Here is a 57,671-nt window from a genome sequence, read left to right as displayed (position 1 = left end):
TTGTACGGCTATCTAGTATTCAAAACTAGATAGCCGTACATTCAGTTTGCAAGATGGCTATAATTGTTGAGGAACAATTAGAAAGGACCCTCTATGAGCTGGGCACTTATCTCCGATTCAAGCTGCAACCTCCGCGATTGGCAACCGACCGCGCCCCATACCACCTTTGCATTTGCGCCCCTCAAAATTCGAGTGGGGGAGCATGAATTCGTCGATGACCTTTCGCTCGATGTTCATGAGCTCAACTGCGCTGTTCAGGCGGAGACGAACGCTTCTTCGAGCGCTTGTCCCAGCGTAGGGGAGTGGGCCGAGCTCTTCAAATTGGCAGACAAGACCATCTGCATGCCGATCTCTGAGGGCGTGTCGGGCAGCTACAACGCGGCAGCCACGGCTCGCGATATGGTTCTTGCCGAGGAGCCCGACCGACAGATTCATCTAGTCAATTCACGCGCAGCTGGCGGCAAAATGGACCTCATTTTCTTGCTGTTCGACCGCTATCTTGCAAGCAATCCGAATGTCTCATTCGAGGATGCTTGCGCATGCTTCGATAGCCTTGAACAGAACAGCAAAATCCTCTTCAGTTTGTGCAATTACGAAAACCTCGCCAAAGCCGGACGTATCCCTAAGGCAGCCGGCGTCATTGCCAACAAGCTCAATATCCGCATTTTGGGCACGGCGAGTGAGGCCGGTAAAATCGAACTCGTCGGGCACACGCGTGGCGAAAAAAAGATGCTCAACAAGATCATCGACACTATGGAAGCCGAGGGCTTTACGGGCGGTGAGGTCGTCATAGATCACGTTGAGAACGAAGCTGGAGCCCAGGCGCTCACTGACCGCATAGTCGAGCATTGGCCCGGCTCCAAGACCATCATCATGCCCTGCAACGGCCTGGATTCCTATTACGCCGAGATGCACGGCCTCATCATCGGCTACGGCATGGGCGTAGCTTCGGGCAAATAAAGTCCAACCAAGCAAAAATACGGGCGGGACAAAGCGACAGATGGCTCTTTGTCCCGCCCGTTTTATACGTCGGCTAGCTATTAAACCCGTTGAACTTGAGATAGCTCATCAAGTACGCCTTCGAAACGAAGGACGATACCGCGCTACGCACAAGCAGCGACTCACGCGTTACCTGATGCGCCGTATCGGGCACGGGAGTCTGCTCGACGGAAAACGCCGCACGAATCGATGCCTCGAGCTGATCGACCACATAATCAAAGGCCGTCGGGGCATCGTAGCTCAAACGCTGAATGTTAAAGAGTGCCTGCACCGCAGCAATAGGTAGCACCTGCTTAAAGATGCAGATAGCGATCAGGCGGGCAATCTGCTCGCGGCCATATTGCTTTTTGACCGGAGCAGGCACTAGGCCGACCTTTACGTAGTTATTGATCATCGATGGCGTAATGATAGGCTGCTCAACGCAAATGGACAGCGGCTCCATCCACAGCGTAACATACTCAATAACCTGGTCGCGGTAGAGCGTCACATTGGGCAACTGGTTATAGCGCGGCAGACTCAACGTATTAAGTTTGCGCACGATATCGGACTGAATAAATGCATCGGGCAGCACAGTGGGCTGAATATCCTCGGGCTTAATGCTGACCGACGAATCAGACATCGGAATAACGTGTTTAACGTGGTTCATAAAGGTCCTCCGTTCATTTTCTATATTGTATTCTAGATTATCTAGTTTTGCATACCACATAGCCGGCAAGTAAAAGTGGTTGGACAGCACATTGATGCACCGTCCAACCACTTTGTTTAAAGATAGCAACTTTACATAAGATATATTATCGTACTTATCCGCGGAGAAATGCATATGCGCTTGTTGCCGCTATGGCTCCATCAGAAACAGCGGTCACAACCTGGCGTAAACGTTTGGAACGGATATCGCCAGCGGCAAATAGACCTGGCGTGCGGGTCGCCATGGATTCATCAGTCAGAATGCCGCCATCAGGCGCCAGATCAACTAGATGCTCAACAAGCTCGGTATGGGGCTGCGTTCCGGTAAAGACAAAGATGCCAAACGAGCCGGGCTCAAATGACTCGGTATGAGTCTCGCCGGATGCATTGTCCTTAAAGGTAATCGTCGTTGGCATGGCTTCGCCCGATAGCTCCACAATACTAGTTTGGTACCTAACTGTAATATTGTCCTTTGCGAGTACTTTCTGAACAACACCATCGGGTGCACGGAACTGGTCGCGGCGCAGCACGATGGTCACACTGCTGGCGATTTCTGACAAGAACAGGGCTTCCTCGCAGGCGGCATTGCCGCCACCGATGACAAAGACCTGTTTGCCGCGGAAGAACATGCCGTCACATGTTGCGCAATATGAAACGCCACGACCGCGATACGTATCCTCGCCAGCGAAACCTGCCGGACGCGGCGTAGCACCCATGCAAGCGATAACGCTCGAAGCCAGCGTATCGCCCATATCGTGATGCACCGTAAACAGCGCTGCATCGGCATCGTAGTCGACGCCCGTCACCATACTCCATTCAACCTGAGCCCCCAAGCCTTCAGCATGTTGTTGGAACCGCTCACCAAGTTCAGTACCGCTCAGCAGCGGAATGCCCGGATAGTTCTCGACCTCATTGGTTGTGGCGATCTGCCCTCCCGACATGCCCTGTTCAATCACAGTCGTCGTTAGGTTGGCACGCGCCGCATAAATGGCTGCGGCATAGCCCGCAGGGCCGCCGCCGATAATAACAACATCGATCGGCTGTTGGGTAGTCATGAAGAGACCTCCTGTCGAAAGATTGGCGTTCTTTGCGCTCATACCCAAATTTAGACGAACGTGACACTCATGCATTACAATGATTCCTAGCGAAACTAAGATGAAGGGGAGTTATCGATGGATCAAACGCAGACGAGCAATAGCGCTCCCCTGCCCATGCAAGCTACTCCCCAACCGGAGCAAATGACCGTTTCACCTGCACAAAAACCCGTAGTAACCATTGTGCACGCATCGGTTGGATCGGGCCACAAAGCCGCCGCCAACGCGATTGCACAAGCATTTGATCTTATCCGCGGCACCAAGGGAATTCCTGAGGATGTTGTGATCGAAGTCCTGGATATCCTCGATTTTGGACGCATTAGGTTCGATGGTAATAAAACAGCAGCTTCGTTTACCGGCGCCACGCGCCCCATATATGACCTAACCTGGCGATATACGTTTACGGGACATCTGCTCTGGGGTGGCGGCACGGCATGGTCACGTATTATGTTCCCCGCCTTCAACGATTATGTCCGCACCCGCAGGCCCATGGCCGTGGTTGCAACACACATTACGGCAGCCAATGTTGCTGTGGGCGCCCGCGTCATCACGGGTATCGATTACCCGGTCATCTGCGTACCAACAGACTATGAAGTCGAAGGCTTTTGGCCCCACAAGGACACCGACCTGTTCTGCGTGGCCAACGAGTTTATGGCCGAAACGCTGCGCCCGCGCAAGGTTCCCGAGACCAAAATCCGCATTACAGGCATCCCCATCCGCGCCGGGTTTGATACGGACTACAATCGCGAGGAAGAACTCGAGAAGTTCAATCTCCCCATCGACAAGACCGTCGTGCTGGTGATGGCCGGCGCCAGTTTGCCTCAACCGTACGTTCGCTTTCGCGCGGAGATGGACCGCACACTCCCCTTCCTGCGCAGCTTCGAGGACATGCACTTTGTCTTTTTGCCGGGCAAGGATGAGGAATACGCCACCCGCCTCAAGACGCTCTTCGACGCCATGAAGCTCGAAAACGTCACGGTTCTGGACTACGTGGACGACATGGCAGCCCTCATGCACGGCTGCGACCTGGCAATCCTCAAATCGGGCGGGCTCACCGTCACCGAGTGCCTGTGCGCTCATCTGCCGATGATCCTGCTGGGCAAATCATACGGCCAGGAAAAGGCCAACACCACGATGCTCACCGGCATGGGCGCCAGCATGCATGTCACCACCGCACGAGAACTCATCGTAACCCTACGTCACTTGCACGACCATCCCGAATCACTCAAAGCCCTACTCATCAACGGCGAAGTACTACGCCGCCCCCACGCAGCCGAAGACATAGCCATCGCCACCATGGAGCTCGTAGGCAAACCCCAAAAGCGCAAACGAGTCTTCTGCCGCTTCTACTGGGGAGGAAAGCCCGCGCATATCCGCTAGTCGAATGTCCGCTGCTCGGCGGGAACCGCCCTTATATCATTCCATGCTCAAACATTCTCGCGGGGCGCTCGTATCCCTCCCGCCCGCTTCTCACACATATCATTCCATGCTCAAACATTCTCGCTTCGCTTCGCTCGCTGCGAAACTGCGCGTGGAACGATATGTGAGAGAAGCGGGCGGGCGGCTACTCGCTTGAAAACAACAATCAATCTTTCTGATAATCAGATGCGGCAAAGGAACAGTCCCTTTGCCGCATCTGATTACTGCAATTAATTACTTTGGTTCGCCTTTGCAGCTTCAAATATGGAGATCCGGCGCAGCTGGTAGTGCGTAAACGCAGCTGACCGGCCCGACCCGCCTATATTTCGTCCCACGCGCAGTTTCGCAGCGAAGCGAGAATGTTTGAGTATGGGATGATATATAGGCGGGTCGGGCCGGTCAGCGGACAGTGCGTAAACGACTAAGCTACGCCGCTAGAACCGAAACCGCCGGCTCCTCGGTCGGTTTTGTCTAGTTCTTCTACTTCTACGAGGTTGACCGTGGGGACTTCTTGGATGACGAGTTGGGCAATGCGGTCGCCTTTGTTGATTTGGATGTTGTTGGAGGGGTCCAGGTTGATGAGGATAACCTTGAGTTCTCCTCGGTAGTGGGCGTCGATGAGGCCCGGCGTGTTGACTATAGACAGGCCCTGCTTGATGGCCAAGCCGCTGCGGGGCTGGACGAAGCCGGCGTAGCCATCGGGCAGGGCGATGGCCAGCCCAGTAGAGACCAGACGGCGTTCGAAGGGCTTCAGGACGCAGTCCTCGTTGGAGCGCAGATCCAAGCCGGCATCGGTGGGATGGGCGTATTTGGGAAGCTCGACGGTGGGGTCGAGACGCTTTATGTTGACGGTAATGTTGGACATGGAATCACCTTAGCTTGTCGAGCTCTAGCAGAAACTCATCGACGTCTTTGAAATCGCGGTAGACCGAGGCAAAACGGATGTAGGCCACCTTGTCGATCTTGGCCAAGCGCTTGAGCACCATGTCACCCAACTCATGGGACGTGACGGCCGTCAGCGTGCGAGAGCGCAGCTCGACCTCGATGTCGTCGATAATCTCATTGAGCTTCTTAGTGTCGATATCGCGCTTGATGGTGGCGCGCATCAAGCCGACGAGCAGCTTATTGCGATCGAACCGCTGCTTGGTTCCGTCTGACTTAATGACCTCGATTGGGTCTTCGCATCGCTCAAACGTTGTAAAGCGATAGTTACACGAGCAACATTCGCGACGGCGCTTAATGGTGTTATTTGACTCCTGCATACGAGAATCAACGACGCGGGTATGTGCCTTGCCGCATTTGGGACAGCGCATGGTACCTCCTCTTAAACGATAACAAGGGTACCATGCGCAGCGCGATAATGATTACGAACGAGCAGGAACCTTAAGATGCGCACCGGCGGCGAGCGAACCATGCTCCAGATGATTGACGTTACGGATCATGTCGGAAGTCTCTTGCGTGGAAAGGCCTTCGATTGGATATTCCTCGGCAAGCGACCAAAGAGAGTCGCCAGGCTGAACGCGAATGGTCTCGTAGGTAACGTTGGAAACGGACTCGGCATACGCGGCGTGACGAGCGCTAAAGACCGACGTAGCGAGGACAAAGAAGAGCGTAAGCGCAACGGCAAAGGCGACAATCGTCGGAACCTTCAGGGCAACGCGGGCCGGCGCGACTACAGTCTGCTGATTGCGAGCAGGCTTTACAGTCAAAGGCTGAAAGCCGGAGCGGCCACCCTGAACAACCGTAAAAGTGGGTTCTGCAGGCGTCTCGAGCTTAAGGGCGAGGTTTCCCTGGACCATATTCGTTGCGTTCATCATGTTCTCCTCTCGCGTGTTTTGCTGAGAACAGTTTTATCAAGCCGCGCGGACAAAAATGTCTAGCGCGAGAACGAATGTTCGGTTATTATTATCTTCGAACAGTTGTTCCTGTCAAGCAAAATTCGAACATTTGTTTGACATGGGTAGAGAGGATGCCCTGATGGCTCGCAAAATTACCAAGCGTCAGCAGCAAATTTACGACTTCATCAAGGAATATCAGCAGGAGAAGGGTTATCCGCCCAGTGTGCGCGAGATGGCATCTGCCGTGGGCCTTTCCTCCCCCAGCACCGTGCACGCCCACTTATCTGCCTTGGAGGCGCGCGGGCTGCTCAAGCGCGATGCCACCAAACCGCGCGCCCTGGAACTCTTTAACGAGGACGGCTCCTCTGTCTCAATTTCCAAATCTGACGAGCCCACCGCACCTCGCGGAACGGTCTCGCTACCGCTCGTTGGTCGCGTCGCGGCTGGGATTCCCATTCTGGCAGAGCAGAATATCGAAGACACGTTTACTATCCCGACCGAAATCGCCACTGATCAGGGTTCCTTTATCCTTGAGGTGCATGGGAGCTCAATGATCAATGTCGGCATCTTCAATGGCGATTACATCATCGTCCGTGAACAAAAAAGTGCCATGAACGGCGAAATTGTCGTGGCCATGATTGATGGTTCGGCGACCGTCAAGACGTTCTACAAGGAGCAGGGGCGTGTGCGCTTGCAGCCCGAGAACGACACCATGGAACCTATCTATGCAACGAATCCCGTTATCCTGGGCAAAGTCGTCGGCTTGATGCGCCGGTTCTCGTAATGCAAAAACGCATAACCATCTTTGATACCGTCCGCGGGTTTACGATGATTTCTATGGCAGGTTTTCACGCTTGCTATGATCTCGCCTACCTGTACGGCTGGGATATGCCTTGGTTTACCCAGACTGTCTTTCAAGACGTCTGGCGCGCCAGCATCAGCTGGGTATTTTTGTTTATCGCGGGTTGGATGTGCACGCTCTCACGCAACAATGCCAAACGAGCGGCTAAGTACGCTGCCGCAGCTTTGGTCGTCTGGATCGCAACAACGCTCGTATCGGTCGACGATTCAGTGAACTTTGGCATCATTTATTGCATGGCGGTGTGCACCGCGGTGGTTGCGTTCACCCGTCCGTTACTCCAAAAATTACCGGGCTCATGGGGCATCGCAGCGTGCCTTGTTCTTTTTGCCCTAACCTGGGGCATTCCAAAGGCGGTCTACCCACTCCCCTACCTGGCATGGCTTGGATTCCCAGGCCCGGGTTTTGTTTCGGGAGATTACTATCCGCTCATACCGTTTGTCTTTATGTACCTTACCGGCTTTTTTGCTGCCCAGGCAGCACAAGCATCAAGTCTCGAAGCGCCAGCATGGGCATACGCCAATCCTATCCCGGCGCTCGCAGTCCTGGGTCGGCATGCCTTACCGTTCTACCTGCTCCATCAGCCAGTCATTCTAGGCGTGCTAGAAATCGTTTATTCCGTACGATAGCGCTCGAGCCGCGGTGCAATACGAGCCGGCAGTTTCGCCACAATGCGAACGCCGTCCTCGAGATATTCCTCATGCAGAAGGGTTCCCTGCTCATGCACCAGCGTGATGAGAGCGCCCTCACGATACGGGATATCAGCGGAGAGCAACACATCGGTGGCAGCTGCCTCGCGAGCAATCCGGTCGACGAGATCGTCGAGCCCCTCGCCCGTTTGGGCCGAGAACAGAACGGCCTCCGGATAGCGACGACGGAAACTCAATCGATCGACGCTATCGAGAAGATCGATTTTATTGAATACGGTCAGCGTTAAACGCTCTCCGGCGCCGATCTCATCAAGCACGCGGTCGACAGCCTCCAGCTGCCGCTCATAGTCCTCGTCAGACGCATCTACGACTTTGAGAATTAGATCGGCACCCAAAACCTCGGACAGCGTCGATTTAAAGGCATCGACCAGACCATGGGGCAGCTTTTGAATAAAGCCGACGGTATCGGTAATCGTCATGCCGCGACCGCCGGGCAGACGATACGAACGCGTCGTCGGGTCGAGTGTGGCAAACAATTTGTCCTGTGAAAGCACCGTAGACCCGGTCAGGCGATTGAGCAACGTCGACTTACCGGCATTGGTATAACCGGCTAAAGCAACGCGAAACGCCGGCGACTCGATACGACTCTTTGACTGAACATCGCGACGCTGTTCAACCTGCTTGAGCTCACGACGAAGCGCAGCGATCTTATTACGAATGAGGCGACGGTCGACCTCGAGCTGACTTTCGCCCTGACCAAAACGTGAGCCGATGCCGCCGCGCGTCTGCTCCTTGGCGAGATGGCTCCACATGCCACGCAGGCGAGGCAACAAATATTGAAGCTGTGCCAGCTGTACCTGCAGGCGTCCCTCACGCGTCTGAGCATGCAGGCCAAAGATATCCAGGATCAGTGCTGTACGATCGATAATCTTTACCGGCTCACCCACGGCTTTCTCCAAATAGGATTGCTGCGAGGGGGTCAGGTCGTCGTCAAAAATAACAACATCGGCATCCATGCGATGCACCAGGCCGCACAGCTCTTCAACCTTACCGGAACCGATAAACGATTTAGGATACGGCTTTACCAAACGCTGCGACAAGCGTGCCACGCACTGGGCACCAGCTGTGTGGGCAAGACGCTCCAGCTCATCAAGCGAGCGATCGAGCGGCCATGCATTGTCGCGCCACTCAACACCAACTAAAATGGCACGCTCGGGCTCGGGTGCCGTGGGAACAAGGGGGAAACGGGCCATTAGGCAGCCTCAATACGATGCAGGATATCCTCAACGACCTCATCGATCGTACATTCATCCATATCAAACCACACGATACGGTCATCGCGCTTAAACCACGAAAGCTGACGCTTGGCATAGCGACGCGAACGCATCTTAATGAGTTCGCGAGCCTCATCCATGCTCATCACGCCATTGAAAGCATCGATGATCTCTTTATAGCCAATTGCCTGCATCGACGTCAGGGCATCTCCCAGCCCCTGGTCCATAAGACCGCGGACCTCATCGACAAGACCCTGCTCAAACATCAGATCGACGCGCAGGTTAATGCGCTCGTAGAGCACCTCGCGATTACGGGTCAGGCCAAACCACAGCGCATGATAATACTCGCGCGGAACACTAAACTGACTTTTTTGCTGTGCATAGGAGATACCATCATCATGCATCTCAAGCGCGCGAATCACACGCCGCACGTTATGGGGATGAATAACAGCAGCTGATTCTGGATCGCGCTCGGCAAGCAGGGCATGCAGTTCTTCCTCACCAATACGCTCGGCAAGTTCCTGATACCCCGCGCGACGATCGTCCTCAAGTTCACCCGAGGGAAAGTCCATCTCATCGAGGGCGGCCTTGAGATACAGCCCCGTACCTCCGCAAAAAACCGGCAGGCAATCCGAACCAAGGAGACGTTCAACATGCGCGCGAGCGTCAGCCTGATAAAGCGCAGCAGAATATGCCACACCCGGCTCTACAATGTCGACGAGACGCAGCGGCGCCGTACACTCATCGGGCGCCATCTTTGCGGTACCGATGTCCATGCCGCGATAGATTTGCATCGCATCGCACGACAGCACTTCGGACGAAAGACGAGCTGCCAAACGGTCGGCAACATCACTCTTACCAACCGCCGTCGGACCGACGATCGCAACGGCGGAAAGTCCTGCCCTGGGAGAAACCATTAGCGCGGCTCGCCCACAACGGAGCCGGACAAATACCAGGTCTTGGCAACGTCAACGTCAACATCAACGATCTTGCCAACAAGCTGATCGATGCTGTAACCCTCGGGGATAGGCGCATGCACGGTCTGATTCTTGGGACTCTTGCCCAGCAGGACCGCGTCGTTCTTTTTACTCGTTCCCTCAATGAGCGCCGGCACCACAGTATGAAGCTCACCCTGGTTATACTCGTGTGCCGTAGTCTCGATAACCTTAACCAGGCGGTTGAAACGCTCGAGAATAACCTCATGCGGCGTAGGATCGTCAATCTCTGCGGCCGGGGTACCGGCGCGCTTGGAATAGATGAAGGTATAGGCCTGGGCATAGCGGACCGTCTCGGCAAGTGAGAGCGTCTGCTCAAAGTCTTCTTCAGTCTCGCCCGGGAAGCCAACGATGATGTCGGTCGAGAGCGCGATATCGGGCATCCGGTTGCGAATGCGATCGACCAGGCCCAGATAGTCCTCGCGTGTATAACGGCGATTCATCTCTTTGAGGATACGCGTGGAGCCCGACTGAACGGCCAAGTGAAGCTGCGGCATGACGGCAGGCGTCTCGGCCATGGCGTCAATGGTCTCGGGCAGCAGATCCTTGGGATGCGAAGACGTAAAGAAGATGCGCTCCACGCCCGTATCGCCCACGGCACGTAGCAGATCGGCAAAACGCGGCTTGCCAAACAGATCGCGACCATATGAGTTAACGTTTTGGCCCAGCAGCGTAATCTCACGCACGCCCTGGCGCACCAAACCGGTCACCTCGTCGACAATCTCCTCGAAGGGGCGGCTCTTTTCGCGACCGCGCACGTACGGAACGATGCAATAGGTACAGAAATTATTGCAGCCCGTCATGATGGGCACCCAAGCGTGATACTGGGTCTCGCGATGCCACGGCATGCTCATGGCATCCGTATCCTCATGCTCATTAGTGCGGATATGACGCTTGCCATCAAGGAACGCCTCGGCAATGAGCTCGGCCACATGTGCGATGGAATGCGTACCAAAGATGACATTGACGTTATCGACGTTGGTGAGCAGGCCCTCACCATCGCGCTGCGCGATGCAACCACCAACGGCAACCACACGCTTGCCCGAAGGCGAAGGCGGCAGGCTTTTACAGGAATTGCACTGGCCGTACAGGCGAGTATCGGCGGCCTCGCGCACGCAGCATGTCATGAAGACAACAATATCGGCATGCTCGGGATCGAGCGCCATGAGGCAACCATACGAATCGAGCAGACCGCTCACGCGCTCGGAGTCGTGCTGATTCATCTGGCAGCCAAAGGTGCGGATAAAGTAGGTTTTACCGGCAAGAATATCGCGTACGGAACGCTGGTCCATGTGCATAAGTCCTAACGATGGAGAGGGGGGGGCGAATCGAGGCAAGCAGAAGCTATGCCACAGGCTTAACATCATCCATGACGACGTTATCCATAGCAGCTCGATTGATCTGGTGAACGTAAATAGAAAGACGGATGGCCGTGCGCGACTCCCCGTTAATGAGGATGTCGGAGAACACGGGCGCGCAGGAAATATCAAACCCGGTTGGAATCAAAAAACCGCGCGCAATAGCAACGGCCTTTATGGCCTGGTTGACCGCACCGGCGCCGACACACTGAATGTTGACGGGCACACCATCCTTGACCATGCCGGCGATGGCGCCGGCAACGGATGCGGGCGATGATTTGCTTGATACCTTCAGGCAATCCATGAAGAAACTCCTGCGTTTAAAAGTACGTTTTAACTGCAATAACTGTATCGTACCGAGTGGACTCGGTAAAGGCACTATTCCTCTTTGGCAAGATCGAAGGTCACGGTGATTCGATCACGCGAAACGCGAATCTTTGGGTCGCCGCAAAGGTTGAGATAGTACCGGGCGGCAAGGTCATTAAAGTCACGCTCCACAGCACGCGAAAACTGTGCCATGTCATCCTTGGCAATACGTAGCCCGCGACGATCCTTCGCGAGATCGACAGGAGCCGGCGCATGCGAGGACGAATCACGCTCGCGCAGCAGACGCGCGGTCACACCGCGAACGGGCTTAATCTGCCCTGCCAAAATGCGATGTGCCGTGCGCTCGGACATCTCAAGACCCAAACCCGAGCAGATACGGATAAAGTCCTCGGCATCAGAGGCAAGGCCTAAACGATCGACAACCGGAAGCTCACTCTCGTCATCAATGAACAGGAGACGCGACGTATCGAGCCGACTTGACGCCTGAGCATAAAGGGTCGCGGCAATCTCAGACGGAGAACCAAGATAGACATCGCAACCACGCAACTCCTCGAGCGCAAACTCACAAGCAGCGCGAATAATATTATGCGGGCCGCGAGCACAGACATAACGTCCGTCCTCATCCTTGACGGCCTGAGGCCAGCTGGACTGATCGGCACGCTCACTGAGGCGGTCGGCCGCAACGCTCACCTTAAAGGCCGAGCCAAGGTCGACACCAGACGTGACCACACGGGCCTCGTCGGTGTTCTGCTTGATCGAAAACAATGCCATGCCACGACCGTGAACGCCCCAACGGTCCATCTTCATGCTCTCGAGCTTGGAGGTAACGCGGGCATCGAAGATTCGCTCTTGCATATCCTGCGGAACGCCCGAACCGTTATCCAGAAAGACAAGCGTGCGGACGCCATCTTCCTTGGTCGTAGCGAGATAGACTTTATCGGCGCCAGCATCGCGAGCATTACGGAGCATTTCGATGACGATATCCTCGACATGCTGAATGTCGTGCTTTGCCTGGCGCCGCTCGGCCTCCGAAACGCGGAGGCGGACATACCCCTCGCCAAGGTTCTCCTCGACGCGAAGGTTGCCCTCCCCCGACATCGACGCGATAAATGAGATGAGCCCGTTCGCGTCGCTCATGTTATTTAGCGATATCGACAGCGCGGCTCTCGCGAATCACGACGACGCGCACCTGACCGGGATACTCCATCTCTTCCTCGATCTGATGGGCGATATCGTGAGCCAGGACCGTGGACTGGGCATCAGAGATCTTGTCCGGCTGAACCATGACGTGGACCTCGCGACCAGCCTGCATGGCATAGGTACGCTCGACGCCATCATGGGAGTTGGCGATCTCCTCGAGCTTCTCAAGACGCTTGATGTAGTTCTCGGCAGACTCGCGACGGGCACCGGGGCGAGAGGCAGAGACAGCATCGGCGGCCTGTACCAGGACATCGAGCACCGTGTTGGGGTCGACGTCGGCATGGTGAGCCTCGATAGCGTGGACGATAACGGGCTTCTCGCCATAACGGCGGGCAAGCTCGGCGCCGATGACGGCATGCGGGCCCTCGACGTCATGGTCGATTGCCTTGCCCAGGTCGTGCAGCAGGCCGGCGCGCTTGGCGGTCACAACGTCCAGGCCAAGCTCGGAAGCCATCACGCCGCACAGGTCAGAGACTTCGAGGGAGTGCTGAAGCACGTTCTGACCAAACGAGGTACGGTAGCGCAGGGCACCAAGGGTCTTGACGATCTCGGGGTGCAGGTCGTGGATGCCGGTATCGAAGGCAGCCTGCTCGCCAGCCTCGCGCACGCGCTGCTGAACCAGGTCGGCAGCCTTGTGATACATCTCCTCGATGCGGGCGGGGTGAATGCGGCCGTCGGCGATGAGGTTCTCGAGGGCAACACGGGCGGTCTCACGACGGACCGGGTCGAAGCTCGAAAGAACGACGGTCTCAGGCGTGTCGTCGATCACGAGGTTGACGCCGGAAACCTGCTCGAAGGTCCGGATGTTGCGACCCTCGCGACCGATGATACGGCCCTTGAGGTCATCAGAGGGAATGTGCACGGAGGTAACGGTGACCTCGGCTGTGTGGTCGGCAGCGCAGCGCTGAATCGCCAGGGACAGAATCTCCTGGGCGGTCTTGTGGCACTCGGCGCGAACCTGCTGCTCGGACTCGCGAATGATCGTGGCAGCCTCGTGGGTGACCTCGCCGCGAACCTTATCGAGGAGCTCCTTGTGGGCGTCCTCGCGGGTCAGGTCGGCGATACGCTCGAGCTCGGAGGTCTGCTTGGCGCAGAGCTCCTCGAGCTCGCGGGAGCGCTTCTCGACCTGACCGGCCTGGCTGGACAGCTGGTGCTCACGCTTGTCGAGAGCGTCGTTTCGGCGATCAAGGGACTCCTCGCGCTGCATCACACGGTTCTCGAGCGTACGAATCTCGCTCTTACGCTGCTTGTCCTCGGCCTCGGCGGCCTGCTTGTTCTTGATGATCTCCTCTTTAGCCTCGAGCAGAGCCTCTTTTTTGAGGGTCTCGGCCTGACGCTTAGCATCACCGATCAGGGACTCAGCCTGTGCGTGTGCCGACTGGATCTTTTCGTCGGCCTCGTGAAGACTACCCTGCTTGGCGGTGCGCATGTAGGCAATGGCGGCGATGGCACCCAAAACGATGCCAACGAGCGCTGCGATGATAGGCATGCTCACTCCTTTTTATGGATTCGTTACACAACAAAGCGAACCGTCCTTACGAACGGCTCGCGACATTTGAGTAATATGGGCGCAGCTTATGCGGGTCGGATACAGATAAACATATAAACAAACTCATCACAGATGAGCACATATCACAAAGCAAATGACAGTGTTTATCGTACGTTGAACCACAACAACTGTCAAATAAATGGCCCCGGCACGGCGGCTAAAACGCGGTGAACGGCAGGGCCACAAAACGCATACGCCTAAACCGCACATTCCTCGCGTTCGGCATCGAGACGTGCCTTAACGGCATCGGCAGCGATGTGATACGAGAAGCCCTTGCCCATCAAAAACCGAACCAGTTTTTCGAATCCGCGCGTCTCTGGAACACGCCGCTTGGCGAGCAGGGCTGACGCACGCGCCAAATCGTCTTCGACGGCAAAATAATCCTCGGGATAACCGGGAATGTCATCGAGTACGACATGACGGCGCTTAAGCTCGGTCTCAATCTTGCGCTGTCCCCAGCCGCGTCGTTTGCGTTCCTCGATAAAGTACGAGCAAAAGCGGTTCTCATCTAAAAAGCGATACTCTGTGGCACGCTGGACGGCGAAATCAATTGCGGGCTGGCGAAAGCCGTAGCGTGCCAACTTGTCACAGACCTCACCCGTCGCATGGTCGCGTCGCGATAGCATCTCAGTCACCATGGTAAGTGCACATTTACGCTCGATGAGCTGCACCGCTTCACGAAAGTTATCCCAATCACAGGGAAGATCGGGGCGATTTTTGACATACAGGCGCGCGACCCGCACGGGAATCCAAATGGACCGCTCAAAACCGCCCTCAAGCTCACAATCGATATGTGCGCAAGGCTTTTTGGACGCATACCCGCTCGAGAACGAGGAGGCCGCCTTCTTATCGGGAAAGACGACCGTGGCCTCGGTCACCGTATACGACATGAGCGTAACCGCTACTCGTCGTCATCATCGAGCATGGCGGAACCATCGATGGCGTAAAGCTCGTCAAACTCCTCAGGCGCAGGCTGATCGGTCAGCTCGACCTCGGACGGAGCATCGTCATCAAACTCAAGCCCGCAGGCAAGGCGGACCTTATGCTCAATCTCGTCGGCACAATCGGGGTGTTCGCGCAGGAACGCCTTGGCGGCCTCGCGACCGTTGCCGAGCTTGTCCTCGCCATAGGCAAACCAGGAGCCCATCTTCTTGCAAATGCCGCACTCGACAGCCATGTCCAGAATCGAGCCCTCCTTAGAGATGCCCGTACCGTACATGATGTCGAACTCAGCAGAACGGAACGGAGCTGCCACCTTGTTCTTGACGACCTTGGCACGCACGCGGTTACCGATAACCTCATCCTTAAGCTTAATGCTGTCGATGCGGCGAATGTCGATACGCACCGAAGAGAAGAACTTAAGGGCGCGGCCGCCCGTCGTGGTCTCGGGGTTGCCGAACATGACGCCGATCTTCTCTCGCAGCTGGTTAATGAAGATGCATGTCGTGTTGGACTTGGACAGCGAGCCGGCGAGCTTGCGGAGCGCCTGACTCATCAGACGAGCTTGCAAACCGACCGTGGTATCGCCGATCTCTCCCTCGATCTCGGCACGCGGGGTCAGCGCGGCGACGGAGTCGACGACGATGGCATCGATGGCGCCGGAACGCACGAGCATGTCAACAATCTCGAGCGCCTGCTCACCCGTATCAGGCTGGGAAATCAGTACCTCGTCGATATCCACGCCAATGCGCGCGGCATACGTGGGATCGAGCGCGTGCTCGGCATCGATAAATGCCACCACACCACCCATTGCCTGGGCTTCGGCCAGGATCTCGAGCGAAAGCGTCGTCTTACCGGAGGACTCAGGACCGTAAATCTCGACGATACGGCCGCGCGGCACACCGCCGATACCCAGAGCGGCATCGAGTGCCAGAGCGCCCGTGGGGATGGCCTCAACCTCAAGCTCGGGGCCGCCGTCACCATACCTCATGATGGAGCCTTGACCGAACTTCTTCTCGATCTCGGCCTTGGTGGTGGCGATCATCTCATCGCGCTCTTTACCCGTCGTGCGAGCATGAACGGTACGTACGGGACCTGAATTCTTGGCCATGAATAGCCCTCCTCTTAACAACCTGCATCGATAATAAACGAACGGCTGTTCGTGGTCAACCGTTCAGGCCAATCATATGCAGGCAGTCTTTCCAAAACCCAACCAAACGCCGACCAAACACTGACCAAATGCTTGACCACAAAGGGGCAAATAAGAACAAGAAAGGCAAAAATACACCTATGACCAGCGCAAACGCAAAATTCGTCAGGGGTCCCTATCTCCACAATTAAGGGGCCCGAAGGCCCCTTAAAACACGTCTATTCCATAGAGTTAAGCACAAGGGCAATGCGTCCCAATGCCTCCGCGACCGCATGGGCACGAACACACGAACGGTCGCCCTCATAGTGGCAGCGCACAGAGTCCACGACCGGCACTTCCCCATCAGCCGAGCGATACGCCCAGCCAATATAGAAAGTGCCAGCCGGATCGTCCTCGGTCCCTCCACCGGGGCCGGCATAGCCAGTCGCGCTCACGGCAATATCGCTCTGATACAGCTCCAGCGAACCGGCAGCCATCTCGCGCGCCGTCTGATACGACACCGCAGTGTAGCGGTCGAGCGTCTCTTGCTCAACGCCGAGCACGCGATGCTTAATCTCGTCGCAGTACGTCACCGCACCACCGCGCAGCACCGCCGAGGCACCAGGGATATCGGCGATCGTCGAGGCGATCATGCCGGCTGTCAGAGATTCAGCCGTCGAAACCGTCACGACCCGAGCGCTCGCACGCTCGACAATATCGCGCGCCAGCTCCTCGTTATGTGCGGAGATCTGCTCAAAAGAGACCGTCATACCCAACAGGACCTAGACCGAAAAGACGATCTTGCGGCAGTTCCAGAAGTACTGGGCGCCCGAGATAACGGTCAAGACAACGGCAACGGCATACAGGAAGCGCGACACCGAGTAGATGCCGAGCGTCAGCGCCACCGGGCCAAGGTGCAAGCCGGCCATAGCAAAAACGCACAGGTAACCGCAGATGGAAACCATCGTGGTTGCCGTCTTGTACTTGCCGAGCTTATCGGCTGCAACGACCACACCGGCCGCACTCGCGACCATGCGCAGGGCGCTCACCAGCAGCTCGCGGAACAGGATAATGAACACGGACCACACGGTCACCGCGCCAAAATCCAAGAACAGCAGCAAGGCCGAGAACACCAGCAGCTTATCGGCGATGGGATCCAGAAACTTACCGAAGTCGGTGATCTCGTTGCGCGAGCGCGCCAGATAACCGTCGACCTTATCGGTGCACGACAGGATCACATACAGAATGAAGGCAGCGGCGGCGAGCGGGCCGTCAAAGATGCTCCAATCCGTACCGGCAACACTCGTGTGAGACAGAGCCGAGACGATCATGAACACCGGGATAAAGACGATGCGAACGCACGTCACGATGTTGGCGGGCGTCCAGACACTCGTCAGTTCCTTATTGCTCTCGTTTGCCACGACGCTCTCCTACTCCACAACATGACCGATAAGCTCATAGCAGAAGCTATCGGTAAACTCGACAGTCAGAATATCGCCCACGGACGCCTCGCTGGCGTCCAGATGCACCGCTCCATCGGAATCGGGCGCCTGGAACCAGGCATGGCCGATCAGCTCGGCGCCGTCCTCGGTCTCTTCGATACCGTCGACGATCACCTGGGCGCGCTCGCCCACATGGGCGGCGGTGGCGGCAAAACCGAGCGACTCGGCCAGGTCCATGGCCTCCTGGGCGCGCTCGAGCTTGACCTCTTCGTCGACCTGACCCTCCATCTTAGCGGCCAGGCTGCCCTCCTCCTGCGAGTAGGCAAAGACGCTCGTGTAGTCAAAGCCGACGGTGTCCATAAAGTCGATAAGGTCGCGGAACTCGTCGTCGGTCTCGGTCGGGAAGCCGACCATGGCCGTGGAACGGATCACGATGCCGGGGATACGCTCACGAAGGTCGCGGAACAGATCCTCGAGCTCCTGGCGCGAACCGGAGCGACGCATGGCCTTGAGGATGCGCGCGTCGCAGTGCTGCACGGGGATATCGATATAGGGCAGCACCTCGGGCGTATCACGAATGGTCTCAATGAGCTCGTCAGTCATGCCCTCGGGCTGCAAGTAGAGCACACGGACCCAGACGTTGTGCGGGCGCACGGCCTCGGCGACGGCACGCAGCAGCTGCGCCAGATTGCGCGGCGAGCCCTCGGCGACGTCCTCGTCGGCAAAGTCGATGCCCCAAATACCCGTGTCCTGGCCGATCAGCACGATCTCGCGCACACCGCCGGCAACCAGGTCGCGCACCTCGGAGATAATGCTCTCGGCATTGCGCGAATGATAGCGACCGCGAATATAGGGGATCATGCAGAAGCTGCAGAAGCGGTTGCAGCCATCGGAAATCTTGACGTAAGCAACGGCGCCCTCGACGGTACGCTTGACCTGAGGGATATAGGCCGCGATCTCACGCTCGACACCCAGCACGCCATCGATGACCGCCACGATGCCGTCCTCCTCGTCGGCCTTCACAAAGGCAGCGACCTCGGGCAGCTCGTCAGGCAGGTCGTCGCCATAGCGCGACGGCACACAGCCGCACATAACGATGGGGCAAGAACGAACGCCGTCCTGAACCTCGTTGGCGAGCTCGAGCGTGGTCTCGATGCTCTCGGACGTTGCGGAGGCAAGGAACGAGCATGTATTGACGATGGCGATATCGGCATCCTGCGGGTCGAATGCCTCCTCGTAGCCCGCAGCAGTCAAAAGAGAACGCATGCGGTCGGTGTCGACCTCGTTCTTAGCGCACCCGAGGGTGATGTAGAGCACGGAGCCCAACGGTGTATCCATGTTGGAGAGCGGTCCTTTCGAATGATATTAGCGGTAGTTGGTGAACTGTAGCGGCTGGCCGTAGTCCTGGTCGCGCAGGAACTGGATTACGGTCTGCAACGCATCCTTCGAAGCAGAGGAAACACGCAGCTTGTCGGCCTCGATGGTCACCTTGACCTTGAGCTTTTGGTCCTTGATGTCCTTGTTGATCTTCTTGGCGGTCGCCTGGTCGATACCCTCGACAATATGGCCGAGCACGCGCACGGTGCCGCCCGATGCCGCCTGAGGAGCATCCCACGAGACAGCCTTGAGGTCAATGCCGCGCTTGATGAGCTTGGAACTCAGCACGTCGACAATCTGTTTGGAGACAAAGTCGGCCGGGGCGTTGATCGTAAAGAGCTTGTCGCCCTTCGAAAGCTCGATCGTGGCGCCGGAATCCTTAAGGTCATAGCGCTGGGAAATCTCGCGCGTGGTCTGCTGGAAGGCGTTGTCGACCTCTTGCATGTTGACCTCGGACACGACGTCGAAGCTGGAATCTTTAGCCATGATGTTTCCTTTCGCGTACGAGCGGCTTAGTAGCTATCGTACGAATAGTCGGTAGAATCGGTGGGTGTCTGACCGTCAGTTGCGGTATCGGCGCCATCCGTGGACTGGGCATCGGTAACGTCGGTGGTATCGGCACCATCGGTGGTATCGGTACCATCAGAACTTTCACCATTCTCGGAATCAGTCGTCTCCTTCTTGGGAACGGTGATCGTCACACGCGCCACGCCCGAGGTCTTGGTATCGTAACGAACCTTTTCACCGTTCTTGGTAACGGTGACATCGGAAGGCTTGGACGTGGTGATCTCGATCGAGGACTCGGGCGAGTACTCCTGCTCAAAGGGGCCAGTCGCTTGGGCGCCATAGACCGACTTGCCGTCGACCTTGACCTCAATCCACGCGGTCTTTCCCTTGGCAACGGAGACTTTGACCTTCGTGACCTCGTTCTCTTCCTTCTTGGCCGTCGTCTTGGTAGCGTCCGAGTCAGTCGACTCATCCGTCGCCTCATCGGTGTCTTCGTCCTCGTCGACCGTTTCGGTCTTCTTAGAAGACTTCTTGGTCGTCGTCTTGGTAGCAGTGGGCGTCTCGGGCGTGGTCTCGGGCGCCGAAGATGCGCAGCCGCGCAGAAGCACCACGATGAGCACAATCAACAACAGCGCAACGGCACCGATGCCGGCGTAGACGATACGCGGATCGAGCCCGTTGTTTTGAGGAGTACGTGATCCGCCGCGTCCACGATTGGAACTGCTGCGGCCGCCTCCCTGAGGCATACGACCACGATTGCTATCGGAACGGCCGCGATAGCCGCCCTGGCCCTGAAGGCTGCGCTGACCCGAGCGGGGCGCAAGTTCACCGCGGCCTTGATAGCCACGTTGGCCCGAACGCGGAGCCGAAGAGCGCTGGCCATACGGCTGTGATTGAAAGCGAAGACGCGGCGTCACCTGCGTGGTATCGGCATCCGCATAGCCACCGCGAGAGCGTCCGGTGGAGACACCACGGTGACCGCGATCGGAATAGCCGCCGTCGCCGTAGCCGGCACGAGGGTCACGCGCCACGCCGCGGGCAGTGGGAAGTGCACGGTCCTCAGGCATCGGCGTACTGCGGAACCGGTCACGCTGTGAGCGAATCTCCTCGCCCGAACCCGTCTCAGTAATATAACCGGCCTGCTGAGGACGCTGTCCATAGCGGGTCGAACGACCGCCCTGAGCCATCAGGAAGCGCCCGTTATCGACCGAGGAACGCGAATTGACGTAGCCGGCGGCGTCCTGAAAACGACCGCCCTGCTGCGACGTCTCGCGCTCATATGCCATCAGGTCGTCAAAGTAGGCATTGACGACCTCGCGCGGATTGAGGCCCAAAAAGCGAGCATAGCTCGAAATCATGCCCTGTGCATAGCCGCGCGGCGGCATCGAAGCAAAGTTACCGGTCTCGAAAAACTCGATGATCTGCGGCCTGATTTTGATGGTGTTGACGACCTGCTGAATGGAAAGGCCCATTCGGCGACGCTGCTCGAGCAGCATGTCACCAAAGCGTGCAGCCATCAGAATCCTCCAAACTCACGATCTTCACGTGCCATCTCGGCGTCGACAGATTCCAGCGCGGCAAGCCCCTCCTCGTCCAACAGGACCTCGCGCGGCTTGGAACCGTCGGGCGGGCCGACGACACCCTTTTCTTCCAGCATGTCCATAATACGCCCGGCACGCGCATAGCCAACCTTCAGACGACGTTGCAGGCCAGATGTGGAGCCAAGCTGCGATTCCACCACAATATGGGCGGCTTCCCAAATGAGCGGATCATCGTCTTGCGGCTCGGCTACTCCGGTGCGGACAATACCGCCGCCACCCGCCATGGACATGGAAGCGGGCGCCACGGCAGACAGAATCTCCTCGTGGTAGTCGGGCTCGCTCTGCGACTTGACGAACTCGACAATCTCGTTGATCTCATCATCCGAAACAAAGCAGCCTTGAATACGGCGGGGCTTGCCCCAGTCGACCTTGGAGAACAGCATGTCGCCCAAACCGGTGAGCTTTTCGGCACCCATCTGGTCGATGATGACGCGCGAGTCGATGCCCGTAGCGACGTTAAAGGCGATGCGGTTGGTGATGTTGGCCTTGATGAGGCCCGTCACCACGTTGGAGCTGGGGCGCTGCGTGGCCACGATAAGATGAATACCGGCGGCACGGCCCAGCTGTGCAATACGTACGATCGAGGCCTCGACATCCTTACCGGCGACCATCATCAGGTCCGAGAGCTCGTCAATGATGATGACCAGGTAGGGCATCTTTTGCGGCGGATTGTCGTAATGCTCAAACTCGCCGGCGGCCTGCTTTTCGTTGTAGGTCGAGATCTTACGCACGTTAAGACGCTCGAAGACCTTCAGGCGACGCTCCATCTCGGACACGGCCCATTGCAGAGCGCTCGCGGCCTGCTTGGGCTCGGTCACTACAGGCACGTAAAGATGCGGCAGACCGTTATAGCCCGCAAGCTCGACGCGCTTGGGGTCGACCATGATCAGGCGAACGTCCTCGGGAAGAGCGCGCATGAGCAGAGTCGTGATGATGGAGTTGATCATGACCGACTTACCGGAACCCGTGGTACCGGCGATCAGCAGGTGGGGCATCTTGGCAAGGTCGGCGACGACCGGCGTACCCTCGGCATCTCGACCGATGGCGAGCTCGAGCGGACCGCCCTTCACATAGGGAAGCACGTCGCCCAGGTTGACGTTCTGGCGCTTGCGATTGGGGATCTCGATACCCACAAGCGAGGTGCCGGGGATCGGGGCAAAGATACGCACCGACTGGGCAGCAAGCGATAGCGCGATATCGTCCTCGAGGCTCGAAATCTTGCTCACGCGCTCGCCCTCGCCAGGTTGCAGCTTAAAGGTCGTCACCGTGGGGCCGGCGATCCAGCCGACCACGCGGGCACTACGACCAAACTCAAGCAGCGTGGACTGAAGTGACTCGGCAGTCTGCTCAAGCTCCTTGTCCGAAGACGCGGCGGAAGCCGACTGCGGGTTGGCATGCAGAATCTCAAGTGGCGGAAGTTTGAGGCCGTCCTCTTCTTCGCCCTCGTTATCTGCGGCGCCGCCGTCCGCTCCCCCATCGCTAGCCGCAGCCGATTCGACAGCACTCAAGGCAGGCGCATCGGCAACCTTGGGATGCTTCAAGAAGTCGGGGATCTGAGGTGCTGCCGAGACAGGATTCACGGCAAACGGCGGCTCGGACTCGTCGATCTTATCGGGGTCGTCTTCCATCGAAAGCTGACCGGTTACCTGGTCGCGCTTTGCATGGCGACGCGGTAGCAAAGTTGTCTTTGCGGTCTCAATCGGAGCCTCGTCGTCCTCGTCATCGCCCTCGGTGAGCTCAATCTCGCTCTCGGACCAAGACGGGTCGGGCTCACTCGTATTGAGTTTGGGCGCAGCCTTGCCCTTCTTGGCATGGCGGCGCGGCAACAGCGTCGTCTTAGCGCGCTCAGCTTCCACGGCATCGGACACGTCGACAAACGGATCCTCGTCCTCGTCGTCATCGTCCAAAACCGGGTCCACATCGTTGCCCATGACTGTGGTCACGGCAGCATCGGAGCCCTTTTGACGAAGAATGCTCAGGTGCGGACGGGCAACGCCGGGCACCGACAGGGCCTCATCGTCACCCCACGGGCTCGCGTTGACGTCGGCACGACGGCGCTCGGCAAAATCGGCCGCACGGTCGCGAGCAGAGCGCAGCACGCCACCCACCGAAAAGCCGATGATGACAAAACCAACGACGGCCAGACCCAACAGGACCACCATCGCGATAGGCTTACCCAGGGCATTCTGCAGCGCACTCGCAATAAACGCACCGATGTAGCCACCCGAGGCGGACAGATTTTGCGGCGTGAACATAAGGTCACACGAGTCGCTCGTACCCGGCACCATCAGAGAAAGAATGGAGACAACGGCGATAAAGACCACGGCTCCGCCCGCGACCGAGCGCGCGTTGAGCGGCGAGTCCTCACCTAAAAAGAGCGTGGCGGCAAACAGCAAGATGACGATCGGCAGCACGTAGGCGCCCAGACCAAAGCCCAGATGGTAGAAACCGGCAACCACAGCCGTAACGGGTGCGGTCGCCGGCGAAATCACGGCAATGAAGGACGCAATCGCCAAAACGGCGATGACCACGCCGGCGATATCGCGGTTGGCCGAAGGCTCGACCAGGGGCTCGAACTCATCGAAGTCCGCCTCGTGGCCCTTGTTGGCACGCAGATGGGAACCGGCACCCTTAGCAGATGCCGGTTGGTTATTGGCCTTATTGCCTTTGGCGTTTTGTGCAGATCCACGCGCCAAACTAAACCTCCATGACGACCGGGATGATCATCGGACGGGTGCGCGTACGGCTCCAGATAAAGTTAGAGAGCGAATCGCGCACGGCCTTACGAATAGCATCGGAACCGCTGCTCGTAAAGCTGAACTTGCCCTTCTCGATCGTCTTCATGATGGACGCGGAGGCATCCTCGGAGAACTGGTCGTCGATGGCAAACGAGACGCCGCGGCCCGAGAACTCGATGGCCTCAATCTTCTTGTGCTTGAGCGAGACGATGGCAACAGCGGTAACCATACCGTCGTTGGCGAGCTTCTGACGATCGCGCAGGACGATGGGGTCGGTATCGCCAATACGCAGGCCGTCGACGTAAACGACACCGGACTCGACGGGCGTACCGCGTTTGACGATACCGCCGCGCATCTCGAGCGTGTCGCCGTTATCGAGGATAAAGATGTGATCGTCCTTGATGCCCATCTTGCGAGCCAGCTGGGCATGGGCGCGCAGATGCACGGCTTCACCGTGAACCGGCATAAAGTACGTGGGCTTGGCCATGGCCATCAGGAGCTTGAGCTCCTCCTGGCTACCGTGGCCCGAGACGTGGACAAGAGCGCGGTTCTTATCCCACACGTCGCAACCGAGCTTGGCCAGGCTGTTGACGACCTGCTGGACGGCTTTCTCATTGCCGGGAACAGGAGTTGCCGAGAGGATAACGGTATCGCCCTCGTGGATGGAGAGCGTCTTGTGCTCTCCGTTGGCCATGCGGGACAGGGCCGACAGCGGCTCGCCCTGCGAACCGGTGCACATGACGACGATCTTGTCGTCGGGCAGGTTATCGATATCGAAGGCATCGATGATATCGGCATCGTCGATGTTGAGGTAGCCCAGCTCACGCGCCACGCGGGTGTTCGTGAGCATGGAGCGACCGGTCACAACGACCTTACGGCCGCACTTGCGGGCGGCATCGCAGATCTGCTGCAAACGATGGATGTGGCTCGAGAACGACGCGACGAACACGCGACCCGGGGCGTTCTTGATGGCGTGCAGCAGGTTGGGTCCAACCTCGGCCTCGGACTTGGTAAAGCCGGGAACCGTGGCATTGGTGGAGTCGGACAGCAGCAGGTCGATGCCCTGCTTGGCAAAGCGGCTGATAGCGGCATAGTCGGGCGTGACGCCGTCGATGGGCGTCTGGTCGAGCTTAAAGTCGCCGGTGTGCATAACGGTGCCCTGATTGGTGCGGATGAACACGCCCAGAGCGCCGGGGATGGAGTGCGTCATCGAGAAGAAGTCGAGCGAGATGCCGCCGAGGTTGACATGACTGCCGCCCTTGACCTCGCGGAACTTGGGTGCGCGGATGCGGAACTCAGAAAGCTTGCCCTCGATAAAGCCAAGCGTCAGCTTGCTCGAGAAGATGGGCACCTTATTGTTGAGGTCCTGCAGCAGATACGGAAGCGAACCGGTGTGGTCCTCGTGGCCGTGGGTGACGACGATACCGCGGAGCTTCTCCTCGTTCTCCAGAACATAGGTGTAGTCGGGAAGCACCAGGTCGATACCGGGCTGGGAGTCGTCAGGGAACATGAGACCGGCGTCGACGAGCACCATGTCGTCGCCGCACTCGAAGACCGTCATGTTCTTACCGATGCCGTCAAGGCCGCCGAGCGGGATGATCTTCAAGGGAGATGATTTTTTAGCTGCCATAGGTTAGTGTGGTTTCCTTTCTTCGAAACGGGTCTGGAACAACCGACGGGGCGCTTCTGGCAAACCGACCGTCGGGAACGTACAAACATGCATCACAGAGTCGACGAAGTAACCACAGTATGATACCCATTTGCACAACAACAGACCACCCATGCATCAAAGCCCCATCTGAACTGGTCCATCCCGCCGGTTTCCCGTGGGGCGGGCACTGATGAAGTTTCCTGCTCTACAGTCCTGCTCACGACGGAGGCCACATTAAGTGGCCTCCTGTTCGTGCGGAACTCGCGATAAACTTCATCAGTGCCCGCCCCACGGGAAACCTGCCAAATAGAGACAGGTTTATTTTGGTCGGTTTTATCTGGGAAGATGCTGCTGCGGCTATCTACAGATCTGTAATCTGACTACTGAATAGACTGTCTAACTAAATAGCAAGCGGCATTAACCAGCCCTTTTGCTTGCGCCCGGGAGGGACGCATATGAAGTTTATCGCGAGTTCCGCACGCAAAGGAAAGCACTTAATGTGCTTTCCGTCTTGCGCAGGACTGTAGAGCAGGAAACTTCATATGCGTCCCTCCCGGGCGCAAGCAAAAGGGCGACCCCATTGCGGAGTCGCCCTTGTTGAGCTGCTTATGTGTAGCTGTTACTCGGCGTCGTGGTGACGGCGGGGCTTGCGGCCTCCGTTGTCACCGGGACGGCGCGGACGATCGCTGCGCTCGGAGCGCTCGCGACGCGGACGTTCACGGCGCTGGAAGTGCTCGCCGTCGCCTTCGGAGGCACCCTCGGCGCGAGCCGGGGCCTCGGGCTTGTCAAGACGATCGAGCGAGATCTTGCCGCGATCGTCAACCTCGATGACGACGACCTTGACCTCGTCGCCCACGTTGAGGACGTCCTCGACCTTCTCCACGCGGCCCTTGGCGACACGGGAGATGTGCAGCAGGCCGTCCTTACCGGGCAGCAGGTTGACGAAGGCGCCGAAGGGCTGGATGGAGACAACGCGACCGGTGTACTCCTCGCCCGGCTCGGGAACCTTGATGATGAGCTTAATGCGCTCGACGGCCTGGTCCACGGACTCGCCGGTGCCACCGACAAAGACGGTGCCGTCCTCCTGGATGTCGACAGAAGCGCCGGTCTCGTCCTGGATACCGCGGATGACCTTACCGCCGGAACCGATGACGTCGCGGATCTTGTCAGTCGGAACCTGGATGGAAACGATGCGCGGGGCGGTGCTGCGCGTGGTGTGGCGCGGCTCGGGGATCACATCGAGCATCTTCTGCAGGATGAAGGCGCGACCCTCCTTGGCCTGCTGCAGGGCACGAGCCAGGATGTCGAAGGTAAGGCCAGTGGCCTTGTTGTCCATCTGCAGGGCGGTGATGCCCTCGGTGGTGCCGGTGACCTTAAAGTCCATGTCGCCCAGGAAGTCCTCGAGACCCTGGATGTCGGACAGGACCACGGTCTTGCCCTCCTCCTGGATCAGGCCCATGGCGATACCGGAGACCGGGCGCTTAATAGGCACGCCGCCGTCCATAAGGGCGAGCGTGGAGCCGCAGGTCGAAGCCATCGAAGAGGAGCCGTTGGACTCCATGACCTCGGAGACCACGCGGATGGCGTAGGGGAACTCGTTCTCGTCGGGGAGCACCGGAAGCAGGGCGCGCTCGGCAAGGTTGCCGTGACCGATCTCGCGGCGCTTGGGGCTGCCCATGCGACCGGTCTCGCCGGTGCAGAACGGCGGGAAGTTGTAGTGGTGCATGTAGCGCTTGCCCTCGGTGGGCTCGATGGTATCCAGACGCTGGCCCTCGTTGAGCATGCCGAGCGACAGGACGGAGAGCACCTGGGTCTGGCCGCGCTGGAACAGGCCGGAGCCGTGAACGAGCGGCAGGTAGTTGTCCTTCACCATGATGGGACGGATCTCATCGGCGGCACGACCGTCGACGCGCTCGCCGGTCTCAACGACCATGGTGCGCATGGCCTTCTTCTCGAGCTTCTTGAGCGCCACGGGGATCTCGCGCTCCCAAGCGGCCTGCTCCTCCTCGGTGAACTCGGCGCGGATGGACTCCTTCAGAGCCTCGACCTTACCGATACGGGAGAGCTTGTCGGCGTCGCGAAGGGCGGCTGCCATCTCGTCGTAGTGGGCGAAGATGCGCTCCTGGACCTCCTCGACGGGCTGGTCGAGCGGGTACTCCTTCTTGACGATGGGGCCGTTAACCTGCTCCCACTCGGCGACGAACTCATCCTGAGCCTGGCAGAAGGCAGCAAGGGCCTCCTGGCCAAACTTCATGGCGGCGAGCATGTCGTCCTCAGAGATCTCCTCGGCGCCGGCCTCGACCATCGAGATGAAGTCGGCGGAGCCGCCCAGCTCCAAGTCCAGATCGGAGTTCTCGCGCTCCTCGTAGGTGGGGTTGACGATAAACTCGCCGGTCTCCACGTTACGGCCGATGCGCACGCAGGCAAGCGGGCCCTCGAAGGGCACGCCGCCGAGCGTCATGGCCAGGGAAGCACCCATGACGTTGATGACGTCAAAGGGGTTGACCTGGTCGGCGACAAGCGAGGTAGCGACGATGTGCACCTCGTTGCGGAAGCCGTCCGGGAAGCTCGGGCGAATCGGACGGTCGATCATGCGCGCGGTGAGCGTGGCCTTCTCGCTGGGACGGCCCTCACGCTTGAGGTAGCCACCCGGGATGCGGCCGGCAGCGTACATCTTCTCGTTGAAGTCGACGGTCAGCGGGAAGAAGTCATAGTTCTTGCGCTCCTTGGAGACGACCACGGTATCGAGCATCGTGGTGTCGCCCTGCTTGACCAGGCAGGCGCCGGTGGCCTGCTTGGCAAGCTCGCCCGACTCAAAGGTGTAGGTCTTGCCGTACAGCTCAAAGGTCTTGGATACGAGTGTCATTGTTCTCCTTTACCCCACAGGCCCCTTGCCTGCGGGCTTCTCATGTGACGCGGACCCCCTGCCCCCGCCACGCTTCAGAGCGTGATTGTTCGCGCCCTTACACAAAAAGAGCGCCCCGCTGCGCAGGACGCTCTTAGCATGTACAAATCCTACTGGATGTTGTCGCGGATGCCCAGAGCCTTGATGAGCTCACGGTACTCGACGATGTCGTTCTTCTTGATGTAGGAGAGAAGACGACGACGACGACCGACGAGCATGAGCAGACCACGACGGGTGTGGAAGTCCTTCTGGTGGGACTTCATGTGCTCGGTCAGCTCCTTGATGCGCTCGGACAGGATGGCGACCTGAACCTTGGGGTTGCCGGTGTCGACCGGGGTGTTACCGAACTGGGCAGTCAGCTCCGCCTTGCGCTCTTTGGAAACAGTCATTGTTTCACCTTTCTTTTTGCGTCGCCATCGGGCGACTCGATTCGCCTCGGACTGGGAAGCCGCCGGTGGAGCGAGCAACCAAGGTCGAGGTACCAACAGGTCGGTATGTTACCACAAGCAGCCCGCGCCTGCGCATCATCACCGACCCAACATGAATTCCATCGCACGGAGGCGCTGATCGGTGTGCGTCGCAGCCCAAACATGCGAAAGCCCCAGCAAAAAGGCTGCGGTATGCGGGTCGATTCGCTCGGCCAAAAGCGCATCGAAGGTCATGGACATGAGGGCGCGCAGCCATGCGGCCTCACCGGTCGACACCAGTTCGGCACCTGGAACGCTCGACGCGCACGACCCGCACATGAGGCCGCCCGCCTGGGGCGAAAAATACGACAGCATGGGGTCTCCGCACAGCACGCAGGCCGAAAAATCGGGTCGATAGCCAACGTGCGACAGCAGCTTAAAGACATATGCCGCCACAAGTAGATCCATATGCGCCGTGTCGAGCCCGCTGCCCACCAGGGCAAGCGCTCGCTGCGTTATAGCAAAGGTAAACGGGTCCTCGGCGTCCTCGAACGAGCACACGCGCGCGACCTCGGCGATCGCGCTTGCGGCGCAGGTCGTCTCGTAATCGGGCGCAACGCCGAGCGGCGCCTCCATAAGCTCGGCCTGGGAAACCACGTCGAGTGACCGTCCATGTGCGAGCAGCATATCTACCGTACAGAACAGCTCGCAGCGCGCAGCCAGGCGTCCGCCGGGTTTGCGGGCGCCCTTTGCCACGGCACGAACCTGCCGCCCCCGCTCGTCAAGCATCGTCAAGATCAGGTCGGTCTCTTTGAGCTTAGTCTTATCGAGCACGAGCACTTTCGTGCGATATGTCCGGGAGCCTGCCATGCGCGCCGCGCGTCCTTAGTCCTCGGCGTTGTAGCCAAAGCGGCGAATCTGGGCCTCGTCGTCACGCCAGCCGGCCTTGACCTTCACGTCCAGCTCCAAAAAGACCTGCGTGCCAAAAATGCGCTCAAGATCGCGACGGGCGTCGATACCGATATGCTTGATCATCTCGCCGCCCTTGCCGATGATGATGCCCTTTTGGCCCTCGCGCTCGACGTAAATGGTGGCGTGCACGCGCAGCACCTTCTTGGTCTGCTCGAGCGCATCGCAGATCACGCCAACGGAGTGCGGGATCTCATCACGGGTGCGGCGCAAGACCTTCTCGCGCACAAACTCGGCAACGAGCGTCTCATCGGAAGCGTCGGTGCCCATGTCCTCGGGGAACCAACGCGGGCCTTCGGGCAAAAAGTGCGCAACGGTCTCGATAAAGGCATCGACGTTGAAGTTCTTGACCGACGACGTCACGATCTCGTCGTCATATTCCATGAGTTCGTGGGCTGCCTTAAGCTGCTCCATGACCTGTGCGGGGTCGGCCTCATCGGCTTTGGTGAGCACCAGGACCTTCTTGGAACGAGCGTTCTTGACGCGCTCGGCAACCCAGGCGTCTCCCCTGCCGATCGGTTTGGTGGCATCAATCAAAAACGCGACGACATCGACATCGTTCAGCTCGAACAACGCGCTCTTGTTGAGCTCGGATCCCAGGCCGTCCTTAGGCTTATGAATACCCGGGGTATCGACAAAGACCAGCTGGTAGCCGGGACGGTTGACGACGGCGCGCATGCGGCGGCGAGTCGTCTGGGCCACCGGCGAGGTGATGGCGACCTTCTTGCCGTAACAGGCGTTGAGCAGCGTGGACTTGCCGGCGTTGGGACGACCGACCAGGGCCACAAAGCCGCTGCGGAAACCGGGTTCCACGTCGCCAAAGCCCGCGAGGCTGTCGTCCTCGTCGCACAGGGCGTCGAGCCCCTCATCGCTCATGCCCTCAAACGGGTCAAACTCCTCGACTTCCTCATAGGCCTCGGTCGCCTTAGCATCCGGGGACTCGTCGTCCAAAATTTCATCGATAGGCTGCATATTGTCGGACATGGGAATCCCTTTCTAAATAAAGCCGAGCGCGTGGGCAAATACCAGCAAGCCCACAATCGCGGCGGTGATGGAAAGTACGTATACCGAGGCGGCGGCGATGTCCTTGGCGCGTTTTGCCAGCGGATGGAGCTCCTGGGTCGCCAGATCGACAATGGCCTCCATGGCGGTATTGCACAGCTCGCCGTGAATCACCAGGCCGCAGCAGATGATAATCGTGGCCCACTCGGCAATGTCGAGCCCCACGATGCAGCCGGCAATGACGGTGCACACGCCCGCCACGAGCATGACCTTGATGTTGCGCTCGGTCTTGACGGCGGTAACGAAGCCCTCCATGGCGTAGGAAAACGACTTTAAGAAGGACGGATGGTCCTTGTTCGATCCGGGAATCATAGACGGCTCCTAGTCGTGGGCGTGGTTGGTGATGGGGCCGACGTGGACTAGCTTGGGGTCCTCGCCGCGCTCGAACGCCAGATCGCGCAGGATGGCGTCCTCGCGGGCCTCCATGACCTCGGCCTCGTCGTCCTCGATATGGTCATAGCCCAGCAAGTGCAGCATGCCGTGTACGAGCATCAGACGACACTCGTCAGCGGAGCTATTGCCAAAACCGGGGGCCTGACGGGCAATAACCTGCGGGGCCAAGATGATATCGCCGAGCTCGAGCGTCTCGTCGGCGGGAATATCCTCGTCAAAGGCCGAGTCGCATTCAAACGAGAGCACATCGGTGGTGCGGTCGATACCGCGCCACTCGTGGTTGAGCTCGTGCATCTCGTCCTCGTCGACATACGAAAGGGAAATCTCGACTTCACGCTCAACGCCCTCGGCGGCAAGCACAACCTCGCAGATGTGCTCCACCTCCTGGGCATCGAGCAGCGTATCGAGCTCGGCATCGTTGCTGATCAATACACTCAACGGGACTCCTTTCGGTCACGTACGCGCTTCTCGCGCACATCATCATAAGTATCGTATGCCTCGACGATACGTCCCACCAAGGCATGGCGCACCACGTCGGCGCGCTCCAGGTGTGCAAACGCCACATCGTCGACACGGCCCAAAATCTGCTCAACGTCAGCAAGACCGCCGCGACGACCCACCAGGTCGCGCTGGCTCAGGTCGCCGGTAATCACGAACTTGGAGTTGAAGCCCAGGCGCGTCAGGAACATCTTCATCTGCTCGGGCGTGGTATTTTGTGCCTCGTCGAGCACCACGAAGGCATCACTCAGCGTGCGGCCGCGCATGTAGGCAAGCGGGGCGATCTCGATCACGCCGCGCTCCATAAGCTCATCGGTGCGCTCGCGATCCATCATGTCAAAAAGGGCGTCGTAAAGCGGACGCATGTAGGGATCGATCTTTTCCTCGAGGGTGCCGGGCAAAAAGCCCAGATTCTCCCCCGCCTCGACAACCGGACGCGTCAAGATCAGACGGCCCACCTCGTGACGCTTGAGCGCGGCAACGGCGAGCGCCATGGCCAGATAGGTCTTACCGGTGCCGGCAGGACCCAGGCCAAACGTGATGGTATGCGTGCGGATGGCATCCACATAGCGCTTTTGGCCGAGCGTCTTGGGGCGAATGACACGGCCGCGATACGAAAGCAGCACGTCATCGCGAAGCGACGTAGCCTCGTGCTCACCGTCGCGCAAGACGGCCAGGCAGCGAGAGACATCGTCGGCAGACAGCGTGCGCCCGGCGGCCGCCTCGCGAAAAGCGTGCTCGAAAAAGCGCGCCACGAGTTCGACCTCGTCCGGGTCGCCGCTCACGGAGATGCTATCGCCACGGGCGACCACATGAGCGCGAACCAAACTCTCGAGCGCACGAAGGACGCCGTCGCCGGCGCCCAAAACGCGCGAGGGATCAATCCCCTCGGGAACGGTAAGTCTAATCTTCGAGGCTTCCATGAACCTCCCTGCGTGCATGGACCAAGCCGGAATCATCGACTCCGATGATAGCAACATCGAGCAGGCACGGGGCTGTAAGTCCACAGGTATCGTCAAGACGGGCATGATGGAACGAGCCGAGCGTCAGGTTGTCGCCATACTCGAGCACGGCACGCTCGACCGTGCCCACGCGACGGCGAGCGTCGGCAATAGCGAGCTCCTGTGCAGCGGCCCGCATACGGCGGCTGCGCTCGGCCATAACCTCGGGCGGAACCTGGTCGGGCATGTCGGCAGCAAGGGTACCGGGACGCTTGCTGTAGCGGAACACGTGCATACGCGAGAAACCCACACGGCGGCACAGCGCCAGCGACTCCTCGAACTCCTCGTCCGTCTCGCCAGGGAAGCCGACAATAACGTCGCAAGAAAGTGACGCCTGCGGCAGATTGGCGCGAATCATACGCACCGTGTCCTCAAAGGCCTCCGCACTATAGGGACGGCCCATGCGATGCAGGGTCGCCGTGCAGCCGGACTGCACGGGCAGGTGCAAAAACGGGGCGATACGCTGCGGAAAGCGCGCCATAACCTTAAGCAGGCGCTCAGAGATATCCATGGGCTCAACCGAGGAAATGCGCACATGCGGGATAGACGTGCGCTCCATGATGGCCTCGAGCAGCTCATCGATTTCGACATGCTCGTCGGTCGCGCTCTTGCCATCGTAGGCGCCCAGGTTCACACCGGTCAGCACCACCTCGGGCACGCCGGCCTCCTGGGCCTCGCGAACTTGCTCGAGCACGGACTCAACGGGCACGGAGCGCTCGGGGCCGCGTGCCTTCCACACAATGCAATAGGTGCAGCGATGGTTGCAGCCGTCCTGAATCTTCACGCCCAGGCGAGAGCGACCGAGCGCATCGACCACCTCGCCATCGCTGCAGGCGGGAACGCTATCGGACTCAACGCCCAGCACCTCGCAGACGCGTTCGGCAACATCAATCTTGGACGGCTCGGCGATCACGCGGTCCGAAAGCTCCAGCAGCTCCTCGGGGTGCAGATTGACCACGCATCCGGTCACGACCACATAGGGCTCGTTTGGATAAGCCAGCGCATGACGGACGGCCTTACGGGTCTTGGCCTCGGCCTCGCCCGTAACGGCACAGGTGTTAATAACGATCAGATCGGCATCCTGGGGCTCCACAATAGCAAAGCCCAGGCGCATAAGATCGGCAGTGATACGGTCAGACTCAACCCGGTTGACACGGCAGCCGAGGTTGACGACGGAAATATGGGGTGCGAGCACGCGGGCTCCTTAATCGAGGATATCGTCGAGGGCACTCTTGATACGGTCGGTCACCGACTTCTTACCGGAAGCGACGTCATCGCCCATCTCATCGGCAAAAGCACGGAGCAGCTCGCGCTGCTTATTGGAAAGATTGGTGGGAACGACCACGCGCAGCTGCACGATCAGGCGGCCGCGCGAACCGCCACCGCCAATGCGCGGCATGCCGTAATTATTGACGCTCACGGTGTCGCCGTACTGGGCGCCGGCGGGAACCGTCACCTTAACGACCTCGTCGGGCATAATGCCCTCGACCTCGATCTCGCAGCCGAGCGCAGCCTGTGCAATCGAGATATCGCTCACGAGGTACAGGTCGTCACCGTTGCGCTTAAAGCGCTCATGGTCGGCAACACGCACGTTGACAATCAGGTCGCCCGAGGGCTCGCCGCGAAGGCCGGCCTCGCCAAAGCCGCCCACACGCAGCTGGCGACCGGTCGAAACGCCGGCGGGAATATCGATGTCGATCTTCTCATGCGAAGGCGTGCGGCCCTGACCGTCGCAGGTCTCACAGGGATGGTCGATAACCGTGCCCTCGCCATGGCAGTCGGGACAAGGCGAGGAAGACTGAACCTGGCCCAAGAACGAACGCTGAACCGTCGTGACGTAGCCCGTACCGTGGCAGCGGCCGCACTGCTTTTCCTGTGCGCCCTCTGCCCTACCGGTTCCATTGCAGTCCTCGCAAGGAGCAAGGCGGTCATAGCTGATCGTCTTTTTGCAGCCGAGCGCCGCCTCCTCGAGCGTCACCGAAAGCGAGATGGCCATGTCGCGTCCGCGACGACGCTCACGACGGCTGCGGGCGCCACCGCCGGCACCGCCGCCAAAGAACGACGAGAACAAGTCGTCCATGCCCATGCCACCAAAGATATCGTTGATATCGACGTAGCCCGAACCACCAGGACCGTCGGCGGTGCCGTAACGGTCGTAATTAGCACGCTTCTGCTCATCGGAAAGAACGGAATAGGCCTCGTTGAGCTCCTTGAACTTGGCCTCGGCCTCGGGGTCGTCCGAAACGTCCGGGTGTACGGTACGGGCCTTCTTTAGAAACGCGCGCTTAATCGTCCGCGCGTCGGCATCCCTGTCGACGCCAAGCACCTCGTAGTAATCCCTATTTTCCGACACGACCGAATCCTTCCGACTTTCATTATTGTCACAGTGCGTCCTATACCCAAGCTGGGCTGGCCGCAAACAGAGGGTTTGATGTTATTGCATTTGGTACGGCGAAAGCATGGCCCGTTGCGAGCAGCTCGCGAACCAAACTGACACGAGCGCGAACATGAAGCCGTTGGCAAAACCGTTGGCAAACTGCATCGCACCGCGCTTCCACCACAGCAGACTACGATGAAGCACACCGTCCGAAAGCACCATAAACAGGCCCATGGTAAACGGAATAAAGCACATCACGGCAAAGGCCGAGAACACGCCCGAAATGGCCGACAGCACCAAAAACGGCGCCACGATGCCCATCAGGTAAAAACCGGTACGAGCTTTGCCTTCCAAGCGCTCGGCTTCAACATGGGCGCGGCCGACCAAGTCGCCGCCCGCGGCACCGTTGGTGCCAGCATGTCCCATGCCGCTAATGCGGACCTCGTCGCCATCGTGCGTGCCGGCAGGAAACTCAATCGTCTGCTCGGAGGTTGCGCGAGTACGACCGCTGCCACCACAATCGGGGCAGGGGTCGGCCACGACCTTACCGGAACCGCCGCACTCGGGGCAGACCGACTGGAACGTACCCGCACCAAACAGGAAGGACAGGTCGACGTCGATGTGGCCGCGGCCGCCACAGCTTGGGCAGGTATGGGCATGCTCGGAGGAGACAGAACCCGAGCCGCCGCAATGTCCGCACGTATCGAAGCGCGTGTAGCGGACGGTCTTGCGGGCACCGCCCTTGGCCTCCTTGGCGTCAAGTTTGATATCGACGACCACGTTGGCGCCGTTCTCGGGATTGTAGGCAGCCTGTCCACGACGCTGCTGGCCCCAGGCGCCACCAAAGGGAAAGCCGCCCTCAAAAGGATTGCCATAACCCGTGCTGCCGGCGTAGCTGCCACCATAGGGCGAAGCCGTAGGAGCACCGGCAAAGGGATTGCCAGAACGCATGGCGTCGTAGCGCGCACGTTTTTGCTCATCCGAAAGCACGGCGTAGGCCTCGGAAACCTCTTTAAACTTTTCCTCGGCATCCGGCTCTTTGTTGACGTCCGGATGGAGCTTGCGGGCCTTTTGCTGGAAGGCCTTTTGAATATCACGCGAGGTGGCGTCCTTGGAGACACCCAAAATCTCGTAGTAATCTTTTTCGTTCATCGTCGCCATGCGCGGCAACCTCCTGCTCACAGCAGCGTATATATTCCGGTAATTCTACCCGAGCGGCCTAAGCTAGATCCCAAAACAGCTCGAACAGAACATTTCCATCGAGCCAGCCCAGGTGTGTCGGCGCCAGACGAGCTCGAACATGGCCCGCGACGACATCTGCCGAAGTGAAGGGTCCCTCATGGACCCCGAGCGTCTCGGGCACCCAAGTGGCAAGACCCAATTCGAGCGCGCGATCGCAGGCAGCTGCCAGCTCGCCCGTTGGGATGACACGAACCGCGCGAACCAACAGGTCGGACGCGACACCGCGCGTCATGCGGCAAGCAAGCATCAGGTCTTCGGCCGCGGCCTCGCGCTGCGAGAGATATTCGGCCTCGAACGCCGTCGCGTCATCGTCACGTTGCACCAGACGCACGCGGTACGCATCGCCTCGAGAAGACACGCCGGGGAACAAACCCGCAAGACGGTCGAAATCCTCGGCGTCGAGCATGCCCGCGGCAGAACGACCCAGGCCCAGGTAGCCCCGTCCGGTCCAGTAGGCAATGTTATGGGCGCACTCATGGCCGTCGAGCGCGTAACTCGCCACCTCATACGGGTGATAGCCGGCGGCACCCAGGAGCTCGCGTGCCACGTCCATGCATGCGGCCTGAAAATCCTCATCAGGCTCGAGCGACTCGTCACGGCACGCCATGCGATAAAGGGGCGTCCCCTCCTCGAGCGTGAGCGGGTAGACCGACACATGATGCGGAGCCGCCGCCAGCACGCCATCGAGCGTGCACTGCCAGCTTACGGCGGTCTGCCCGGGAAGACCACACATCAGGTCACACGACACATCGAGCCCAGCGTCCTTAACCGTCGTGATGGCAGCGAGCGCCCGATCGGCATCGTGAATGCGGCCGATGGCGGTAAGTTCGGCGTTATCGAGCGTTTGCACGCCCAGAGAGATGCGTGTGACACCAACCTTGGCAAGCGCAGCGGCAAGCTCGGCGGTCAGCGATTCGGGATTGGCCTCACAGGTAAACTCAACAGGGGCGCACCACGCACGAATACGCCGCGCCAACTCCACAAGGCGCTCCCCCGCCAGCGACGGCGTACCGCCGCCAACATAGACGGTGCGGATTTGGCCAAGGGCCCCAGCCTTGCCAAAAGCATCGAGGCGCGCGAACAACTGCTCAAAATAGGCATCGAGCGCAGCGCTCGGGTCGCATGGAGCAAAACTGCGCGAATCAAAGTCGCAGTACCGGCACTTTTGGGCGCAAAACGGAACGTGCACGTACAGCGCGGTAACGGCCACCCTTAAGCCTCCAGCGGATGAGGGGGCACCGATTCGCCGGCGGCAAGGGCAGTCTCGCAGGCCACCACATCGCGCTCGATCTCATCAACCAGCGCCATAAATTCCTCGTAAGTGGAACAGCGCACCACATGGGCACGCCAAGCGGCGGCATGGGGCATGCCTTTTAAGTACCAGCTTGCGTACGTACGGGCACGCGCCATGAGCGGCAGGAGCTCATGTGTCAGCGTTAGGTGCTCACGCAGGGCGTCCAGGCGCTCGACGGAGCTGCGAACCGGCACCGGTATGCCATCGAGCGCAAGGGCGCGAGCATCGCCAAACACCCACGGGTTCCCGTAGATACCGCGCGCGATAAACACCGCGCTGGCGCCCGAGTTGCGCAGATGCTCCGCGGCATCCTCGGCGCAGAACACATCGCCCGAACCGATCACGGGAATCTCGACGGCATCTGCGACCTCATCGACGACCGACCAATCCGCCTGGCCCGTGTAGAGCTGCGTAGCGCAACGACCATGCACGGCGACTGCGGCAGCCCCTGCGCCCTCAAGCATCTGGGCAAACGTCGCGGCATTACGGTCCTCGGCGTAAAAGCCCTTGCGGATCTTTACGGTCACGGGCACGTGCGCCGCACCCACCGTGGCCTCGACGATCTTCTCGGCCAAATCGGGCGTGCGCATGAGCGCCGAGCCCTCGCCCTTGGTAACGACCTTGCGGGCGGGGCATGCCATATTGATATCGATGAGCGACAGGCGATCGCCAACGCGCTCCTCGACGGCGGCGACGGCACTCGCAAACTGATCGGGCTTGGAGCCAAAGAGCTGCACACAAATCTGCTGCTCCTCGTCGGCCGGCAGCACCAGGCGCCACGTTTTGTTGCTGGCATATGCAAGGCCTGCCACGCTCACCATCTCGCTGTAGGCAAGGTTGGCACCGCGGCGGCGGCACATGATGCGGTAGGCAGGGTCGGTCACGCCCGCCATGGGAGCCATAAGGAACGGTTGCTCGGCATAGGCGCCCAGCAACCGCTCGCTGTATTCGGAAAGCGCCATAGGCCTACTCGTCCACCTTGAGAATCGCCATAAAGGCCTCCTGCGGGACCTCGACCGAGCCGATGGCTTTCATGCGCTTCTTGCCCTCTTTCTGCTTCTCGAGCAGTTTGCGCTTACGCGAAATATCGCCGCCGTAGCACTTGGCAAGCACGTCCTTGCGACGCGCCTTGACGGTGGAGCGGGCAATGATCTTGTTGCCGATAGCACCCTGGATGGGCACCTCAAACAGCTGACGCGGGATGATCTCCTTGAGCTTGTCGCACAGACCGCGGGCCAGGCCATAGGCCTTGTCCTTGTGCACGATAAACGACAGCGCGTCCACCTCATCGCCCGAAAGCAAGATATCGAGCTTCACAAGCTCGGAAGGACGATACTCGTTGAACTCGTAGTCGAGCGAGGCATAGCCCTTAGTGCGGCTCTTGAGCTGGTCAAAGAAGTCCAAGATGAGCTCGGCAAGCGGCATATCGAAGCGCATCTCGACCGATTTGCTCGTCAGGTGGATCATGTCGGTCGTAACGCCGCGGTGCTCGATGGCGAGCTGCATGACGGCGCCCGTGTACTCAGGCGGGCAGATGATCTTTGCCTTGAGGTAGGGTTCCTCGATACGCTCGATGCGCGTGGCCTCGGGAAGGTCCTGCGGGCTGCGGACATCGATCATCTCGCCGTCGGTCTTGTAGACGTGATAGTCGACCGAGGGACTCGTGGCAATGAGGTCCAAGTTGAACTCGCGCTCCAGGCGTTCCTTAACGACTTCCATGTGCAGCAGGCCCAGGAAGCCCACGCGGAAGCCAAAGCCGAGCGCCACCGAGGTCTCGGGCTCCCACACCAACGACGGGTCGTTGACGTGCAGCTTATCGAGTGCGTCACGCAGGTTCTCGTAGTCCTTGTTATCGATCGGGAACAGGCCCGTATAGACCATGGGCTTGGCCTCGCGGTAACCAGGAAGCGGCTCGGGGCAGGGGTTCGACGCCCAGGTAAGGGTGTCGCCCACGCGAACGGCCTCGGGGTCCTTCAGGCCCGTGACCACGTAGCCGACCTCGCCAACCGTCAGCGTGTCAACCGGGGTCTCGGCAGGACGCTTGACACCCACGCCGTCGACCAAAAAGTCGCCCTCTGCCTGCATCATGCGCAGGGTATCGCCCTTTTTGATGGAGCCGTCAAAGACGCGCACCGTGGCCACCACGCCGCGATACTCGTCAAAGTACGAATCCAGAATGAGCGCTTTGAGCGGAGCATTTGCATCGCCCTTAGGCGGAGAGATCAAAAAGACGATGGACTCTAGCAGATCGTGAATACCCTCGCCGGTCTTGCCCGACACGCACACGGCATCATCGGCGGGAATCGCCAGGTCATCCTCGATCTCGGTCTTGACCTCGTCGGGATGGGCCGAGGGCAGGTCAATCTTGTTGATGGCAGGAACAATATCCAGATTGGCGTTCATAGCGAGCGTCGCGTTGGAGACGGTCTGCGCCTCGACGCCCTGCGTGGCGTCGACAACGAGCACCGCGCCCTCACAGGCTGCCAGCGAGCGCGAGACCTCGTAGGTAAAGTCAACGTGGCCCGGCGTATCGATCAGGTTGAACTGATACGTCTCGCCATCGTCGGCGTCATAGGAAACGCGGACGGCATTGGACTTGATCGTAATGCCGCGCTCGCGCTCGATATCCATGGTGTCGAGCAGCTGCGACTCCATGTCGCGCTCGTCGACGGTATGGGTGAGCTCGAGAATGCGGTCACTGATCGTGGACTTGCCATGGTCGATGTGCGCAACAATTGAGAAGTTGCGGATGTGGGAAATGTCAATTGAAGTATTCATGCGGACTATCTTACCCGAGCGGTACAAAAAATGGAGCCTGTTCCATAAAACAGGCTCCATTTATGCGCGTAATCTGTGTGGTGTGAAATTTACAACTTAGGCGTTGATGCTGTTCACGAGCTTGGCAAGACCGGACTTGCGGTTGGAAGCCTGGTTCTTGTGGATAACATGCTTGGCGGCAGCCATGTCGAGACGCTTGGTGACGGTCTTGAGGGCAGCCTGGGCCTTCTCGGCGTCGCCCTCGGCGACGGCGGACTGGACGTGCTTGGTCAGCGTCTTGAGCTCGGACTTGACAGCCTTGTTACGCATGCGAGCTGCCTCATTGGTGCGGATACGCTTCTTCTGAGACTTGATGTTTGCCACTTCTGGAGTTCCTTTCGAGTTCCTTGCAAAAAATGTATGACACCTCTGAGACACGGTGAGGTCATGCAAGCGCCTACTATAGCACGCTCCCCCTCAAAGGGATAGAACGAATTTGTCAAATAGGCAGGTATCATCACGATTTTCTCAAGATGTTCGTAATCCAGAGCAAAAGCGCGGTCTGAGAATCGGCCGAACCCTTCAGTGCGAGCTCCACATCGACCGCGCCCTCGAGCGCGGCAACGAGCTCTGCCATCGAAAAGCGACGTGCCCAGGTCAGGTGATTCTTGACCTGCCAGGACTGGAGCTTAAGTGTTGCGGCCAGCTCACGACCCTGACCGCGCGCATCGAGCGCCTTGGCGACGATCAGCTCGCGGATGCGGCCGCACAGCAATGTATAAGTCCACACGTAGCTCTTAGCGGGCAATAGATTGAAAAGCTCGAGCGAGCGTCGCATGTCACGGGCCGAGACCGCATTGAGAAAGTCCCAGGGTTGAACCTCGGCAGTGCGCACAATCCAGCGCTCCACATCGGCAAGCTCAATCTGGGGCGCCTCGACCATCTGAGCAAGCTTAGCCAAGTCGTTATCGAGCATGCGAGTGTTTTCACCCGAACGCGAGACGAGCTCCTCGGCGGCCGCCGTCGAGATCGACTTGCCGTGCTGCGTCGCCATCTGCTGCACGCGGCGCGGTAGCTCCCAGCGCTTGGTGCCGGAGCAATCGATCACAGCCTTCTTGTCGATCTTGGCGATCGCCTTATACAGGCGCGTGTTCTTGGCAAGCGAGTCGGCGATGATGAGGCAGACCGTTGTGGGGCTGGGACTCGCCAGATACTCGACGAGCGGCTCCGAGACCGCCTTGGCGAGCTTTGAGCAGCCGTCAAGGATTACCAGGCGAAACTCGCTGCCCATCGGAAAGGTGTTAAGCGATCCGATAATGGACTCGATATCGGGGTCCTTGGTCATGTCGCGCTCGTCGAGGTTGAACTCAACCATACCCGACTTTTCCAGACGCGCTTTCATACGCGAGACGGCGTGATCGCGCTTGACTCCGTCGGTACCGACAATCAGATATGCCGGCAGCAGACCGGTTTCGGACATTGCGCTCCCCTCCCGCAGGCCTTCGTATTCGTTCCGTGCCATTCTAGCCCAGGGGCCCACCACACGCCAACGACGTCGTCACGGTCGCTGGCATCGCATCGCAAAGCCATTCGCAGTCGGCGTGACGGTAATGTCTCCGTGTTCGATGGTGCACGCGAACACGCCGCCCGCTTCCTTAACGGCATCGATGCAGGCATCGGACGGATGGCCGTATCGATTCCCCTCGCCCGCGCTCGCGAGGGAAAGCTCGGGCTTCAGGACGTCCAGCAACTCACCATCAACTGAAACCTTAGAGCCGTGATGCCCAAGTTTAAGGACATCGATATCCCCCACTTCCTGCACGAATTCCCGTTCTTGGTCAAGCTCGGCATCACCGGTGAGGAGTATGCGCAGGCCCTTGCCTTCCTGAACATAAGAGAGCAACAGGACAAGTGAGTCCTCATTTCCCTCGCCATCCACGGACTCGAATGGCCACACCACGCGGGCGCAAAAAGAGCCGATGTCGACCGTATCCCCACGGCACACCTGCCGATACTCCACGCCAGGTCGGTTCAATACCTCGGCAGGAGCATCATCCAGCGCATCCGCCGCCACGGCAATCGTTCCGACCGAAAACTGTTCGAGCACGGCAGGCAGACCACCCCAGTGGTCCTCATCCCAATGCGTCACAAAGACGGCATCGATATGGTGCACGTTATTGCGAACCAACGCCGCCACCACGCGCTCGTCGAGCCCGCAGTCGACGAGCGCCACTGCGCCGCCCTGGCGAATAAGAATCGCATCGGCCTGGCCCACATCGAGCACCGTCACCGAAGGCGGAGCGAATCGATCCCAGTAGGCGTACGGAATCGCAGCCAAGAGCACCAGGCATGCAAGCCCCACCGCCATAGGACGTGCACGGGGACGCGGCCACCAGACCAGCAGAACCGCCAGCAAACACGGCACTAGGTAAATCCACATGCTATCGGGCGGCACGCTCACGGATGCACCCGGCACGGCGGCAAACAGCTGCTCAAAGAACAGCGCGCAACGGGCGGCAATCATGGGCACAACGAGCGCCCAAGTCCGCAACGGCGCCACGAGCGAAAAGGGAACCAGCACGATCGACACGACGAGCAGTACGCTCACCACCGGACCGAGGACCGCATTTGCCAGCGGAGCAATGAGCGAGAACGTACCGAAGGCAGGAATGGTAATGGGAAGTGTCGCCAGTTGCGAGCACAGCGTGACGGAAAGCATGCCGGCAACGCCCGACGGAACACTAAGCTCACCCAAAGCGTAGGTCGCATAGGGGCAAAAGCACAGAATGGCTAAGACGCTGGCACATGAAAGCTGAAAGCCCATCTCGAACAGCACCGTCGGCCGCAGCAGCACAAAGATGGACATGGTTACGAAGAGTGCCGAAAGTCCGTGCCGGCGACGCCCCGCGCCGTTTACGACAAGCGTCGCGAACACCATGCAGCACGCGCGCACGGCCGAGGGAGACGCGCCCGTAAAGGCAACGTAGCCCACAAGCGTTATCGCCAATATCGCCCGCTGAAGACCACGTGAGCACCGAGTCTTTTGCAATACACCCTCGATTACAAACCCCACGATAGCCAAATGGCTGCCCGAGACGGCGATAAGATGCGCCGTTCCCGTCACCGAAAACCAGTCGCCCGCCGGCTGGGCGCGCAGCTCGGCCGAACGACCGCAGGCGACACCGGCTATGAGTGCACGCGCCGGGTCGGTCGCAGGCGCGATGGACGCAAGCAGCCCATTTCGCATCCGAAGAAGCGGCCCCGGAGAGTCCTCATCGACCGACAAAATCCGAACGACTTTAACCTTACGTACCTCGCCTCGGAGCACGCGCGATCGTCCATACGCATCGTTCTCAAAACGTGAAACGCGACCGATAACACGCGCGTGCGCCCCGACCTTGAGCTCGCGGTCACACGATAGGCGAACCGTTGCCAAGTTCTTACCGTCCGCGCGTGCCTCGCAGGTATAGGAATACACGTCGTCGTTTATGGATGGATCACCCTGCACGACAAACTCAAGGCTGCTTGCCGCTCGACCGTCGAGCGCCTTCGAGGCGCTGAGCGCGCCCACAGCCCACCAGGCCGAGACGACCGCTCCCGCCACAAGACCGACGGACGCGGCATACAGCCACCGCTTCCAAGGGACAAGCCACGCACAAGATTGAGCCAGCACAACGAATACCGCCGCCGCAACGGGGATGGCCCAAAGCGGCCCGACCGCCGAAGCCCGCTCCCACAGCAGCGCATCGGCGGCCACGTTGAGCACCAAGGCGCAGCTCATGCACATGCCGGCACACAGGGCCATCGTCCACGGCATCAGAGGCCGCGGAGGCATCACATGCTCGCGCTCGGTCGCACTCATACGCAGATGGAATCTTTGATTTTGGCAAGCTTCTTCTCGCCGATTCCCGACACACGCATCAGATCGTCAACCGAGGCAAAAGCACCGTTCTTTGTCCGCTCATCGATAATCGACTGGGCCATGGAGGGACCGATGCCAGAGAGCGTCTGCAGTTCTGCCGCGCTTGCCGTATTGATATTTACTAGGCCTGTTGCGCCACTCACGCCCGATGATGCGGAAGCCCCACCATCAACACCAGCTTCCGCAATGGACGCCTGCTGCTCCCCTACCGTTGGAACGTGAATCTTCTGTCCATCGACGATCTTAGATGCCCGATTGAGCCCCGTAACGTCTGCCTCGGGCGCCAGCCCGCCGGCGGCATCAATCGCCTGAGCCACCCGAGCGCCGTCCTTGAGGCGGTATACACCGGGCGACACAACGGCGCCATCAACATCGACATAAACCTCTGCCGCGGCAGACGCCTTAGGCGAAGAGCCTTCGGATGTCTTTCCGCTCGAGGCATCGCCGGATCCCGGCTCCACTAACGAACCCGAACCATCAGTGCGCTCAAACGACACACTGCCGGCACCGCCGCCAAGGTTCGCCATCGCCAGTCCACTCGCCATCGCAATGACGACCAGTATCGCCATCACCACTGCCTTATGACCGAGCAGCTTGTCCGCCAAGCGGTCCATCCGTTTGACCCGTTCGTGTTGTTCGCGCTGCGCCATAGCAAAACCTCCCAACAACATCGTGTCAGGAAAAGAGCCCTGCAACAGCCACGCTCCAAAACCGGTTTTAGCGGTCAAACCAAAAACCGACCAAAACCTTGCACAAATCTGTCCAATTATTCAGGCACACGTCAGCAAATGAACACTTAGCCGCAAAATGCCCAGATAGCAAAAGACCGACGATGCAGGCGCATCGTCGATCTATGCACAAAATTACTCGTGATCTTGGTAAATCTCACGCGGAGCAAGCTCCGAATGTTTGCGTTTTAAGGTCTTAGGGGCCTTATACGTGTTGCTCTCGAAGTCGATGTACTCGGTCTGCTTGAGCAGGCGCTCGATCATCTCCTCGTGATCGAACAACTCCCAGGCCTCATGCACGGCATCGAGTTTAGCGTGCGTCTCGGGACGACGCGGCATAAACAGCGTGCAGCAGTCGGGCGCAGCCTCAGTCGAGATATCGAACGTACCGATCTCCTCGGCGCGCGCGATGATCTCCTGCTTATCCGAACCGATGAGAGGACGGAACACGGGGATCTTCACGGCCTCGTTGACGGCCATGATGTTCTCAAGCGTCTGGGAGGCAACCTGACCGAGCGATTCGCCGGTCACGATAGCCTTGGCGCCCTCGATGTGCGCAATGCGCTCGGCAACCGAATACATGATGCGACGGTACATAATCACGCGCAGATTGCTGGGGCAGGTGGCCGAAATCTCGCGCTGGCAGTCGCCAAACGGGACTACGTACAGGCGACCGATCTGGACACCCGGCTCAAGCGCACGGATGATGTCCTGCACCAAATACTCGCTCGTATCGGGCGTCTGCGGACGGCCGGAGAAATGTACCGGCACGCACACCGCGCCGCGACGCGCGAGCATCCAGGTCGCCACCGGAGAATCGATACCCGACGACAACAGCGTCACGACCTTGCCGGCAGAACCCACCGGCAGACCGCCAACGCCACGCTCGGAGCGCGCGTAAACATAAACGCTACCCTGGACCACCAGTACGTGCACCATAGCGTCGGGATCGTGCATCTGAACCTTTTTATCGGGGAAGGCCTCACACAACACCTCGCCCACCTGACGATTGATGTCAATCGAAGTGAGCTCATAGTCGGTATTGGAGCGCTTGGCGTGCACCTTAAACGACTCGAAGGTACCGAACTCGCGCAGCGCCTTCACGGCGGCGGCGCAGTACTCCTGCGGGTCGCGGTTCGTGTGATATGCCAGGGACACGCGGGCAACGCCGGGAACGGTGCGAATGACACGCGCCGCCTCGTCGGCCTGATGCTCGTTAAAGGTCACGAGGATATAACCGGAAATTCGAGACACGGCATTCACGGAAAAGGCGGCCAAGGCCGCCTTGATGTTATCCATGAGGATATGCTCAAAATGTGCGCGGTTCTTACCCTTCAGTCCAACCTCGTGATAGTGGACCAGGCAGACGCGAGCCGCCATTTAGGCTTCAGCAACCTTGTGGCCGAGCGCCTTCTCGTAACGGGCCTCGTCGTAAGAGATGTCGCCGTCGACAATCTCGTCCATAGCCATCGAGATGGTATCGGCACCGGAAAGCCCGATGGTGATGTCATCGACATCCTGGACGGCAAGCACACGGTTGTGCTGGCCACGCAGCATGCTATTGATGTCGCAGGCGCGCTTGGAGGCAAGCGAAGCGAGCAGGAAGCGGTTGTGATCGGTCTTCTCCAGAAGATCGTCAATGCAAGGCTTTACAACGGACACGGACCTCAGATCCTTTCATGCATATCGAGAACGCGAACGAGCTCATCGGTCGCGCGGTCGAGATCGTCATTAACCACGACGTCGTCGTAGCGGTCGGCAAGGGCAAGCTCATCGGCGGCGTTTGCCATACGCAGCTCAATCGTCTCGGGCGTCTCGGTACCGCGACCGACTAGACGCTCGCGGAGCACCTCAAGCGAAGGCGGCTTGATAAAGATCAGCACGGCCTCGGGGAAACGCTCCTTCACCTGCAGGGCGCCCTGGACATCGATCTCCAAAATCAGAGACGCGCCCGAGGCGAGCTTGGATGTGACCTCGCTCACCAACGTGCCGTAGCAGTTACCGTGGACCTCGGCCCACTCAACAAACTCGCCGTTTGCCACGCGGCGGTCGAACTCCTCGCGCGTCAGAAAAAAGTAGTTGACGCCGTCGACCTCACCTTTGCGTGGTGCTCGCGTGGTAGCCGAAACCGTCAGGCCCAGGTTCGAGCGGCGCTCGCGCACACGAGTGACGAGCGTACCCTTGCCTGCGCCTGACGGTCCAGAAATCACAAAGAGCTTGGAATCCTGAGCGCTCACTTATTTGGTCAGCTGCTCGAGGAGCTGCTCGCGCTGACGGACGCCGAGGCCCTGGACGCGACGGGTAGCGGAGATACCGAGCTCCTCCATGATCTTGGCGGCCTTGGCCTTGCCATAACCAGGAAGAGACTCGATGAGGGTGGAAACCTTCATGCGGGAAGCGATGGGGTCATCGGAGTTGAGCACGGACTCGAGGGACTTCTCGCCCTTCTTGATCTGCTCGCGAAGCTCAGCGCGGGCGTGACGTGCGGCAGCAGCCTTCTCAAGAGCCTGCTTGCGCTGCTCATCGGTAAGCTGAGGGAGTGCCATTCGTACCTCCAAATAGTTGGGTTATATCTGATTCAATAATTGGCATTTTAGCACGTAGAACGTACAAAATGCCCAGTCGCGGCTCCATAGGTTAGACGATACCCGCAAAAAGTGCAATATACTGCGCCCAAAGTTAAGCCCCTGACCTGCGATTCCACACAAAGGATGGGAAAGTTTACGCAGGCACAGGGGCTATTTTGTGCTAATGAGACCCAAAAGTGGTGACTTAGGGGAATCTTTTACGCGACGTTTTCGACCAGCTCAGCGACGATGGCGTCAAAGGCGGCAACCGGATCGTCGGCACCGGTGATGGGACGGCCCACCACAATGTGGCTTGCGCCACGCTCGATAGCCTGGGAAGGCGTCGCCACGCGGGACTGGTCACCAAGGGCGGCACCCACCGGACGCACACCCGGAGTCACGATCAGGGCATCGGGGCCCAGCAGCTCACGCATGTCGTGAGCCTCCATCGGCGAGCACACGATACCGTCGATGCCGTTGGCCTGAGCGAGCTTTGCCAGGCGGGCGGCCTCCTCGGCCACGGGCGGCTCGACGCCGATCTCGCTCAAGGCATCCTGGTTCATGCTCGTGAGCACGGTGATGGCGACGAGCTTGGCGCGGTCCTCGCGCGCCTCCTCGGCGCCCTCGCGGCAGGCAGCGAGCATGGCGCCCGAACCCAAGCCGTGGACCGAAAGCAGATCGGCACCGGCAAGCGAGGCCGAGCGGGCAGCACCGCGAACCTGATGCGGAATATCATGGAACTTAAGGTCAAGGAAGACCTTAAAGCCCAGGTCCTTAAAGGTCTTGACGATCTCGGGGCCCTCAGCGTAATAGAGCGTCATGCCAACTTTGAGCCAAGCGGCATGACCAGAAAGCTCGTGGGCGAGCTCGAGTGCGCGCTCACGGTCGCAGTCGAGGGCGACGATCACACGGTCGCGGGCATCGGTCTCTAGCATTCGAAAGCACCTACCAGCTCGTTGATGTCCTTTACGCCCTGGGACTCCGCCCAGGCCTCGAGCTCGTGCGCGATCTTGAGCGAAGCGCACGGATCGACGAAGTTGGCCATACCGACCGACACGCAGGTGGCGCCAGCCAGGATAAACTCGGCCGCATCCTCGCCCGTCATGACACCGCCGACACCGTTGATGGGGATATCGACGGCCTGGGCAACCTCCCAGACCATGCGCACGGCGATGTGGTGGCACAGCGGGCCCGAAAGGCCGCCCTTGGGCTTGGCCACGCGGGACTTGCGGGTATGGACGTCGATGGCCATGCCCTGGATGGAGTTGATGACTGAAAGACCGTCGGCGCCGGCAGCCTCGAGGGCCTTGGCGATCTCGGCGACGTTGACCGGCGCCATCTTCACGAACAGCGGCTTATCAGTCACCTTACGGCAGGCAGCCATAACGGAAGAGGCGCCCTCGGGCGTAGAGCCCATGGCGGCACCGCCGGCGGCGATATTAGGGCAGCTCACGTTGATCTCATAGCCGGCAGCCCAGGGGCACAGCTCAACATACATCTCGAGTGCGCGGACAAACTCGTCAACGGAGTGACCGGCGACCTGGCAGATGACCTGGCAACCGTCCTTGGAGAGCTGCTCGAGCCACGGACCGGACTCACGGGCAAAGGCAGCCACGCCGGGGTTCTGAAGGCCCACGGAGTTGATCATACCGCCGGGAATCTCGGCCATGCGGGGCGCGGGGTTGCCGGGCCAGGGCTCGGCAGCGCAACCCTTGGTGGTGATGGCGCCTAGCTGGGAAACATCAAAGAAGTTCTGGAACTGCCAACCGTAGCCAAAGGTACCGGCTGCGGTGTTGATGGGGTTCTGCATCTTGACGCCGCCGAAATCGACGGCCATGTTCACGGTACCCACTAGAAGACCACCACCTTGGAAGCATCGAACACGGGGCCGCACATGCAGGCGCCCTTCATACCGTCGACCGTCTCGACATTGCAGGTGTTGCAGGCGCCAAAGCCACAGCTCATCATGCGCTCAAGCGACACCTCGCAGTACGCACCGGCCTCGGCGGCAGCGGCGGCGACTTTCTTCATCATGACAGCGGGGCCGCAGCTGGCCACATAGTCGTAGCCGCCCTCGCCGAGCAGCTCGGCTGCCGGGTCGGTGCAAAAACCGTGCGTGCCCAGCGTGCCATCGTCGGTGCACACGTTAACCGTGGCGCCCAGCGCGCGGAACTCATCGACACCCACGGCCTTGGAAGCGGTGCCAAAGCCCAGGCACACATCCACATCAACACCCTGCTCGGCAAGCATACCGGCAAGACACAGTACAGGCGGAACGCCGATGCCACCGGCGACGAGCAGGGCCTTCCTGGTGCCCTCGGGTACCATCCAGCCACGGCCACCGGGGCCCAGCAGGTTAGAGGTGGAGCCAGGGCCCATCTGGGACAAACGACGGGTATCGTCGCCCACGACGGCGTACCACAGCTCGACGGTACCGGCCTCGGCGTCGGCGCGATAGAAGCTCAGGGGCACGCGAAGCAACGAGGACGCATCGCCGGGCACGGCAATGTTCACAAACTGACCGGGCTTGAGCGCACTTGCAAGCTTGGGGGCCGAGATGACGAGCGAGAAGATGCCGTCGGCGATCTCCTGGTTCGAGACGACCTCGAAGTCGTGCATGCGTGCAGTGGAAGGTGTGGGCATAGACGCTCCAATCCCCCATGCGATTGCATGGTCAAAACGAACAGAAAGCGCGGCACCGCAAGGGCACCGCGCACAAAAGCGATAAGGCTATGCTAGCAGATGCAGCCGTCGGCGAGCGTCTGCTTACCGCCGACAAACACATCGGTGGCACGACCGGTAAGCGTGCGGCCGGCAAAACCGGAGTTCTCGGCGCGCGACTCATAACCGTCCTCGCCGACCGTCCAGGTGGCAGAGGGGTCGAACACGGTCAGGTCGGCAACGGAGCCCGCCTTGACCTGAACCTGGTCGAGGCCCAGGATCTCGCGCGGCTTGATGGCCATGAGCTCGACCATGCGGCCCACGCTCATCTTGCCCGTGTTGACCAGCTCGGTGAGTACGAGCGACAGCGAGGTCTCGAGGCCAATCATGCCAAAGGGCGCAAGCTCAAACTCGCGGGCCTTCTCCCACGGGGTGTGGGGAGCGTGATCGGTGACGATAACGTCGACGGTACCGTCGATGACACCCTGACGGATAGCCTCGGCGTCCTCGTCGGTGCGCAGCGGCGGATTGACCTTGAGCGAGGTGTTGTAGGTCTCGTCCAGGTCGTTCTCGGTCAGGAACATGTGGTGCGGGGTAGCCTCGCAGGTAACCTGAACACCGGCGGCCTTACCGGCACGCACGAGCTCCAGGCCGTGAGCGGTGGAGATGTGCTGGATGTGCAGCTTGGCACCGGTCAGCTTGGCGATCTCGATGTCGCGGGCGATCTGAAGCTCCTCGCCAGCAGCCGGCCAACCCTCGAGAGCCAGACGGGTCGAAACCTTGCCCTCGTTGATCTGGCCGTGGCCGACCAGGTCCTCGTCCTGGCAATGGCTCATAAAAACCTTGCCGAACATCTTGCCGTAGTCCATGCAGCGACGGAGCATGCCCGCGCCCTGCACGCCGCGACCGTCATCGGTGAAGGCCACGGCGCCGTGGGCGACCATATCGCCCATCTCGGACATGGCCTCGCCCTTAAGACCGCGGGTCATGGCGCCCGACGGATAGACGCGGCAGTGACCGACCTCGGCAGCACGGGACTTGACGAACTCCACGACGGTGCCGTTATCGGTGACGGGATCGGTGTTGGGCATGGCACACACGCCGGTAAAGCCGCCCTTGGCAGCTGCGCGGGTGCCGCTCTCGATGTCCTCTTTGACCTCGTAGCCGGGCTCGCGAAGGTGAACGTGCATGTCCACCAGACCGGGGACGAGGTACTTGCCGGAAAGGTCGCGGACCTCGGCCCCCTCGACGGCGAGATTCTCGCCGACCTCGGCGATCTTGTCGCCGTCAATCAGGACGTCAACGACACCGTCAAGCTCGACGGACGGGTCGACGACGTGGGCATTCTTAAGAAGCAAGGCCATTATCGGCACCTCCAAGCAGCAGATACAGGATAGCCATACGCACGCAGATACCGGCGTAGACCTGCTCCAGGATGACGGAGCGTTGCGGGTGGTCGGCCATATAGGAGTCGAACTCGACGCCGCGGTTGATGGGGCCCGGGTGGCAGATGATCGCGTCGGGCTTCATGAGCTTCTCGCGGTCCTTGGTCAGGCCGAAGAGCTTGTGGTACTCGCGAATGGTCGGGAACGGGGCACCCTCGAGGCGCTCCTGTTGCACGCGCAGCATGTAGACGACGTCCAGCTCGGGCAGGACGGAATCGAGGTCGCTCGTCACGTGGTCGCAGCCTAGGACCTCGGGCGACGGCGGCAGCAGCGTGCCGGGGGCGACGGCGTAGGTCTCGCAGCCCATGATCTTAAGGGCGGGGATCAGCGAGCCGCAGACGCGGGAGTGGGCGATATCGCCGACGACGGCGACCTTCAGACCGTGGAAGTCACCCTTGTGCTCCCAGATGGTGTACAGGTCGAGCAGGGCCTGCGTAGGATGGTTGTGCTTGCCGTCACCGGCGCAGATGACGCTCGCGGGCGAGTTCTGCGTGACGATGTAGGGAGCGCCGGCGTGCTTGTCGCGCACGACGATGCAGTCGATCTTATAGGCGTTAAGGGTCTCGACGGTGTCGACAAGGCTCTCGCCCTTGACCGTGGAGGTCGAGGAGCCACCAAAGTTGAGGCTATCGGCCGAAAGACGCTTCTCGGCGAGCTCGAAAGAGCTGCGGGTGCGCGTCGAAGGCTCGTTGAACATGTTGACGATGGTCTTGCCCTTGAGCGTGGGGACCTTCTTGATCGCACGCTCGTTGACCTCGGAGAACGCCTTGGCGGTCTCGAGGATGAGCTTGATGTCCTCTTCGGAGTACTCGGTAATGTCGATCAGGTGCTTATGGTTGAACGCCACGGTACTACTCACCTCCCAGCGGCGCGGAGCCCACGTGGGAACCCGGCGCGACGTCGTTAATCTCGACGGCGGTGTGGCCGTCGACTTCCTTCATATATAGGTGCACGTTCTCCTCATGCGACGAGGGAACGTTCTTGCCGACAAAGTCCGGCGAGATGGGGAGCTCGCGGTGACCGCGGTCAACGAGAACTGCCAGCTCAATACGGCTCGGACGGCCCAAGTCCATGACGGCGTCCAGAGCGGCGCGAATGGTACGACCCGTGTACAGGATGTCGTCCACCAAAACGACGCGCTTGCCGTCGACGCTAAAGGGAATGTTGGTGGCGTGGATCGCGGGAGCGAAATTGGTCGCATAGTCATCGCGGTAGAAGCTGATGTCGAGGCTGCCGAGCGGAACGTCGACGCCCTCGATCTCCTTGATCTCCTCGGCGAGCTTCTTTGCCAGAAGGTCGCCGCGCGTGACGATGCCGACCAGAGCGAGGTCTTCACAGCCCTCGTTGCGCTCGAGAATCTCGTGCGCGATGCGGGTCATCGCTCGATTGACGGCGGTCTCGTCCATGATGACCGCCTTGGGGGAAGTCGTGCCCATCGATCTCCTTCCTCACATGTCTTGACTGCTGACACAGTCAAAAAAATAGATGCCCGACCGCTTAAAGCGGACCAGACACCCACAGGAAGGGCTGCTCTTTGGGCAGCTATGTAATTCCATGTGGGTATCTCGTACCCCTTTAATGGTCAAGGGATAGTGTAGCCAACCTCGAGCTTAATTGCGAGCATAAATACAGAGCAATCCGTAAACGGAGCCCAAAGCTCAATAAACCTATATATATTTGTGGGACGAGCTTGAAAACGCACGCACGAGCTGGCATAATCCCCTCTGCTGCACGCAAATCGGATCTACGTCCAGGGCCGTTGCGTGAGCACTATCGCCAAAAGAGGAATATCTCTGTGTAGATTACGCACAGGGAGCTGCTTCTGTGCTATAGTTCAGGCTTGTTTGTTAACGCGACATGTTCGTTTGTCGCCCAAGGAGGGTCAGTTATGTCCAAAGTTTGCGAAGTTTGCGGTAAGCACCCCGTTGCCGGTCGCTCCATCAGCCACTCTCACCGCGTCACCAACCGTAAGTTCCGCCCCAACATCCAGCGCGTTTACGTCGTCGTCGATGGTCACCGTCGCAAGATGAACGTTTGCTCCACCTGCCTCAAGTCCGGCAAGGTTGCGCGCTCGTAAATAAGGTCTTACCAACAAGTACCTCGGACTCTCCGGGTCAAAGACCTCGCGTTCATATAGAACTTACCAAAGGCGCCCTCCCCTACGGAGGGCGCCTTTTTGCACTCATTGGGGACAGACTTACATGAGTGCTTTCACGCATTGGGGACAGACATGAAGCACGCATGCGACGCACTGACTGGCTCCGGCCCCTGCCTCACGCAGCATCCTTCCAGCCTGCAGTTGCCTTGGTCACGCTTGTAGCGCCGATGCCGGTGATACGGGCAATTTGCTTGACCGTGAGATGCGCCCGCCTAAGCCTCAGCAGACACGCATCGCGTTCGGGGCGTGGCAGGGCTTTGAGCAGTGCAGGATCTATGCTCGGCAGAACTTCGCGCGCAACGGAAAGGGCCTCCTCATCGGGGATCCGCCGGCGTGGAAGAACCTCCATTAACCAGATGCGCCCGGCAACTTCCTCGAGATGCTCGCAATAGCAACGGGAGCCACCGACAATATAGAGCATAGGGGCCGCATCACAGATGTCAAAGGGATCATAGCCCAGCTGATACGCCTTATAGCTTGACCAGCGGTACGCATCGAGCGAGTCAAGCGCACCTTTCACAGGATTGAGATGGATATAATCGAGTAGCTGCACCGCCTGTGTGTCCGACTCAACCGCAACACGCGAATAGCGATTGTCAAACAGATGGCCCGTTCTTCCCGTTTTCCCATTGAAATACTTAGCATACGCCGTCAGTGCGCACTGCATTGCCTTTGAAAGGTTGTCATATGGGTCATCAACCATCAAATGGAAGTGGTTGTCCATAAGGCACCAAGCCAACACTGCCACTTTATGGCGTGCAAACCTGTCCGAGATGTCCGATAAGAAACGATATCGGTCAGAGTCATCTTCAAAAATAATCTGTTTGGAGTTGCCACGGTCAAAGACGTGGTAATAGCCGGTGAGCGAAACGGCGCGGGCGCATCGGGGCATAATCTCTCCTTTCAAAAACTGAACAGGCAACACCTAAAAGGAGAGAAGGAACGCGAAATGCTGAGCCTGTGATCTATTTATATCCAATGAGCGGCAAAAACAGGCCCAGAACGGCAAAATGGCAAAACGATGTCTGTCCCAAATGAGTGAAAGCACTCATGTAAGTCTGTCCCCAATGAGCGAATGAGCGTAGTGTGCCTTTTGAGCGGGGCGATGCAGCAGGCAAATAGTTTTAGTTAAAACGCTTCAGTTTATTGAAGCGTTTTAGTGTGCCTTTTAAAGGAATCTTACCGTTCACCGAATTATTTCTTGCTATCATGCAAGACGTAGGGTAAATCTCCGATCGCAAGGAGACACAAATGGTGAAAAAGTCACCGGAAAACACTACTCCCGCAATTGTGGACAACGTAGAGGCGCTTGAGGCTAAGCTCGCTCAGATGCGAGAGGCCCAGGCGCTTTTTGCTACGTACACGCAGGAGCAGGTCGACAAGATCTTCTATGAGGCCGCCATGGCCGCCAACAAGGCTCGTATCCCGTTGGCGAAGATGGCCATCGAGGAGACCGGCCGCGGCGTTCTTGAGGACAAGGTCATCAAGAACCACTACGCCGCAGAGTACATCTACAACGCTTACAAGAACACCAAGACCTGTGGCGTTCTGGAGCGCGACGAGGCTTACGGCATCACCAAGATTGCCGAGCCTATCGGCATCGTGGGCGCCGTCATCCCGACGACCAACCCCACCTCCACCGCGATCTTCAAGACGCTGATCTGCCTGAAGACCCGCAACGCCATCATCATCTCCCCGCACCCGGCAGCCGCCAAGTGCACCATCGCCGCCGCCAAGCTCGTGCTTGACGCCGCCGTCAAGGCCGGCGCCCCCGAGGGCATCATCGGCTGGGTCGATGTCCCCTCCATCGAGCTGACCAACATGGTCATGCGCGACGTCGACATCATCCTCGCCACCGGTGGCCCGGGCATGGTCAAGGCCGCCTACTCCTCGGGCAAGCCCGCCCTGGGCGTTGGCGCCGGTAACACCCCGGTCATCATCGACGACACCGCCGACGTGCTGCTCGCCGTCAACTCCATCATTCACTCCAAGACCTTCGACAACGGTATGATCTGCGCTTCCGAGCAGTCCGTGACCGTCATCGACAGCATCTACGACCAGGTTAAGGCCGAGTTCCAGAAGCGCGGCTGCTACTTCGTCAAGCAGGGTGCCGAGATGGAGGCCCTGCGTGCCGCCATGTTCAAGAACGGTGCTCTCGATCACCGCATCCCCGGCATGGCTGCCGCCAAGATCGCCGAGCTCGCCGGCATCGAGGTTCCCGCCAAGACCAAGATCCTGATCGCCGAGGTCACCTCCACCGACCCCGCCAAGGAGGAGTTCTCCCACGAGAAGCTCTCCCCGGTCCTGGCCATGTACCACGCCAAGGACTTCCAGGAGGCCGTCGACAAGGCCGAGCACCTGGTGCTCGCCGGTGGCCCGGGCCACACCGCCTCTCTGTACGTGCACCCCGCCCAGGCCGAGAAGATCAGCCTGTTCGAGCACGTCATGAAGGCCTGCCGTATCGTCATCAACACCCCGTCCTCGCACGGTGGCATCGGTGACCTGTACAACTTTGGCATGAAGCCGTCTCTGACCCTGGGCTGCGGCTCCTGGGGCGGCAACTCCGTCTCCGAGAACGTTGGGGTGAAGCACTTGATCAACGTTAAGACTGTGGCCGAGCGCCGTGAGAACATGCTGTGGTTCCGCGCTCCCGAGAAGGTCTACTTCAAGAAGGGTTCCACGCCCGTCGCCCTCGACGAGCTGGGCAACGTCATGGGCAAGAAGCGTGCCTTCATCGTCACCGACCAGTTCCTCTTCAAGAATGGCAACACCCGCGCCATCGAGGCCAAGCTCGACGAGATGGGCATCGCCCACGACTGCTTCTACGACGTCGAGCCCGATCCGTCGCTGCAGTGCGCACGTCGCGGCGCCAAGCAGATGGCTCTCTTTGAGCCGGACGTCATCATCGCCGTCGGCGGTGGCTCCGCTATGGACGCCGGCAAGATCATGTGGATGATGTACGAGCACCCCGAGTGCAAGTTTGAGGACATGGCCATGGACTTCATGGACATCCGCAAGCGTATCTTCACCTTCCCCGAGATGGGCAAGAAGGCCTACTTCGTCGCCGTCCCGACCTCCTCGGGTACCGGCTCCGAGTGCACGCCGTTCGCCATCATCACCGACAAGGAGACCGGCATCAAGTGGCCGCTCGCCGACTACGCGCTGCTCCCCAACATGGCTATCGTCGACGCCGACAACTGCATGACCGCCCCGCGCGGCCTGACCGCTGCCTCCGGCATCGACGTCATGACCCACGCCATCGAGTCCTACGTCTCCATCATGGCTTCCGACTACACCAAGGGCCTCTCCGAGCGCGCTGCCAAGCTCGTCTTTGAGAACCTGCCCTCCAGCTTCACGAACGGCGCCAAGGACCCGCACGCCCGCGAGGAGATGCACAACGCCTCCTGCATGGCCGGTATGGCCTTCGCCAACGCCTTCCTGGGCCTCAACCACTCCATGGCTCACAAGCTCGGCGCTTTCCATCACCTGCCCCACGGCATCGCTAACGCCGTCATCCTGACCCGCGTCATGCGCTACAACGCCGCCGAGGCTCCCGTCAAGATGGGTACCTTCTCCCAGTATCCTTACCCCAACGCGCTGCACAACTACGCCGAGATGGCCAAGTACTGCGGCATCGAGGGCAAGGACGACAAGG

At 59.5% G+C, this 57,671-nt stretch carries 54 protein-coding genes (1 of these 54 only partly in view); 6 read left to right on the top strand and 48 right to left on the bottom strand.

Features of this window, described 5'->3' with window-relative positions:
* Positions 1-93 precede the first annotated feature (93 nt).
* Positions 94-960, top strand: coding sequence for a DegV family protein (locus AB5Z54_RS03560; RefSeq protein WP_117746583.1), 867 nt, complete (start codon positions 94-96; stop codon positions 958-960).
* A 73-nt stretch (positions 961-1,033) separates the two neighbouring features.
* On the opposite strand, the gene AB5Z54_RS03555 is transcribed toward AB5Z54_RS03560, so the two are convergent.
* Both AB5Z54_RS03555 and AB5Z54_RS03550 read right to left on the bottom strand, forming a co-directional pair.
* On the bottom strand, positions 1,034-1,645 hold the full coding sequence (locus tag AB5Z54_RS03555; protein ID WP_368160243.1) for a DUF1836 domain-containing protein: 612 nt from the start codon (positions 1,643-1,645) through the stop codon (positions 1,034-1,036).
* Between the two features lie 154 nt (positions 1,646-1,799).
* On the bottom strand, positions 1,800-2,738 hold the full coding sequence (locus AB5Z54_RS03550) for an NAD(P)/FAD-dependent oxidoreductase (protein ID WP_368160242.1): 939 nt from the start codon (positions 2,736-2,738) through the stop codon (positions 1,800-1,802).
* A gap of 222 nt (positions 2,739-2,960) precedes the next feature.
* Here AB5Z54_RS03550 and AB5Z54_RS03545 point away from each other — a divergent pair, with 222 nt between their 5' ends.
* Entirely contained in the window at positions 2,961-4,157 is a 1,197-nt protein-coding gene (locus AB5Z54_RS03545) for an MGDG synthase family glycosyltransferase (protein ID WP_368160240.1), read from the top strand.
* Positions 4,158-4,617: 460 nt separating this feature from the next.
* Here the strand turns inward: AB5Z54_RS03545 and dut are convergent, their stop codons facing one another.
* The 3 genes from dut to AB5Z54_RS03530 are packed head-to-tail and all read right to left on the bottom strand — an operon-like array spanning position 4,618 to position 6,010.
* The gene (dut, locus tag AB5Z54_RS03540) at positions 4,618-5,061 is read right to left on the bottom strand and encodes a dUTP diphosphatase (protein WP_368160238.1); all 444 of its coding nucleotides are present in this window, start codon (positions 5,059-5,061) and stop codon (positions 4,618-4,620) included.
* A gap of 4 nt (positions 5,062-5,065) precedes the next feature.
* Positions 5,066-5,509: a transcriptional regulator NrdR gene (gene nrdR / locus AB5Z54_RS03535; RefSeq protein WP_349076906.1), complete on the bottom strand. Its 444-nt coding sequence runs from the start codon at positions 5,507-5,509 to the stop codon at positions 5,066-5,068.
* 51 nt (positions 5,510-5,560) lie between these two features.
* Positions 5,561-6,010, bottom strand: a complete 450-nt coding sequence (locus AB5Z54_RS03530) for a LysM peptidoglycan-binding domain-containing protein (RefSeq protein WP_193221474.1) — start codon at positions 6,008-6,010, stop codon at positions 5,561-5,563.
* 163 nt (positions 6,011-6,173) lie between these two features.
* Between AB5Z54_RS03530 and lexA the strand changes: the two genes are divergently transcribed.
* A complete protein-coding gene (gene lexA, locus AB5Z54_RS03525) occupies positions 6,174-6,818 on the top strand; it encodes a transcriptional repressor LexA (RefSeq protein WP_040359862.1) in 645 nt (214 codons plus the stop codon).
* Positions 6,818-7,522 (top strand): heparan-alpha-glucosaminide N-acetyltransferase, encoded by a 705-nt coding sequence (locus AB5Z54_RS03520; RefSeq protein WP_089573371.1) that lies wholly within the window; start codon positions 6,818-6,820, stop codon positions 7,520-7,522. The genes lexA and AB5Z54_RS03520 overlap by 1 nt, the downstream gene beginning before the upstream one ends.
* Here the strand turns inward: AB5Z54_RS03520 and hflX are convergent.
* From hflX to pyrR, 42 genes are all read right to left on the bottom strand, one after another.
* Positions 7,507-8,796 carry a GTPase HflX gene (gene hflX, locus AB5Z54_RS03515; protein ID WP_117654789.1) on the bottom strand — a complete coding sequence of 430 codons (1,290 nt, stop codon included), beginning with the start codon at positions 8,794-8,796 and terminating at the stop codon, positions 7,507-7,509. The two genes, AB5Z54_RS03520 and hflX, sit on opposite strands and share 16 nt — an antisense overlap.
* A complete protein-coding gene (gene miaA, locus AB5Z54_RS03510) occupies positions 8,796-9,734 on the bottom strand; it encodes a tRNA (adenosine(37)-N6)-dimethylallyltransferase MiaA (RefSeq protein WP_368160234.1) in 939 nt (312 codons plus the stop codon). Before miaA ends, hflX begins: the two co-directional genes overlap by 1 nt.
* Positions 9,734-11,104 carry a tRNA (N6-isopentenyl adenosine(37)-C2)-methylthiotransferase MiaB gene (gene miaB / locus AB5Z54_RS03505; protein WP_055285164.1) on the bottom strand — a complete coding sequence of 457 codons (1,371 nt, stop codon included), beginning with the start codon at positions 11,102-11,104 and terminating at the stop codon, positions 9,734-9,736. The genes miaA and miaB overlap by 1 nt, the downstream gene beginning before the upstream one ends.
* Positions 11,105-11,156: 52 nt before the next feature.
* Entirely contained in the window at positions 11,157-11,474 is a 318-nt protein-coding gene (locus tag AB5Z54_RS03500; RefSeq protein WP_006235982.1) for a stage V sporulation protein S, read from the bottom strand.
* A 74-nt stretch (positions 11,475-11,548) separates the two neighbouring features.
* Complete coding sequence (locus AB5Z54_RS03495; RefSeq protein WP_368160231.1) at positions 11,549-12,634, bottom strand: ATP-binding protein; 1,086 nt, start codon at positions 12,632-12,634, stop codon at positions 11,549-11,551.
* Between the two features lies 1 nt (position 12,635).
* On the bottom strand, positions 12,636-14,186 hold the full coding sequence (gene rny / locus AB5Z54_RS03490) for a ribonuclease Y (protein WP_115596193.1): 1,551 nt from the start codon (positions 14,184-14,186) through the stop codon (positions 12,636-12,638).
* 257 nt (positions 14,187-14,443) lie between these two features.
* Positions 14,444-15,136: a regulatory protein RecX gene (locus tag AB5Z54_RS03485; protein ID WP_368160230.1), complete on the bottom strand. Its 693-nt coding sequence runs from the start codon at positions 15,134-15,136 to the stop codon at positions 14,444-14,446.
* An 11-nt stretch (positions 15,137-15,147) separates the two neighbouring features.
* The gene (recA, locus tag AB5Z54_RS03480; protein ID WP_022094695.1) at positions 15,148-16,296 is read right to left on the bottom strand and encodes a recombinase RecA; all 1,149 of its coding nucleotides are present in this window, start codon (positions 16,294-16,296) and stop codon (positions 15,148-15,150) included.
* Between the two features lie 257 nt (positions 16,297-16,553).
* Positions 16,554-17,084 (bottom strand): CinA family protein, encoded by a 531-nt coding sequence (locus AB5Z54_RS03475; protein WP_368160228.1) that lies wholly within the window; start codon positions 17,082-17,084, stop codon positions 16,554-16,556.
* Between the two features lie 12 nt (positions 17,085-17,096).
* A complete protein-coding gene (pgsA, locus tag AB5Z54_RS03470; protein ID WP_229025873.1) occupies positions 17,097-17,645 on the bottom strand; it encodes a CDP-diacylglycerol--glycerol-3-phosphate 3-phosphatidyltransferase in 549 nt (182 codons plus the stop codon).
* A gap of 99 nt (positions 17,646-17,744) precedes the next feature.
* Positions 17,745-19,094, bottom strand: a complete 1,350-nt coding sequence (gene rimO / locus AB5Z54_RS03465; protein WP_368160227.1) for a 30S ribosomal protein S12 methylthiotransferase RimO — start codon at positions 19,092-19,094, stop codon at positions 17,745-17,747.
* A gap of 27 nt (positions 19,095-19,121) precedes the next feature.
* Positions 19,122-19,619: a YajQ family cyclic di-GMP-binding protein gene (locus tag AB5Z54_RS03460; protein ID WP_006235971.1), complete on the bottom strand. Its 498-nt coding sequence runs from the start codon at positions 19,617-19,619 to the stop codon at positions 19,122-19,124.
* A gap of 26 nt (positions 19,620-19,645) precedes the next feature.
* Positions 19,646-21,157, bottom strand: coding sequence for a RodZ domain-containing protein (locus AB5Z54_RS03455; RefSeq protein WP_368160224.1), 1,512 nt, complete (start codon positions 21,155-21,157; stop codon positions 19,646-19,648).
* On the bottom strand, positions 21,157-23,937 hold the full coding sequence (locus AB5Z54_RS03450) for an FtsK/SpoIIIE family DNA translocase (protein ID WP_368151015.1): 2,781 nt from the start codon (positions 23,935-23,937) through the stop codon (positions 21,157-21,159). The genes AB5Z54_RS03455 and AB5Z54_RS03450 overlap by 1 nt, the downstream gene beginning before the upstream one ends.
* Position 23,938: 1 nt before the next feature.
* Positions 23,939-25,609, bottom strand: a complete 1,671-nt coding sequence (locus AB5Z54_RS03445) for a ribonuclease J (RefSeq protein WP_006235967.1) — start codon at positions 25,607-25,609, stop codon at positions 23,939-23,941.
* A gap of 640 nt (positions 25,610-26,249) precedes the next feature.
* Positions 26,250-28,496, bottom strand: a complete 2,247-nt coding sequence (locus tag AB5Z54_RS03440; protein WP_055309899.1) for a polyribonucleotide nucleotidyltransferase — start codon at positions 28,494-28,496, stop codon at positions 26,250-26,252.
* 149 nt (positions 28,497-28,645) lie between these two features.
* Complete coding sequence (gene rpsO / locus AB5Z54_RS03435; protein WP_035138510.1) at positions 28,646-28,924, bottom strand: 30S ribosomal protein S15; 279 nt, start codon at positions 28,922-28,924, stop codon at positions 28,646-28,648.
* Between the two features lie 138 nt (positions 28,925-29,062).
* Complete coding sequence (recO, locus tag AB5Z54_RS03430; protein ID WP_117629181.1) at positions 29,063-29,812, bottom strand: DNA repair protein RecO; 750 nt, start codon at positions 29,810-29,812, stop codon at positions 29,063-29,065.
* A 15-nt stretch (positions 29,813-29,827) separates the two neighbouring features.
* The gene (gene era, locus AB5Z54_RS03425) at positions 29,828-30,895 is read right to left on the bottom strand and encodes a GTPase Era (protein WP_368160221.1); all 1,068 of its coding nucleotides are present in this window, start codon (positions 30,893-30,895) and stop codon (positions 29,828-29,830) included.
* Between the two features lie 12 nt (positions 30,896-30,907).
* Complete coding sequence (locus AB5Z54_RS03420) at positions 30,908-31,285, bottom strand: diacylglycerol kinase family protein (RefSeq protein ID WP_099431794.1); 378 nt, start codon at positions 31,283-31,285, stop codon at positions 30,908-30,910.
* 9 nt (positions 31,286-31,294) lie between these two features.
* On the bottom strand, positions 31,295-31,804 hold the full coding sequence (ybeY, locus tag AB5Z54_RS03415) for an rRNA maturation RNase YbeY (RefSeq protein WP_055285156.1): 510 nt from the start codon (positions 31,802-31,804) through the stop codon (positions 31,295-31,297).
* Positions 31,801-32,787, bottom strand: a complete 987-nt coding sequence (locus tag AB5Z54_RS03410) for a PhoH family protein (protein WP_368160218.1) — start codon at positions 32,785-32,787, stop codon at positions 31,801-31,803. The genes ybeY and AB5Z54_RS03410 overlap by 4 nt, the downstream gene beginning before the upstream one ends.
* Positions 32,768-34,060, bottom strand: coding sequence for a MiaB/RimO family radical SAM methylthiotransferase (locus AB5Z54_RS03405; RefSeq protein ID WP_368160216.1), 1,293 nt, complete (start codon positions 34,058-34,060; stop codon positions 32,768-32,770). Before AB5Z54_RS03405 ends, AB5Z54_RS03410 begins: the two co-directional genes overlap by 20 nt.
* Before the next feature lie 9 nt (positions 34,061-34,069).
* Complete coding sequence (dnaJ, locus tag AB5Z54_RS03400) at positions 34,070-35,218, bottom strand: molecular chaperone DnaJ (RefSeq protein ID WP_368160214.1); 1,149 nt, start codon at positions 35,216-35,218, stop codon at positions 34,070-34,072.
* Positions 35,219-35,299: 81 nt separating this feature from the next.
* Positions 35,300-36,403, bottom strand: coding sequence for a DnaJ domain-containing protein (locus AB5Z54_RS03395; RefSeq protein ID WP_349127525.1), 1,104 nt, complete (start codon positions 36,401-36,403; stop codon positions 35,300-35,302).
* Between the two features lie 58 nt (positions 36,404-36,461).
* Complete coding sequence (gene hemW, locus AB5Z54_RS03390) at positions 36,462-37,694, bottom strand: radical SAM family heme chaperone HemW (RefSeq protein ID WP_368160211.1); 1,233 nt, start codon at positions 37,692-37,694, stop codon at positions 36,462-36,464.
* A gap of 2 nt (positions 37,695-37,696) precedes the next feature.
* On the bottom strand, positions 37,697-38,740 hold the full coding sequence (gene dusB / locus AB5Z54_RS03385) for a tRNA dihydrouridine synthase DusB (RefSeq protein ID WP_349127527.1): 1,044 nt from the start codon (positions 38,738-38,740) through the stop codon (positions 37,697-37,699).
* Between the two features lie 4 nt (positions 38,741-38,744).
* Entirely contained in the window at positions 38,745-40,556 is a 1,812-nt protein-coding gene (lepA, locus tag AB5Z54_RS03380) for a translation elongation factor 4 (protein ID WP_368160209.1), read from the bottom strand.
* A gap of 96 nt (positions 40,557-40,652) precedes the next feature.
* Positions 40,653-40,919 (bottom strand): 30S ribosomal protein S20, encoded by a 267-nt coding sequence (gene rpsT / locus AB5Z54_RS03375; RefSeq protein ID WP_022094714.1) that lies wholly within the window; start codon positions 40,917-40,919, stop codon positions 40,653-40,655.
* A gap of 133 nt (positions 40,920-41,052) precedes the next feature.
* On the bottom strand, positions 41,053-42,015 hold the full coding sequence (holA, locus tag AB5Z54_RS03370; protein WP_118289038.1) for a DNA polymerase III subunit delta: 963 nt from the start codon (positions 42,013-42,015) through the stop codon (positions 41,053-41,055).
* A 78-nt stretch (positions 42,016-42,093) separates the two neighbouring features.
* Positions 42,094-44,397, bottom strand: a complete 2,304-nt coding sequence (locus AB5Z54_RS03365; protein ID WP_349127529.1) for a DNA internalization-related competence protein ComEC/Rec2 — start codon at positions 44,395-44,397, stop codon at positions 42,094-42,096.
* The gene (locus AB5Z54_RS03360; RefSeq protein ID WP_368160207.1) at positions 44,394-45,107 is read right to left on the bottom strand and encodes a helix-hairpin-helix domain-containing protein; all 714 of its coding nucleotides are present in this window, start codon (positions 45,105-45,107) and stop codon (positions 44,394-44,396) included. Before AB5Z54_RS03360 ends, AB5Z54_RS03365 begins: the two co-directional genes overlap by 4 nt.
* Before the next feature lie 213 nt (positions 45,108-45,320).
* The gene (gene thiI, locus AB5Z54_RS03355) at positions 45,321-46,565 is read right to left on the bottom strand and encodes a tRNA uracil 4-sulfurtransferase ThiI (protein ID WP_368160205.1); all 1,245 of its coding nucleotides are present in this window, start codon (positions 46,563-46,565) and stop codon (positions 45,321-45,323) included.
* A complete protein-coding gene (locus AB5Z54_RS03350) occupies positions 46,566-46,847 on the bottom strand; it encodes a DNA-directed RNA polymerase subunit omega (RefSeq protein ID WP_035138532.1) in 282 nt (93 codons plus the stop codon).
* Positions 46,848-46,852: 5 nt separating this feature from the next.
* Positions 46,853-47,422, bottom strand: coding sequence for a guanylate kinase (gene gmk / locus AB5Z54_RS03345; RefSeq protein ID WP_006236131.1), 570 nt, complete (start codon positions 47,420-47,422; stop codon positions 46,853-46,855).
* On the bottom strand, positions 47,423-47,731 hold the full coding sequence (gene mihF / locus AB5Z54_RS03340; protein WP_006236130.1) for an integration host factor, actinobacterial type: 309 nt from the start codon (positions 47,729-47,731) through the stop codon (positions 47,423-47,425).
* A 239-nt stretch (positions 47,732-47,970) separates the two neighbouring features.
* Positions 47,971-48,687 (bottom strand): orotidine-5'-phosphate decarboxylase, encoded by a 717-nt coding sequence (gene pyrF / locus AB5Z54_RS03335; protein WP_271738795.1) that lies wholly within the window; start codon positions 48,685-48,687, stop codon positions 47,971-47,973.
* Positions 48,681-49,589, bottom strand: coding sequence for a dihydroorotate dehydrogenase (locus tag AB5Z54_RS03330; RefSeq protein WP_006236128.1), 909 nt, complete (start codon positions 49,587-49,589; stop codon positions 48,681-48,683). Before AB5Z54_RS03330 ends, pyrF begins: the two co-directional genes overlap by 7 nt.
* Positions 49,590-49,603: 14 nt before the next feature.
* Positions 49,604-50,371 carry a dihydroorotate dehydrogenase electron transfer subunit gene (locus tag AB5Z54_RS03325; RefSeq protein WP_271738815.1) on the bottom strand — a complete coding sequence of 256 codons (768 nt, stop codon included), beginning with the start codon at positions 50,369-50,371 and terminating at the stop codon, positions 49,604-49,606.
* Positions 50,372-50,487: 116 nt separating this feature from the next.
* Positions 50,488-51,777 (bottom strand): dihydroorotase, encoded by a 1,290-nt coding sequence (locus tag AB5Z54_RS03320; protein ID WP_368160202.1) that lies wholly within the window; start codon positions 51,775-51,777, stop codon positions 50,488-50,490.
* Positions 51,761-52,705 carry an aspartate carbamoyltransferase catalytic subunit gene (locus AB5Z54_RS03315; protein ID WP_055309882.1) on the bottom strand — a complete coding sequence of 315 codons (945 nt, stop codon included), beginning with the start codon at positions 52,703-52,705 and terminating at the stop codon, positions 51,761-51,763. Before AB5Z54_RS03315 ends, AB5Z54_RS03320 begins: the two co-directional genes overlap by 17 nt.
* Before the next feature lie 4 nt (positions 52,706-52,709).
* Positions 52,710-53,294 carry a bifunctional pyr operon transcriptional regulator/uracil phosphoribosyltransferase PyrR gene (gene pyrR, locus AB5Z54_RS03310; RefSeq protein ID WP_006236123.1) on the bottom strand — a complete coding sequence of 195 codons (585 nt, stop codon included), beginning with the start codon at positions 53,292-53,294 and terminating at the stop codon, positions 52,710-52,712.
* A 452-nt stretch (positions 53,295-53,746) separates the two neighbouring features.
* Here pyrR and rpmB point away from each other — a divergent pair, with 452 nt between their 5' ends.
* Positions 53,747-53,935 carry a 50S ribosomal protein L28 gene (gene rpmB / locus AB5Z54_RS03305; RefSeq protein WP_022094725.1) on the top strand — a complete coding sequence of 63 codons (189 nt, stop codon included), beginning with the start codon at positions 53,747-53,749 and terminating at the stop codon, positions 53,933-53,935.
* 196 nt (positions 53,936-54,131) lie between these two features.
* Here rpmB and AB5Z54_RS03300 read toward each other — a convergent pair whose 3' ends face one another.
* On the bottom strand, positions 54,132-54,908 hold the full coding sequence (locus AB5Z54_RS03300; RefSeq protein WP_368160199.1) for a transposase: 777 nt from the start codon (positions 54,906-54,908) through the stop codon (positions 54,132-54,134).
* 359 nt (positions 54,909-55,267) lie between these two features.
* Here AB5Z54_RS03300 and adhE point away from each other — a divergent pair, with 359 nt between their 5' ends.
* A protein-coding gene (adhE, locus tag AB5Z54_RS03295) for a bifunctional acetaldehyde-CoA/alcohol dehydrogenase (protein WP_368160197.1) crosses the window boundary here: on the top strand, positions 55,268-57,671 show its 5' portion. It continues 245 nt past the right edge of the window; only the first 2,404 of its 2,649 coding nucleotides appear in the window; the start codon lies at positions 55,268-55,270; its stop codon lies beyond the right edge, outside the window.

It is taken from the genome of Collinsella aerofaciens (assembly GCF_040910185.1).
GTDB classification, from domain to species: Bacteria; Actinomycetota; Coriobacteriia; order Coriobacteriales; family Coriobacteriaceae; genus Collinsella; species Collinsella aerofaciens_BF.
Note: the sequence above shows the minus strand (reverse complement) of the source record. Positions and strands in the feature narration are given on the sequence as shown.

Bases quoted from the DNA above. Each gene is read 5' to 3' on its own strand.
- AB5Z54_RS03420 (WP_099431794.1), bottom strand. From the start codon at position 31,285: ATGATTCCCGGATCGAACAAGGACCATCCGTCCTTCTTAAAGTCGTTT.
- AB5Z54_RS03495 (WP_368160231.1), bottom strand. From the start codon at position 12,634: ATGAGCGACGCGAACGGGCTCATCTCATTTATCGCGTCGATGTCGGGG.
- thiI (WP_368160205.1), bottom strand. From the start codon at position 46,565: ATGGCGGCTCGCGTCTGCCTGGTCCACTATCACGAGGTTGGACTGAAG.
- lepA (WP_368160209.1), bottom strand. From the start codon at position 40,556: ATGAATACTTCAATTGACATTTCCCACATCCGCAACTTCTCAATTGTT.
- rpsO (WP_035138510.1), bottom strand. From the start codon at position 28,924: ATGACTGTTTCCAAAGAGCGCAAGGCGGAGCTGACTGCCCAGTTCGGT.
- dusB (WP_349127527.1), bottom strand. From the start codon at position 38,740: ATGGCGCTTTCCGAATACAGCGAGCGGTTGCTGGGCGCCTATGCCGAG.
- hflX (WP_117654789.1), bottom strand. From the start codon at position 8,796: ATGGCCCGTTTCCCCCTTGTTCCCACGGCACCCGAGCCCGAGCGTGCC.
- recO (WP_117629181.1), bottom strand. From the start codon at position 29,812: ATGGCAGGCTCCCGGACATATCGCACGAAAGTGCTCGTGCTCGATAAG.
- rny (WP_115596193.1), bottom strand. From the start codon at position 14,186: ATGCCTATCATCGCAGCGCTCGTTGGCATCGTTTTGGGTGCCATCGCC.
- AB5Z54_RS03485 (WP_368160230.1), bottom strand. From the start codon at position 15,136: ATGTCGTATACGGTGACCGAGGCCACGGTCGTCTTTCCCGATAAGAAG.
- AB5Z54_RS03520 (WP_089573371.1), top strand. From the start codon at position 6,818: ATGCAAAAACGCATAACCATCTTTGATACCGTCCGCGGGTTTACGATG.
- rimO (WP_368160227.1), bottom strand. From the start codon at position 19,094: ATGGATACACCGTTGGGCTCCGTGCTCTACATCACCCTCGGGTGCGCT.
- AB5Z54_RS03360 (WP_368160207.1), bottom strand. From the start codon at position 45,107: ATGGCGCAGCGCGAACAACACGAACGGGTCAAACGGATGGACCGCTTG.
- AB5Z54_RS03365 (WP_349127529.1), bottom strand. From the start codon at position 44,397: ATGAGTGCGACCGAGCGCGAGCATGTGATGCCTCCGCGGCCTCTGATG.
- AB5Z54_RS03475 (WP_368160228.1), bottom strand. From the start codon at position 17,084: ATGACGGTCTCTTTTGAGCAGATCTCCGCACATAACGAGGAGCTGGCG.
- AB5Z54_RS03555 (WP_368160243.1), bottom strand. From the start codon at position 1,645: ATGAACCACGTTAAACACGTTATTCCGATGTCTGATTCGTCGGTCAGC.
- lexA (WP_040359862.1), top strand. From the start codon at position 6,174: ATGGCTCGCAAAATTACCAAGCGTCAGCAGCAAATTTACGACTTCATC.
- AB5Z54_RS03300 (WP_368160199.1), bottom strand. From the start codon at position 54,908: ATGCCCCGATGCGCCCGCGCCGTTTCGCTCACCGGCTATTACCACGTC.
- AB5Z54_RS03530 (WP_193221474.1), bottom strand. From the start codon at position 6,010: ATGAACGCAACGAATATGGTCCAGGGAAACCTCGCCCTTAAGCTCGAG.
- AB5Z54_RS03560 (WP_117746583.1), top strand. From the start codon at position 94: ATGAGCTGGGCACTTATCTCCGATTCAAGCTGCAACCTCCGCGATTGG.
- pyrR (WP_006236123.1), bottom strand. From the start codon at position 53,294: ATGGGCACGACTTCCCCCAAGGCGGTCATCATGGACGAGACCGCCGTC.
- nrdR (WP_349076906.1), bottom strand. From the start codon at position 5,509: ATGCGCTGTCCCAAATGCGGCAAGGCACATACCCGCGTCGTTGATTCT.
- recA (WP_022094695.1), bottom strand. From the start codon at position 16,296: ATGGCCAAGAATTCAGGTCCCGTACGTACCGTTCATGCTCGCACGACG.
- mihF (WP_006236130.1), bottom strand. From the start codon at position 47,731: ATGGCACTCCCTCAGCTTACCGATGAGCAGCGCAAGCAGGCTCTTGAG.
- era (WP_368160221.1), bottom strand. From the start codon at position 30,895: ATGTCCGACAATATGCAGCCTATCGATGAAATTTTGGACGACGAGTCC.
- AB5Z54_RS03330 (WP_006236128.1), bottom strand. From the start codon at position 49,589: ATGGCCGTCGATTTCGGCGGCGTCAAGATGCAGAACCCCATCAACACC.
- dut (WP_368160238.1), bottom strand. From the start codon at position 5,061: ATGTCCAACATTACCGTCAACATAAAGCGTCTCGACCCCACCGTCGAG.
- AB5Z54_RS03440 (WP_055309899.1), bottom strand. From the start codon at position 28,496: ATGACACTCGTATCCAAGACCTTTGAGCTGTACGGCAAGACCTACACC.
- pyrF (WP_271738795.1), bottom strand. From the start codon at position 48,687: ATGCTAGAGACCGATGCCCGCGACCGTGTGATCGTCGCCCTCGACTGC.
- AB5Z54_RS03320 (WP_368160202.1), bottom strand. From the start codon at position 51,777: ATGGCCTTGCTTCTTAAGAATGCCCACGTCGTCGACCCGTCCGTCGAG.
- AB5Z54_RS03500 (WP_006235982.1), bottom strand. From the start codon at position 11,474: ATGGATTGCCTGAAGGTATCAAGCAAATCATCGCCCGCATCCGTTGCC.
- AB5Z54_RS03460 (WP_006235971.1), bottom strand. From the start codon at position 19,619: ATGGCTAAAGATTCCAGCTTCGACGTCGTGTCCGAGGTCAACATGCAA.
- AB5Z54_RS03395 (WP_349127525.1), bottom strand. From the start codon at position 36,403: ATGGCGACGATGAACGAAAAAGATTACTACGAGATTTTGGGTGTCTCC.
- AB5Z54_RS03325 (WP_271738815.1), bottom strand. From the start codon at position 50,371: ATGCACGACTTCGAGGTCGTCTCGAACCAGGAGATCGCCGACGGCATC.
- AB5Z54_RS03455 (WP_368160224.1), bottom strand. From the start codon at position 21,157: ATGGCTGCACGCTTTGGTGACATGCTGCTCGAGCAGCGTCGCCGAATG.
- AB5Z54_RS03550 (WP_368160242.1), bottom strand. From the start codon at position 2,738: ATGACTACCCAACAGCCGATCGATGTTGTTATTATCGGCGGCGGCCCT.
- rpmB (WP_022094725.1), top strand. From the start codon at position 53,747: ATGTCCAAAGTTTGCGAAGTTTGCGGTAAGCACCCCGTTGCCGGTCGC.
- AB5Z54_RS03410 (WP_368160218.1), bottom strand. From the start codon at position 32,787: ATGGAAGCCTCGAAGATTAGACTTACCGTTCCCGAGGGGATTGATCCC.
- AB5Z54_RS03445 (WP_006235967.1), bottom strand. From the start codon at position 25,609: ATGGCAGCTAAAAAATCATCTCCCTTGAAGATCATCCCGCTCGGCGGC.
- holA (WP_118289038.1), bottom strand. From the start codon at position 42,015: ATGTCCGAAACCGGTCTGCTGCCGGCATATCTGATTGTCGGTACCGAC.
- pgsA (WP_229025873.1), bottom strand. From the start codon at position 17,645: ATGATCGTCTCGGCTCTGTCTCACACGAGTGTTGCCGGTACGGATTGG.
- miaB (WP_055285164.1), bottom strand. From the start codon at position 11,104: ATGGACCAGCGTTCCGTACGCGATATTCTTGCCGGTAAAACCTACTTT.
- miaA (WP_368160234.1), bottom strand. From the start codon at position 9,734: ATGGTTTCTCCCAGGGCAGGACTTTCCGCCGTTGCGATCGTCGGTCCG.